Annotated in this window: 40 protein-coding genes and 1 pseudogene (2 of these 41 cut by a window edge); 33 read left to right on the plus strand and 8 right to left on the minus strand. The window is 40.0% G+C overall.

Going from position 1 to position 57671, the window contains the following annotated elements; all coding sequences use genetic code 11:
- From HT698_RS04090 to HT698_RS04180, 19 genes are all read left to right on the plus strand, one after another.
- Positions 1–60 carry the 3' portion of a MalY/PatB family protein gene (locus HT698_RS04090; RefSeq protein WP_173218104.1) on the plus strand. 1107 nt of this gene lie to the left of the window's left edge, so 60 of the gene's 1167 nt are visible here — the last part of the coding sequence; its start codon lies off the left edge, out of view; the stop codon is at positions 58–60.
- A 92-nt stretch (positions 61–152) separates the two neighbouring features.
- Entirely contained in the window at positions 153–3251 is a 3099-nt protein-coding gene (locus HT698_RS04095) for a DEAD/DEAH box helicase (RefSeq protein ID WP_173218102.1), read from the plus strand.
- 47 nt (positions 3252–3298) lie between these two features.
- On the plus strand, positions 3299–3916 hold the full coding sequence (locus HT698_RS04100; protein WP_173218100.1) for a cystathionine gamma-synthase: 618 nt from the start codon (positions 3299–3301) through the stop codon (positions 3914–3916).
- A 10-nt stretch (positions 3917–3926) separates the two neighbouring features.
- On the plus strand, positions 3927–5261 hold the full coding sequence (gene murC / locus HT698_RS04105) for a UDP-N-acetylmuramate--L-alanine ligase (RefSeq protein ID WP_173218097.1): 1335 nt from the start codon (positions 3927–3929) through the stop codon (positions 5259–5261).
- Between the two features lie 9 nt (positions 5262–5270).
- The gene (locus HT698_RS04110; protein WP_112444258.1) at positions 5271–5732 is read left to right on the plus strand and encodes a GNAT family N-acetyltransferase; all 462 of its coding nucleotides are present in this window, start codon (positions 5271–5273) and stop codon (positions 5730–5732) included.
- Positions 5729–6286, plus strand: a complete 558-nt coding sequence (locus HT698_RS04115; RefSeq protein ID WP_112444257.1) for an N-acetyltransferase — start codon at positions 5729–5731, stop codon at positions 6284–6286. The genes HT698_RS04110 and HT698_RS04115 overlap by 4 nt, the downstream gene beginning before the upstream one ends.
- A 123-nt stretch (positions 6287–6409) precedes the next feature.
- Positions 6410–8074 carry an endolytic transglycosylase MltG gene (mltG, locus tag HT698_RS04120; protein ID WP_173218094.1) on the plus strand — a complete coding sequence of 555 codons (1665 nt, stop codon included), beginning with the start codon at positions 6410–6412 and terminating at the stop codon, positions 8072–8074.
- Positions 8075–8135: 61 nt separating this feature from the next.
- Entirely contained in the window at positions 8136–8618 is a 483-nt protein-coding gene (greA, locus tag HT698_RS04125) for a transcription elongation factor GreA (RefSeq protein ID WP_000818760.1), read from the plus strand.
- A 75-nt stretch (positions 8619–8693) separates the two neighbouring features.
- Positions 8694–10055: an amino acid permease gene (locus HT698_RS04130; protein WP_023938452.1), complete on the plus strand. Its 1362-nt coding sequence runs from the start codon at positions 8694–8696 to the stop codon at positions 10053–10055.
- A 100-nt stretch (positions 10056–10155) separates the two neighbouring features.
- Complete coding sequence (locus HT698_RS04135; protein WP_173218092.1) at positions 10156–10566, plus strand: GNAT family N-acetyltransferase; 411 nt, start codon at positions 10156–10158, stop codon at positions 10564–10566.
- Positions 10567–10611: 45 nt separating this feature from the next.
- Positions 10612–10770, plus strand: coding sequence for a hypothetical protein (locus HT698_RS04140; RefSeq protein ID WP_173218090.1), 159 nt, complete (start codon positions 10612–10614; stop codon positions 10768–10770).
- Positions 10771–11025: 255 nt separating this feature from the next.
- On the plus strand, positions 11026–11226 hold the full coding sequence (locus tag HT698_RS04145) for a F0F1 ATP synthase subunit C (protein ID WP_001054562.1): 201 nt from the start codon (positions 11026–11028) through the stop codon (positions 11224–11226).
- 34 nt (positions 11227–11260) lie between these two features.
- Positions 11261–11977, plus strand: coding sequence for a F0F1 ATP synthase subunit A (atpB, locus tag HT698_RS04150; RefSeq protein ID WP_000392851.1), 717 nt, complete (start codon positions 11261–11263; stop codon positions 11975–11977).
- A 13-nt stretch (positions 11978–11990) separates the two neighbouring features.
- Positions 11991–12485: a F0F1 ATP synthase subunit B gene (gene atpF, locus HT698_RS04155; protein ID WP_173218088.1), complete on the plus strand. Its 495-nt coding sequence runs from the start codon at positions 11991–11993 to the stop codon at positions 12483–12485.
- Positions 12485–13021: a F0F1 ATP synthase subunit delta gene (locus tag HT698_RS04160; RefSeq protein WP_173213547.1), complete on the plus strand. Its 537-nt coding sequence runs from the start codon at positions 12485–12487 to the stop codon at positions 13019–13021. The genes atpF and HT698_RS04160 overlap by 1 nt, the downstream gene beginning before the upstream one ends.
- Positions 13022–13035: 14 nt before the next feature.
- Positions 13036–14541 carry a F0F1 ATP synthase subunit alpha gene (atpA, locus tag HT698_RS04165; protein WP_023942963.1) on the plus strand — a complete coding sequence of 502 codons (1506 nt, stop codon included), beginning with the start codon at positions 13036–13038 and terminating at the stop codon, positions 14539–14541.
- 15 nt (positions 14542–14556) lie between these two features.
- Positions 14557–15435: a F0F1 ATP synthase subunit gamma gene (locus HT698_RS04170; protein WP_173213549.1), complete on the plus strand. Its 879-nt coding sequence runs from the start codon at positions 14557–14559 to the stop codon at positions 15433–15435.
- Positions 15436–15520: 85 nt separating this feature from the next.
- Positions 15521–16927, plus strand: a complete 1407-nt coding sequence (gene atpD / locus HT698_RS04175; RefSeq protein ID WP_000094360.1) for a F0F1 ATP synthase subunit beta — start codon at positions 15521–15523, stop codon at positions 16925–16927.
- 10 nt (positions 16928–16937) lie between these two features.
- Entirely contained in the window at positions 16938–17357 is a 420-nt protein-coding gene (locus tag HT698_RS04180) for a F0F1 ATP synthase subunit epsilon (protein WP_119947746.1), read from the plus strand.
- A gap of 47 nt (positions 17358–17404) precedes the next feature.
- Here the strand turns inward: HT698_RS04180 and HT698_RS04185 are convergent, their stop codons facing one another.
- Positions 17405–18418, minus strand: coding sequence for a lactonase family protein (locus tag HT698_RS04185; protein WP_173218086.1), 1014 nt, complete (start codon positions 18416–18418; stop codon positions 17405–17407).
- Positions 18419–18616: 198 nt separating this feature from the next.
- On the opposite strand from HT698_RS04185, the gene HT698_RS04190 reads away from it, so the two are divergent.
- From HT698_RS04190 to HT698_RS04215, 6 genes are all read left to right on the plus strand, one after another.
- Positions 18617–20593: a peptide ABC transporter substrate-binding protein gene (locus HT698_RS04190; protein ID WP_173218084.1), complete on the plus strand. Its 1977-nt coding sequence runs from the start codon at positions 18617–18619 to the stop codon at positions 20591–20593.
- 223 nt (positions 20594–20816) lie between these two features.
- Positions 20817–21983 carry an AI-2E family transporter gene (locus HT698_RS04195; RefSeq protein ID WP_173218082.1) on the plus strand — a complete coding sequence of 389 codons (1167 nt, stop codon included), beginning with the start codon at positions 20817–20819 and terminating at the stop codon, positions 21981–21983.
- On the plus strand, positions 21973–23202 hold the full coding sequence (locus HT698_RS04200) for a tetratricopeptide repeat protein (protein ID WP_173218080.1): 1230 nt from the start codon (positions 21973–21975) through the stop codon (positions 23200–23202). Before HT698_RS04195 ends, HT698_RS04200 begins: the two co-directional genes overlap by 11 nt.
- Positions 23203–23347: 145 nt before the next feature.
- Positions 23348–23989, plus strand: a complete 642-nt coding sequence (locus HT698_RS04205; protein ID WP_173218078.1) for an amino acid ABC transporter permease — start codon at positions 23348–23350, stop codon at positions 23987–23989.
- Between the two features lie 9 nt (positions 23990–23998).
- Positions 23999–24628, plus strand: a complete 630-nt coding sequence (locus HT698_RS04210; protein ID WP_173218076.1) for an amino acid ABC transporter ATP-binding protein — start codon at positions 23999–24001, stop codon at positions 24626–24628.
- 9 nt (positions 24629–24637) lie between these two features.
- On the plus strand, positions 24638–25477 hold the full coding sequence (locus HT698_RS04215) for an amino acid ABC transporter substrate-binding protein (RefSeq protein ID WP_173218074.1): 840 nt from the start codon (positions 24638–24640) through the stop codon (positions 25475–25477).
- Between the two features lie 268 nt (positions 25478–25745).
- Here HT698_RS04215 and HT698_RS04220 read toward each other — a convergent pair whose 3' ends face one another.
- The 5 genes from HT698_RS04220 to HT698_RS04240 all read right to left on the minus strand — a co-directional run bounded on the left by HT698_RS04220 (position 25746) and on the right by HT698_RS04240 (position 31382).
- Positions 25746–26093 carry a thioredoxin gene (locus HT698_RS04220; RefSeq protein ID WP_000434635.1) on the minus strand — a complete coding sequence of 116 codons (348 nt, stop codon included), beginning with the start codon at positions 26091–26093 and terminating at the stop codon, positions 25746–25748.
- 111 nt (positions 26094–26204) lie between these two features.
- The gene (locus HT698_RS04225) at positions 26205–27923 is read right to left on the minus strand and encodes a phospho-sugar mutase (RefSeq protein WP_000121686.1); all 1719 of its coding nucleotides are present in this window, start codon (positions 27921–27923) and stop codon (positions 26205–26207) included.
- 295 nt (positions 27924–28218) lie between these two features.
- Complete coding sequence (locus tag HT698_RS04230) at positions 28219–29121, minus strand: Rpn family recombination-promoting nuclease/putative transposase (RefSeq protein ID WP_173218072.1); 903 nt, start codon at positions 29119–29121, stop codon at positions 28219–28221.
- Positions 29122–29331: 210 nt separating this feature from the next.
- Positions 29332–30279 carry an Rpn family recombination-promoting nuclease/putative transposase gene (locus HT698_RS04235; protein ID WP_173218070.1) on the minus strand — a complete coding sequence of 316 codons (948 nt, stop codon included), beginning with the start codon at positions 30277–30279 and terminating at the stop codon, positions 29332–29334.
- Between the two features lie 191 nt (positions 30280–30470).
- Positions 30471–31382: an Rpn family recombination-promoting nuclease/putative transposase gene (locus HT698_RS04240; RefSeq protein WP_173218068.1), complete on the minus strand. Its 912-nt coding sequence runs from the start codon at positions 31380–31382 to the stop codon at positions 30471–30473.
- 455 nt (positions 31383–31837) lie between these two features.
- Here HT698_RS04240 and HT698_RS10285 point away from each other — a divergent pair, with 455 nt between their 5' ends.
- The 6 genes and pseudogenes from HT698_RS10285 to tuf all read left to right on the plus strand — a co-directional run bounded on the left by HT698_RS10285 (position 31838) and on the right by tuf (position 45837).
- Positions 31838–37918 (plus strand): YSIRK-type signal peptide-containing protein, encoded by a 6081-nt coding sequence (locus tag HT698_RS10285; RefSeq protein WP_173279712.1) that lies wholly within the window; start codon positions 31838–31840, stop codon positions 37916–37918.
- A 101-nt stretch (positions 37919–38019) separates the two neighbouring features.
- Complete coding sequence (locus HT698_RS04270) at positions 38020–40557, plus strand: G5 domain-containing protein (RefSeq protein ID WP_173249579.1); 2538 nt, start codon at positions 38020–38022, stop codon at positions 40555–40557.
- A gap of 603 nt (positions 40558–41160) precedes the next feature.
- Positions 41161–42072 carry an Rpn family recombination-promoting nuclease/putative transposase gene (locus tag HT698_RS04275; protein WP_173219335.1) on the plus strand — a complete coding sequence of 304 codons (912 nt, stop codon included), beginning with the start codon at positions 41161–41163 and terminating at the stop codon, positions 42070–42072.
- Positions 42073–42232: 160 nt separating this feature from the next.
- Positions 42233–42466 (plus strand): annotated as a pseudogene (locus HT698_RS04280) (ATP-binding cassette domain-containing protein); the annotation flags it as partial.
- A 225-nt stretch (positions 42467–42691) separates the two neighbouring features.
- Positions 42692–43561 carry an aquaglyceroporin Gla gene (gla, locus tag HT698_RS04285; RefSeq protein WP_112444212.1) on the plus strand — a complete coding sequence of 290 codons (870 nt, stop codon included), beginning with the start codon at positions 42692–42694 and terminating at the stop codon, positions 43559–43561.
- Between the two features lie 1079 nt (positions 43562–44640).
- Complete coding sequence (tuf, locus tag HT698_RS04290) at positions 44641–45837, plus strand: elongation factor Tu (protein ID WP_001040724.1); 1197 nt, start codon at positions 44641–44643, stop codon at positions 45835–45837.
- Positions 45838–46364: 527 nt separating this feature from the next.
- Here the strand turns inward: tuf and HT698_RS04295 are convergent.
- Complete coding sequence (locus HT698_RS04295; RefSeq protein ID WP_173218620.1) at positions 46365–47447, minus strand: DEAD/DEAH box helicase; 1083 nt, start codon at positions 47445–47447, stop codon at positions 46365–46367.
- On the minus strand, positions 47444–48421 hold the full coding sequence (locus HT698_RS04300) for a Gfo/Idh/MocA family oxidoreductase (RefSeq protein ID WP_173218622.1): 978 nt from the start codon (positions 48419–48421) through the stop codon (positions 47444–47446). Before HT698_RS04300 ends, HT698_RS04295 begins: the two co-directional genes overlap by 4 nt.
- A 197-nt stretch (positions 48422–48618) precedes the next feature.
- On the opposite strand from HT698_RS04300, the gene HT698_RS04305 reads away from it, so the two are divergent.
- Positions 48619–49617 (plus strand): Rpn family recombination-promoting nuclease/putative transposase, encoded by a 999-nt coding sequence (locus HT698_RS04305; RefSeq protein ID WP_173218624.1) that lies wholly within the window; start codon positions 48619–48621, stop codon positions 49615–49617.
- Between the two features lie 1357 nt (positions 49618–50974).
- The coding region annotated (locus HT698_RS04310) for a Rib/alpha-like domain-containing protein (protein WP_173264386.1) crosses the window boundary (this coding region is incomplete at its 3' end): on the plus strand, positions 50975–57671 show 6697 of its 11313 nt. The annotated region continues 4616 nt past the right edge of the window.

The raw sequence follows: 57671 nt of genomic DNA on the forward strand, positions 1-57671 counted from the left end.
CCTAAATCTCTGCTGCAAGAAGTTTGTCAGCGAATTGTGACGACTTTTGCCAAACGTTAAAAATCCAGCCTTCTAGGAGAAAAGTCTTCCTAGAAGGCTATTTTCATAGGGGAAAATATGGTATAATAAAAAGATAAGGTAAAGGTGAAAATATGGCTAAATTGATTCCGGGGAAAGTCCGTATCGAAGGCGTTGCCCTTTATGAAACTGGTAAGGTTGACATCATCAAGGAAAAGAACAATCGGCTCTATGCTCGCGTGGCAGAAGAAGAACTGCGCTATAGTTTAGAGGATGATTTGGTTTTTTGTGCCTGCGATTTTTTCCAAAAGAGGGGCTACTGTGTCCACTTGGCAGCGCTGGAGCATTTTCTGAAAAATGATGATCGTGGTCAGGAAATCTTGCAGAGTCTGGAAGAAGGTCATGAAGAAAAAGAGGCCGTTGAAACCAAGGTGACCTTGGGTGGCAAATTTTTGGATCGAATCTTGTCTCCAAAATCAGACCGAGCCTATGAATTATCGGCTGTGGGGCAGGTGGAAGCAGGAACCAATCATATCTTGTGGACTCTGAGAATCGGCCAAATCAATAGCCAAAAATACTATGTCATTCGAGATATTCCACTCTTTTTAAGGATTGTCGAGCAGAGAAAGTCTTATATGATTGGCAAAACTTATGAGGAATCCTTGTCTTGGGAAGCCTTTGATGAGGCTAGTCAAGAACTTCTGACTTTCTTGCGCGGACTAATGGAGGAAGGACAGGCTCCAGACCTCTTTTTCCAAAACCAAGGTCGGCACCTCTTTTTCCCCCTGACCTTTTTTGAGCAGGGTGTGAATTTACTGATGACCTTGCCGCATTTTCAATTTGACCATCAAGTGGATAGCTATCAGACTCTGCTTTTTCAGGATATGCATGCTGATGCCAATCTATTTGCCTTTACAGTAACAGAATACTCGGATTATTTTGAAATGGAAATCAGAGAGAGTCCAAGAGTTAATGCCTTTTATCAGGGAGCTGTGCTGTTCCATAAAGGACGGGTTTATTTTCTAACAGACCAACAGATGCGTCTTCTCAAGGAAATTAAAGCGTTGCCTGTGGATCAACATGGGAAAAAACACCTGCAATTTGATAGCAGTGACCGAGATAAATTGGCTTCTTGTTTAACTCTTTTTAACCAAATGGGGACCGTTTCAGCTCCAGAACGGTTACAAATCAAAACTTTTGCGCCCTCTTTTTACTTTGACAGGGAAGAAGATAATCGGATTCGTTTAGAAATTCAGTTTGATTATGGGGATAGGCAGGTATCAAGCCGACAAGAGCTAGAAGAATTACCATTTTCGAGTGATGCGGACTTAGAAGAAAGAATTTTCCAAGTCTGTTTGGCAGCTGGTTTTGAAGCAGATTTTCAATCTTGGCGTCAGGCCCTAAAAGCAGAGTCTGTCTATCATTTCTTTCACGAAATCATTCCAGTCTTTGAAAAACTCGGGAATGTTGATTTATCAGACAAGTTAGAAGAACTCTATAACCTAGCAAGCCCTCAAGTACAGATTGCTTCCAAGGGAGGTCTCTTGGAAATCCAGTTTGATTTTCAAGATATTGCCCAAGAGGAAATTGATCAAGCCATGCAGGCCTTGGTTGCCAATCAAGATTTTTACATTGGTGCGTCTAATCAAGTCTACTTTTTTGATGAAGAAACCAAGAAAATTCGACAAAATCTACAGGAACTGGGGCAATTTGAGTTAAAAGATGGGGCCTTGCAGGCTCGAAAATCTTTGGCTTATAGTTTAGCTCATCTCTTTGAAGGACGTGACCGTGTTTCTTTTTCACAAGAATTCCAGAATTTGGCTCACGATTTGACGCATCCAGAGGACTTCCCTAGACAAGCAACTCAGGTTCAGGCTGATTTGCGAGATTATCAGGAAAAGGGAATCAGCTGGCTACAAATGCTCCATCACTATGGTTTTGGTGGAATTTTGGCTGATGATATGGGACTTGGTAAAACCCTGCAGACTATTGCTTTTTTGACCAGTCAAGTGACAAAAGAAAGTCGAGTCTTGATTTTAGCACCGTCAGGTTTGATTTACAACTGGGCAGATGAATTTCAGAAATTTGCCCCACAGTTGGATATGGCTGTTGTTCATGGTTTGAAAGCTAGTCGTGAAGAGATTCTTGCTGAGAGCCATCAAATCTATGTGACGAGCTATGCCACCTTCCGTCAGGACAGTGAGCTTTATCAGGGGATGGCCTTTGACTTCCTTTTCTTAGATGAAGCTCAGGTTATGAAGAACGCCCAAACCAAGATTGCTCAGACCTTGAGACAATTTGTGGTGCCGTCAGTTTTTGCTTTGTCAGGAACTCCTATTGAAAACCATCTAGGTGAACTGTGGTCTATTTTCCAAATCGTCATGCCAGGACTTTTGCCAAGCAAGAAAGAATTTATGAAATTGCCAGCCGAGCGCGTGGCTCAGTTTATCAAGCCTTTCGTGATGAGGCGAAAGAAAGAAGAAGTTCTGACTGAATTACCAGACTTGATTGAAGTGGTTTATAAGAATGAACTGGAAGACCAGCAAAAGGCTATCTACCTAGCCCAGTTGCAACAGATGAGAGATAGATTGACTCAAGTGTCAGATCAGGAATTTCAGCGAAGTCGTGTGGAAATCTTGTCTGGTCTGATGCGCTTGCGTCAAATTTGTGACACTCCTGCCCTCTTTATGGAAGATTATCAGGGAGCCAGTGGCAAACTGGATAGTCTTCGAGATTTACTAGTACAGGTGGCAGACGGCGGACACCGTGTCTTGATTTTCTCGCAGTTTAAGGGAATGTTGGAGAAAATTGAACAAGAACTGCCAGACTTGGGCTTGACTTCCTTTAAAATCACGGGTTCAACACCAGCTAAGGAAAGACAAGATATGACCAAAGCCTTTAACCAAGGGGAAAGAGATGCCTTTCTGATTTCCCTCAAGGCGGGTGGGGTTGGTCTGAACCTGACAGGTGCTGATACGGTTATTTTGGTTGACCTTTGGTGGAATCCTGCGGTGGAGGCGCAAGCCATTGGTCGTGCCCATCGGATGGGACAGGAAGAAACGGTTGAGGTCTATCGCTTGGTAACTAAAGGAACTATCGAAGAAAAAATTCAGGAACTACAAGAACAGAAGAAACATCTGGTGTCACAAGTATTGGATGGAACAGAGTCACGTGGTAGTCTTACCCTAGCAGAAATTAGAGAAATTTTGGGAATTTCTGAAGCCAGCACTTGAAAAATCAAGACAATACGCTATAATGAAGTGTTGAAAGGAAATAGAAAATGAAACAAGAACGATTTCCATTGGTGTCAGATGACGAGGTCATGTTGACTGAAATGCCAGTCATGAATCTCTATGATGAGTCTGATCTAATCAGTAATATCAAGGGTGAGTATCGAGATAAAAATTATTTAGAATGGGCTCCTATTACTGAAGAGGCGCCAGTAAAACCGATTGAAAAGCAAGTCGAGAAACCTAAAAAAGCTCCTTTAGGGGTTAAAAAAGAAGGAAAGAGCTATGCGGAGGTGGCGCGTGAAGAAGCGCGTGCAGACTTGAAAAAGAAACGCTCTGCTAACTATCTAACTCAGGATTTCAGCCGTGCGAGACGTCATTCTAAATCAGGCCTTGTTAGACAGGGCAATCAACCGACAGCGCCTTTCCAAAAGGAAAATCCTGGTGAATTGGTGAAGTATAGCCAAAAATTGACCCAGTCTCATTATATCTTGGCAGAAGAAGTTCATTTTATCCCTACCAAGAATGAAGAAGTGTCAGCACCTGCTCCAAAGAAAAACAACTATGATTTTCTAAAGAAGAGCCAAATCTACAATAAAAAAAGTAAACAAACAGAACAAGAACGTCGGGTTGCCCAAGAGTTGAATCTGACCAGAATTACAGAATAGGGGAGAAAACATGCCAAAGACATATCATTTTATCGGAATTAAGGGATCAGGGATGAGTGCCTTGGCCTTGATGTTGCACCAAATGGGGCATAAGGTACAGGGATCAGATGTTGAAAAATACTACTTTACCCAACGCGGTCTTGAGCAGGCAGGAATTACTATTCTTCCTTTTGATGAAAAGAATCTAGGCGGTGATATGGAAATTATCGCTGGAAATGCCTTTCGTCCAGATAACAACGTCGAAATTGCCTATGCGGACCAAAATGGTATCAGCTACAAACGTTATCATGAATTTCTAGGTAGCTTTATGCGTGACTTTGTTAGCATGGGAGTAGCAGGAGCGCATGGAAAAACTTCAACGACAGGTATGTTGTCTCATGTCTTGTCTCACATCACAGACACTAGCTTCTTGATTGGGGATGGGACAGGTCGTGGTTCGGCCAATGCCAAATATTTTGTCTTTGAATCTGACGAATATGAGCGCCACTTCATGCCTTACCATCCAGAATACTCTATTATCACCAACATTGACTTTGACCATCCAGACTATTTCACAAGTCTCGAGGATGTTTTCAATGCCTTTAACGACTATGCTAAACAAATCACCAAGGGTCTTTTTGTCTATGGTGAAGATGCAGAATTGCGTAAAATTACGTCTGATGCACCAATTTATTATTATGGTTTTGAAGCAGAAGGTAATGACTTTGTAGCTAGTGAACTTCTTCGTTCAACAACTGGTTCAACCTTCACCGTTCATTTCCGTGGACAAGAATTGGGTCAATTCCACATCCCAACCTTTGGTCGTCACAATATCATGAATGCGACAGCCGTTATTGGTCTTCTTTACACAGCAGGATTTGATTTGAACTTGGTGCGTGAGCACTTGAAAACATTTGCCGGTGTTAAGCGTCGTTTCACTGAGAAAATTGTCAATGACACAGTGATTATCGATGACTTTGCCCACCATCCAACAGAAATCATTGCGACCTTGGATGCGGCTCGTCAGAAATACCCAAGTAAGGAAATTGTAGCAGTCTTCCAACCGCATACTTTTACAAGAACCATTGCCTTGTTGGACGACTTTGCTCATGCTTTAAACCAAGCAGATGCTGTTTACCTAGCGCAAATTTATGGATCTGCTCGTGAGGTAGACCATGGAGATGTCAAGGTAGAAGACCTAGCCAATAAAATCAACAAGAAACACCAAGTCATTACTGTTGAAAATGTTTCTCCACTCCTTGACCATGACCATGCTGTCTATGTCTTTATGGGAGCAGGAGACATCCAAACCTATGAATACTCATTTGAGCGTCTCTTGTCAAACTTGACAAGCAATGTTCAATAGGTTATTCTCATGGAAATTCCAATTAAGATCATTCAGGCGAGTCAGTCTGATTTGGCTGAGGTAGTGGTACTTCAAACTTCATCTTTTCCAGCTGAAAAGCAGCTGACTTCCCATATTTTAGAAGAAAGTATCCGTAAGTGTGCGGATACCTTTCTTCTAGCTAGGGATGAAAATCAACATTTAGGCTATATTTTATCAAGTCCCCAGTCAGACAATCCGCAATGTCTAAAAGTGCATTCTTTAGTCATCGAGGCTGACCATCAGAGACAGGGCTTGGGAACACTTCTTCTTGCAGCCTTGAAAGAGGTGGCAGTTGAGCTGGATTACAAAGGGATTCGTTTGGAGAGTCCTTCTGAGCTGCTTTCCTATTTTGAAATGAACGGTTTTATTGATGAAGAAACTTCCCTTTATACAACTAGCCAGGGTTTTAGTATGATTTGGTTTAATCCCTTTTATCTGGAGGCACAATGAAAATCAGACAAGCAAGATTAGAAGATTTAGATCGTATCGTTGAGATTGAACTAGAGAATTTCTCGATTGAAGAAGCTATTCCTCGATCTGTCTTTGAGGCACATTTGCGAGAAATTCAGGCCTCTTTTCTGGTTGCAGAAAAAGAGGGTAAGATTATTGGTTATATCGAAGGGCCAGTTGGCCCCCATCGTCATCTGCAAGACCAGTCTTTTACAGAAGAGATAGAAGACCATAGCCATGGGCCGGGGGGCTATATCTCTGTGACCTGTCTGTCTATTGCCAAGGAGGCACAGGGACTCGGACTGGGTCAGAAATTGCTAACAGCCTTGAAAGAAGTTGCTCTTGAGGATAAGAGAGAAGGTATTAACCTAACCTGTCATGACTATCTCATCGCCTACTATGAAAAACACGGATTTGTCAATGAAGGCTTGTCCCAGTCAACCTTTGCAGGGGAAACTTGGTATGATATGGTCTGGGAAGCTAATACTCTTCGAAAATCAAATTCAAACCACGTCAGCGTCGCCTTACCGTACTCAAGTACAGCTTGCGGCTAGCTTCCTAGTTTGCTCTTTGATTTTCATTGAGTATAAAAAATAAGCTAGGAAAAGTATCATAGGTTGCTTTTCTTGGACTTTTAAGATATAATATTATGGATTGTCAACAAGGAGGAAAAACTTTTGAGTGAAAAGTCAAGAGAAGAAGAGAAATTAAGCTTTAAAGAGCAGATTCTGAGAGATTTAGAAAAAGTAAAAGGCTATGATGAAGTTCTGAAAGAAGATAAGGCAGTAGTTCGCACTCCTGCAAATGAACCTTCAGCTGAAGAACTCATGGCTGATTCCTTGTCAACGGTAGAGGAGATTATGAGAAAAGCTCCCGCTGCGCCTACTCACCCAAGCCAAGATGTACCAGCTTCTCCAGCAGATGATATTCAAAGAGAAACTCCTGGTGTTCCAAGTCATCCAAGTCAAGATGTTCCTTCTTCTCCCGCAGAAGAAAGTGGATCAAGACCAGGTCCAGGTCCTGTTAGACCTAAGAAATTTGAAAGAGAATACAATGAAACCCCAACAAGGGTAGCTGTTTCCTATAAGACGGCAGAGAAAAAAGCAGAACAAGCAGGTCCAGAAACACCTACGCCTGCTACAGAAACAGTGGATATCATCAGCGATACACCACGTCGTAGCCGTAGAGAAGGAGCAAAACCCGTTAAGCCTAAGAAAGAGAAGAAGTCACATGTGAAAGCCTTTGTGATTTCATTCCTTGTATTCCTTGCCTTGCTCTCAGCAGGTGGTTACTTTGGTTACCAGTACGTGCTAGATTCTTTATTACCTATCGATGCTAATTCTAAGAAATATGTGACGGTTGGAATTCCAGAAGGTTCAAACGTTCAAGAAATCGGTACGACGCTTGAAAAAGCTGGTTTGGTAAAGCATGGTCTGATTTTTAGCTTTTATGCTAAGTATAAAAATTATACCGATTTGAAAGCAGGTTACTACAATTTGCAAAAGAGTATGAGTACAGAAGACTTACTCAAAGAGTTGCAAAAAGGTGGAACAGATGAACCACAAGAACCTGTCCTTGCGACTTTGACAATTCCAGAAGGTTATACCTTGGATCAGATTGCTCAAGCTGTGGGTCAATTGCAAGGTGACTTCAAAGAGCCTTTGACAGCGGAGGCTTTCTTGGCAAAAGTTCAAGATGAGACGTTTATCAGTCAAGCAGTAGCTAAATATCCTACTTTATTGGAAAGTTTGCCTACAAAAGACAGCGGTGCGCGTTATCGTTTGGAAGGATACCTTTTCCCAGCTACATACTCTATCAAGGAAAGCACAACTATTGAGAGCTTGATTGATGAGATGTTGGCAGCTATGGACAAGAACCTATCTCCTTATTATAGTACTATCAAATCTAAAAACTTGACTGTCAATGAGTTGTTGACCATTGCTTCCTTGGTCGAAAAAGAAGGTGCCAAGACAGAAGATCGTAAGCTCATTGCCGGTGTATTCTACAATCGTTTGAATCGTGATATGCCACTTCAAAGTAACATTGCAATCTTGTATGCCCAAGGAAAACTGGGGCAAAATATCAGCCTAGCTGAGGATGTTGCGATTGATACCAACATTGATTCACCTTATAATGTTTATAAAAATGTAGGTCTCATGCCTGGTCCAGTCGATAGTCCAAGTCTGGATGCGATTGAGTCAAGCATCAATCAAACTAAGAGCGATAACCTCTACTTTGTAGCAGATGTCACAGAAGGCAAGGTCTACTATGCTAACAATCAAGAAGACCACGACCGCAATGTCGCTGAACATGTCAACAGCAAATTAAACCAAACAAACTAAAATTATGTGATACTTCACATAATTTTCTTTCGAAAATATCATCAGAAGAAAGTTGAGAAAAATGGCAGAAAAAACATATCCTATGACCCTTGAGGAAAAGGAAAAACTTGAAAAAGAATTAGAAGAATTGAAATTGGTCCGCCGTCCAGAAGTGGTAGAACGCATTAAGATTGCCCGTTCATACGGTGACCTTTCAGAAAACAGTGAGTACGAAGCAGCTAAGGATGAACAAGCCTTTGTTGAAGGACAAATCTCTAGCTTGGAAACAAAAATCCGCTATGCTGAAATCGTCAATAGCGACGCAGTTGCCCAGGACGAAGTAGCGATTGGTAAAACAGTCACTATCCAAGAAATTGGTGAGGACGAAGAAGAAGTTTATATTATCGTAGGTTCAGCTGGTGCGGATGCTTTTGCAGGTAAAGTTTCAAATGAAAGCCCAATTGGACAAGCCTTGATTGGCAAGAAAACAGGTGACACAGCAACGATTGAAACACCTGTTGGTAGCTATGATGTAAAAATCTTGAAGGTTGAAAAAACAGCCTAAAAACAGAAAAAAGGAGTGGGGAGGCGATGCGCTTCACTCACTCCTTTTTCCATTTTAAATTGAATTGGAGACTATATGAGTTCAAAGAAGAAAAACAAGATGGAGCGTGGTCTGACTAATCGTCACGTGCAGGTTATGGCCATCGCTGGAACAATCGGAACAGGACTCTTTTTGGGAGCAGGTCGCTCTATCAGCCTAACAGGTCCTTCCATTGTACTGATTTATATGATTACTGGGGCTTTCATGTTCCTCATGATGCGTGCTGTTGGGGAAATGCTTTACCAAGACCCTGAGCAACATACCTTTATCAACTTTATCACGCGCCATTTGGGTAAGGGCTGGGGCTATTTCTCAGTATGGTCTTACTGGTTATCTGTTGTCTTTATCGGTATGGCGGAAATCACTGCTATCGCACATTATGTGCAATTTTGGTTCCCAACTTGGCCGAGTTGGATGATTGAGATTGGATTTTTGACCATTCTAGCCTTGGTCAATCTGATTGCGGTAAAGCTCTTTGGAGAAGTTGAGTTTTGGTTTGCGATGGTCAAGATTGTGGCTATTTTAGCTATGATTGCAACAGGAGTCTTTATGGTCTTGACAGGCTTTAAGACACCTCATGGAGTAGCAAGTTTGGCCAATATTGCTGACAATTTCTCCCTCTTCCCAAATGGAGGTGTCAACTTTGTCATGGCTTTCCAGATGGTGTTCTTTGCCTACCTTATGATTGAGTTTATCGGGGTCACAACTTCTGAAACCAAAAATCCACGTCAGGTCTTGCCAAAAGCCGTTAAGGAAATTCCTTTGCGTATCGCCTTTTTCTACGGTGGTGCCCTCTTAGCCATCATGGCTATCATTCCATGGCGTGAACTGGCTTCTGCTGATTCACCTTTTGTTACAGTATTTGAATTGGCCGGTGTCAAGTGGGCGGCAGCCTTGATTAACTTCGTCGTTTTGACCTCAGCAGCATCTGCTCTTAACTCAACCCTTTATTCAACAGGTCGTCATTTGTACCAGATTGCCCATGATTCGCCAAATCGCTTCCTAAAGGCTATTAAAGCAGATACTCTTTCTCGCCACAATGTACCACAAAATGCCATCATTGCCTCAGCGATTTTGATTGCCCTAGCAGCCTTTATCAACGTCTTGCCAGGAGTTTCGGATGCCTTTGCCTTGATTACGGCATCATCATCAGGTGTCTATATTGCCATTTATATCTTGATTATGGTGGCTCACCTTAAATACCGCAAGTCACCAGACTTTATGGCGGATGGCTATCTCATGCCCCATTATCGTTTCTTAAATCCTTTAACCATGCTCTTCTTTGCCTTTGTCTTTGTAACCCTCTTTTTACAAGAGTCTACATTTGTAGGAGCAATTGGTTCAGCTATCTGGATTATCGGTTTCGGGATTTACAGCCAGTGGAAATTTAGAAAATAGATTAAGAACTCATCAACTCAGGTTGGTGGGTTTTTTCTAGTTTGACAGTCTATTGAAATAAGACTATAATCAAGCTGTAACAGTGTTTGAGGAGGTTTAGATGTACTTTAGATTGGAAAATAAGGAATCCCATAAATCACAAGAAATTGGGAATTTGATTCGTGCTTATAATCGTTCAAAAAGAGAAGAGGCTGAAAGTGAGCCACTTAATCTTTATGTTGAAGATGAAAAGGGCAATCTTCTGGCAGGCTTGATAGCAGAGACTTTTGGAAATTGGCTAGAAATCGAGTATTTATTTGTAAAAGAGGAACTGCGAGGGCAAGGAATCGGTTCAAAACTATTGCAGCAAGTAGAGACTGAAGCTAAGAATCGAAACTGTCGTTTTGCTTTTGTTAATACTTACCAGTTTCAGGCGCCAGATTTTTATCAGAAACATGGCTACAAGGAAGTCTTTGCTTTGCAAGACTATCCCTACACAGGAAAAAGATTTTATTACCAAAAAGATTTGTAAGGAGAATATGAAAGGATAAGGCAAAGAGGGGTTCTTGACATAAGTATGAAGGGGATTCTCGATAAATACCAGTTAAATCCTACAAATTGTGTCTTTCTAGGCAATATTGAGTACAATGCAATCGCAGCTGAGAAATTGGGAATCAAGTCCTATCAGGTTAAGAAAAGAAGCGATGCCGTCGATATTTTGAAATCCTATATTTAAACTTAACACTCTCTATCTTTTTAAATTGACCTTAATCCGAGATTCCCCTCTCGGATTTTGTGTTGCTTTCATTAAATTTACAGGTAAGACTTGCTAGCTTCAGTAAATATACACAAGTTTTTCAGAATAGAGTGAAATCCGAAAGAAAATAGAAGTAATTTTCATTAAACGCTTCCAATGTGCAAAAAAAGTTGACAAATTTAAATTTTAGGACTACACTAAGTAAGTAAATTTTATTTTAAAGGAGAATTCGTTATGAATTTAACATTTTTAGGCTTATGTATTGCCTGTATGGGCGTATCTGTCGGTGAAGGTTTATTGATGAATGGACTGTTTAAATCAGTAGCACGCCAACCAGATATGCTTTCTGAGTTTCGTAGTTTGATGTTTTTAGGTGTTGCCTTTATTGAAGGAACTTTCTTTGTAACTCTTGTCTTCTCATTTATTATCAAATAAATACATGGAACGAGAAGAAAAGGGAGGATTTTAGATGGAAGAAAGTATTAATCCAATCATCTCTATTGGTCCTGTTATCTTCAATCTGACTATGTTAGCCATGACCTTGTTGATTGTGGGAGTTATTTTTGTCTTTATTTATTGGGCAAGCCGCAATATGACCTTGAAACCCAAAGGAAAGCAAAATGTACTTGAGTATGTCTATGACTTTGTTATTGGATTTACAGAACCTAACATTGGTTCGCGCTACATGAAAGATTACTCACTCTTTTTCCTTTGTTTATTTCTTTTCATGGTGATTGCCAATAACCTTGGCTTAATGACAAAGCTTCAAACGATCGATGGGACTAACTGGTGGAGTTCGCCAACCGCTAATTTACAGTATGACTTAACCTTATCTTTTCTTGTCATTTTGTTGACACATATAGAAAGCGTTCGTCGTCGTGGATTTAAAAAAAGTATAAAATCTTTTATGAGTCCTGTTTTTGTCATACCGATGAATATCTTGGAAGAATTTACAAACTTCTTATCTTTGGCTTTGCGGATTTTTGGGAATATCTTTGCAGGAGAGGTCATGACGAGTTTGTTACTTCTTCTTTCCCACCAAGCTATTTATTGGTATCCAGTAGCCTTTGGAGCTAATTTGGCTTGGACTGCATTTTCTGTCTTTATTTCCTGCATCCAAGCTTATGTCTTTACTCTTTTGACATCTGTGTATTTAGGGAATAAGATTAATATTGAAGAGGAATAGAAAGGAGTAACTGATGCACGTAACAGTAGGTGAATTGATTGGTAATTTTATTTTAATCACTGGCTCTTTTATTCTTTTGCTAGTCTTGATTAAAAAATTTGCATGGTCTAATATTACAGGCATTTTCGAAGAAAGAGCTGAAAAAATCGCTACTGATATTGACAGTGCTGAACAGGCACGTCAAAAAGCAGAAGCCTTAGCTCAGAAACGTGAAGATGAATTGGATGGTAGCCGTAAAGAAGCCAAGACAATCATTGAAAATGCAAAGGAAACAGCTGAGAAAAGTAAGGCTAGTATTTTAGTAGATGCTAAACTAGAAGCAGGACGCTTAAAAGAAAAAGCAAACCAAGAAATTGCTCAAAACAAAGCTGAAGCTTTACAAAGCGTTAAGGGTGAGGTAGCAGATTTGACCATCAGCCTAGCTGGTAAAATCATCTCACAAAACCTTGACGGTCATGCCCATAAAGAACTCATTGATCAGTATATCGATCAGCTAGGAGAAGCTTAATGGACAAGAAAACAGTAAAGGTAATTGAAAAATACAGCATGCCTTTTGTCCAATTGGTACTTGAAAAAGGAGAAGAAGACCGTATCTTTTCAGACTTGACTCAAATCAAGCAAGTTGCTGAAGAAACAGGTCTGCCTTCTTTTTTAAAACAAGTGGCAGTAGACGAGTCGGATAAGGAAAAAATAATTGCTTTTTTCCAAGACTCTGTGTCACCTTTATTACAAAACTTTATCCAGGTTCTGGCCTACAATCACAGAGTAAATCTTTTTTATGATGTGCTTGTAGATTGCTTGGACCGACTTGAAAAAGAAACAAATCGATTTGAAGTGACGATTACTGCTGCTCATCCTCTAACTGATGAACAAAAGAGTCGTTTGCTCCCTTTGATTGAGAAGAAAATGTCTCTGAAAGTAAGGAGTGTAAACGAACAAATCGATGAAAGTCTCATTGGTGGTTTTGTCATTTTTGCCAATCACAAGACAATTGATGTGAGTATTAAACAACAACTTAAAGTTGTTAAAGAAAATTTGAAATAGAAAGTGGTGTTCTTTTGGCAATTAACGCACAAGAAATCAGCGCTTTAATTAAGCAACAAATTGAAAATTTCAAACCCAATTTTGATGTGACTGAAACAGGTGTTGTAACCTATATCGGGGACGGTATCGCGCGTGCTCACGGCCTTGAAAATGCCATGAGTGGAGAGTTGTTGATCTTTGAAAACGGCTCTTATGGTATGGCTCAAAACTTGGAGTCAACAGACGTTGGTATTATCATCCTAGGTGACTTTACAGATATCCGTGAAGGCGATACAATCCGCCGTACAGGGAAAATCATGGAAGTTCCAGTAGGTGAAAGTCTGATTGGTCGTGTTGTGGATCCACTTGGTCGTCCAGTTGACGGTCTTGGAGAAATCCACACTGATAAAACTCGTCCAGTAGAAGCACCAGCTCCTGGTGTTATGCAACGTAAGTCTGTATCAGAACCATTGCAAACTGGTTTGAAAGCTATTGACGCCCTTGTACCGATTGGTCGTGGTCAACGTGAGTTGATTATCGGTGACCGTCAGACAGGGAAAACAACCATTGCGATTGATACAATCTTGAACCAAAAAGGTCAAGATATGATCTGTATCTACGTAGCGATTGGACAAAAAGAATCAACAGTTCGTACGCAAGTAGAAACACTTCGTCAGTACGGTGCCTTGGACTACACAATCGTTGTGACAGCCTCTGCTTCACAACCATCTCCATTGCTCTTCCTAGCTCCTTATGCTGGGGTTGCCATGGCGGAAGAATTTATGTACCAAGGCAAGCATGTTTTGATTGTTTATGATGATTTATCAAAACAAGCGGTAGCTTATCGTGAACTGTCACTCTTGCTTCGTCGTCCTCCAGGTCGTGAAGCCTTCCCAGGGGATGTTTTCTACCTTCACAGCCGTTTGCTTGAGCGCTCAGCTAAAGTTTCTGATGAACTTGGTGGTGGATCAATTACAGCCCTACCATTTATCGAGACACAAGCGGGAGATATCTCTGCCTATATCGCAACCAACGTGATTTCAATCACTGATGGACAAATCTTCCTTGGTGATGGTCTTTTCAATGCGGGTATTCGTCCAGCCATTGATGCGGGTTCATCTGTATCTCGTGTAGGTGGTTCTGCGCAAATCAAAGCCATGAAGAAGGTTGCTGGTACACTTCGTATCGACCTTGCTTCATACCGTGAGTTGGAAGCCTTCACTAAGTTTGGTTCTGACTTGGACGCAGCAACACAGGCTAAGTTGAACCGTGGACGTCGTACAGTTGAAGTCTTGAAACAACCTGTTCACAAACCATTGCCTGTTGAGAAACAAGTAACCATTCTTTATGCTTTGACACATGGTTTCTTGGATACTGTTCCAGTAGATGATATTGTTCGTTTCGAGGAAGAGTTCCATGCCTTCTTTGACGCTCAACATCCAGAGATTTTGGAAACCATTCGTGATACAAAAGACTTGCCAGAAGAAGCAGTCTTGGATGCTGCGATTACAGAGTTTCTCAATCAATCTAGCTTCCAATAAGAATAGAGGTGTCAGATGGCAGTATCTCTAAATGATATTAAAACAAAAATCGCCTCAACAAAAAATACGAGTCAAATCACTAATGCCATGCAAATGGTATCAGCTGCTAAGCTAGGTCGCTCTGAAGAAGCTGCTCGCAACTTTCAAGTTTACGCTCAGAAGGTTCGCAAACTTTTGACAGATATTCTTCATGGGAATGGAGCTGGTGGTTCAACTAATCCCATGTTGATTAGCCGTCCTGTGAAGAAGACAGCCTATATCGTCATCACTTCAGATCGCGGTTTGGTTGGAGGGTATAATTCCTCTATTCTAAAAGCCGTTATGGAGTTGAAGGAAGAATACCATCCAGACGGTAAAGGTTTTGAAATGATCTGTATTGGTGGAATGGGAGCTGATTTCTTTAAGGCTCGTGGTATTCAACCACTTTATGAACTACGTGGCTTGGCAGACCAACCTAGCTTTGATCAAGTTCGTAAGATTATTTCAAAAACTGTTGAAATGTACCAAAATGAACTTTTTGATGAGCTTTATGTTTGTTACAACCACCATGTCAATACCTTGACAAGCCAGATGCGTGTGGAACAAATGCTCCCAATTGTGGATTTGGATCCAAATGAAGCGGATGAAGAATATAGCTTGACTTTTGAATTGGAAACCAGCCGAGAAGAAATTTTGGAGCAGTTGTTGCCTCAATTTGCAGAAAGTATGATTTACGGTGCTATTATCGATGCTAAGACAGCTGAAAATGCTGCTGGTATGACAGCCATGCAAACAGCGACAGATAATGCTAAGAAAGTCATCAATGATTTGACAATTCAGTATAACCGTGCCAGACAGGCGGCGATTACACAAGAAATTACAGAAATTGTAGCAGGAGCTAGTGCCTTAGAATAGGCTCTAGTCCAGCTCGTATGAAAATGAACTTAGGACCTAGTTGAACTAGGAACCGACAGTATCTTATATAGAATAGGAGAAGGAGATGAGTTCAGGTAAAATTGCTCAGGTTATCGGTCCCGTTGTAGACGTCTTGTTTGCAGCAGGGGAAAAACTTCCTGAGATTAACAATGCACTTGTCGTCTACAAAAATGACGAAAGAAAAACAAAAATCGTCCTTGAAGTAGCCTTAGAGTTGGGAGATGGTATGGTCCGTACTATCGCCATGGAATCAACAGATGGGTTGACTCGTGGAATGGAAGTATTGGACACAGGTCGTCCAATCTCTGTACCAGTAGGTAAAGAAACTTTGGGACGTGTCTTCAATGTTTTGGGAGATACCATTGACTTGGAAGCTCCTTTTACAGAAGACGCAGAGCGTCAGCCAATTCATAAAAAAGCTCCAACTTTTGATGAGTTGTCTACCTCTTCTGAAATCCTTGAAACAGGGATCAAGGTTATCGACCTTCTTGCCCCTTACCTTAAAGGTGGTAAAGTTGGACTCTTCGGTGGTGCCGGAGTTGGTAAAACCGTCTTAATCCAAGAATTGATTCACAACATTGCCCAAGAACACGGTGGTATTTCAGTATTTACTGGTGTTGGGGAACGTACTCGTGAGGGGAACGACCTTTACTGGGAAATGAAAGAATCAGGCGTTATCGAGAAAACAGCCATGGTATTTGGTCAGATGAATGAGCCGCCAGGAGCACGTATGCGTGTTGCCCTTACTGGTTTGACAATCGCTGAATACTTCCGTGATGTAGAAGGCCAAGACGTGCTTCTCTTTATCGATAATATCTTCCGTTTCACTCAGGCTGGTTCAGAAGTATCTGCCCTTTTGGGTCGTATGCCATCAGCCGTTGGTTACCAACCAACACTTGCTACGGAAATGGGTCAATTGCAAGAGCGTATTACATCAACTAAGAAGGGATCTGTAACTTCTATCCAAGCTATCTATGTGCCAGCGGATGACTATACTGACCCTGCGCCAGCAACAGCCTTTGCTCACTTAGATTCAACAACCAACTTGGAACGTAAGTTGGTACAATTGGGTATCTACCCAGCTGTTGACCCACTTGCTTCAAGCTCACGTGCCTTGGCACCTGAAATTGTTGGAGAAGAGCACTATGCAGTTGCTGCTGAAGTAAAACGCGTTCTTCAACGTTACCATGAATTGCAAGATATCATTGCTATCCTTGGTATGGATGAGCTTTCTGATGAAGAAAAGACCTTGGTTGCTCGCGCCCGTCGTATCCAGTTCTTCTTGTCACAAAACTTCAACGTTGCGGAACAATTTACTGGTCAGCCAGGTTCTTATGTTCCAGTTGCTGAAACTGTACGTGGCTTTAAGGAAATCCTTGATGGTAAATACGATCACTTGCCAGAAGATGCCTTCCGTGGTGTAGGTTCTATCGAAGATGTGATTGCAAAAGCTGAAAAAATGGGATTTTAAGAGGTGATCTATGGCTCAGTTAACTGTCCAGATCGTGACACCAGATGGCCTCGTCTATGATCACCATGCCAGCTATGTATCGGTTCGAACTCTGGATGGTGAGATGGGGATCTTGCCACGACATGAAAATATGATTGCGGTTTTAGCAGTTGATGAAGTAAAGGTAAAACGTATTGATGACGAAGATCACGTGAACTGGATTGCAGTAAACGGCGGTGTTATTGAAATTGCCAATGATATGATCACAATCGTCGCTGACTCTGCAGAACGTGCTCGTGATATCGATGTCAGTCGTGCAGAACGTGCCAAGCTTCGTGCAGAACGTGCAATTGAAGAAGCACAAGACAAACACTTGATTGACCAAGAACGTCGTGCGAAGATTGCACTGCAACGTGCCATTAACCGTATTAATGTCGGAAATAGACTATAAGAAAAAAATGAACTTGAAAATACCAAGTTCATTTTTTATATGTTTTATTAAGGAGCAAAACGGATGCAGACTGCTTCGGGAATATGGAAGTCATTGGAGAGTTCTGCTAGACGACCATTGTCACAATTACGTTTAAAGACAGTTGCATTGTCAGAGTCTTGGTGGACAGCAATGAGAAATTTTTGGTCAGGTGTCAAATCAAAATCACGTGGGGTTTTACCATGTGTTGGAACGATTTCTAGCAATTCTAAGCTACCATCCGCAAGGATGGTATATACTGCGATAGAATCATGGCCACGGTTAGAAGCGTAGAGGTATTTACCGTCTTTAGAGAGACGAATAGCAGCGGTTCCATTAAAGCCTTCGTAAGCTTCTGGTAAAGTTGAAATCACTTGCATACGTTCAAATTCGCCAACGCCATCGTAGATTAAAACCTCGATAGTACTATTGAGTTCACAAATGAGATAAGCGATTTTATAGTGGTTATGGAAAACGATATGGCGTGAGCCTGCTCCTGGCCGGCTGTGATAGGTATAGAGTTTAGATAATTTCCCTTCTTGATCAAGGTCATAAGTGATGACTTGGTCAGTACCCAAATCACAGGTCACTAGATAGTGGTCAGGTGTTAAATCTGTATAGTGAACATGAGGAGATGCTTGATTCTCATGTGGACCTTGGCCACTGTGTTGATCTACATCACTAAATAAAAGACTACCATCTTCCTGACGTTTATAAACAAGCACCTGTCCTTTGTGGTAGTTGGCTGCATAGACCAAATTACGCTTTTCATCGACAGCAACATAACAGTGGGGGGCTCCCTCCTCAACGACATGATTTAACACAGTCCCGTCAGTTTGATAGGCTGCAATTCCCCCCTTATCGTTTTGACTACCAACGGTGTATAGGTGTTGGTGCTGGTCAAAGGCAAGGTAGGTTGGACTTGGCTCAGCTGCAAAAAGTTCTAGATTTGAAAGCTGACCAGTTTCTGTATCAAAGTCTGCCTTGTAAATCCCTTGGGAAGTACGACGTGTGTAAGTTCCAAAATAAACAGTTTCTTTCATAACTCTACCTCTATAATAAAGATAAGACTATTATATCACAAAAACAAGCCAATTAAAGACATCCAATTAGATGTAAGCACTTTAAAAAAATAATTGATTGTTTTTTTGAAAAATATAATAACATTGAGATTATTTTCCTTACTTTTCTTTTTAAAAGTGCTATAATGAATTCATAAAATGTTTAAAGGAGTCCTTACTATGAAAAAACGAGTTTTTCTAGTAGCTGGTGTAGCTATACTCTCGGCGGCTATGCTAGCAGCGTGTTCAACAGGTGGTAAAGATGCTACTAAACCTGTTACCTATACCTATGTCTTCTCTACAGATCCTACGACTCTGGACTATACAGTTTCTGGAACTGCTAGCACTAAACAAATTACAGGTAATGTTATTGATGGTCTACTTGAAAATGACCAATATGGGAATCTGATTCCATCAGTTGCAGAAGATTGGACTGTTTCAAAAGATGGTTTGACCTATACCTATAAAATCCGTCAGGGTGTCAAATGGTATACTAATGAAGGCGAAGAATATGGTGAAGTCAAAGCTCAGGACTTTGTAACTGGTCTGAAGCACGCAGCTGATAAGAAATCACAGGCTCTTTATCTGGTTCAAGACTCAGTTCAAGGTTTGGACGATTATGTCAATGGGAAAACAACAGATTTCTCTACTGTTGGTGTAAAAGCGACAGATGATTATACGGTTGTTTACACTTTGAATCATCCAGAATCTTTTTGGAATTCCAAGACAACAATGGGCGTTCTTGCCCCAATTAGCGAGGACTTTTTGGCTTCTAAAGGAGATGACTTTGGGAAGGCGACTGATGTAACAAGCATTCTTTATAATGGTGCCTATCTCCTCAAGGGCTTGACATCTAAATCTTCTATTGAGATGACCAAAAATCAAAACTATTGGGACAAGCAAAATGTCTTTATTGATGATATTAAATTGTCTTTCTTTGATGGTCAGGATGCCGATTCTCTTGGACGTGGCTTTGATGAAGGACATTATCCAGCGGCACCTCTCTTTAAAAATTCTGCCAATTATGAACGTCTAAAAGAAAAATACAAGGATAATATTGTGTATGGACCACAAAGAGGCGGAACTTACTATATCTCAACTAATATCGATCGTGTAGCTTATAATCATACTGCTAAAACAAGTGATGCGGAAAAATCATCCACTAAAAAGGCTTTGTTGAATAAAGATTTCCGTCAATCCTTGGCTTTTGCGGCAGATCGTACTGCTGCAGTATCTCAAGTATTTGGGGACGAAGTGGCACCTCGTAAATTACGTACAAGTTTTACCCCTCCAACATTTGTCCAAGTTGGAGAGCAGTCATTTGGGCAAGTAGCTAAGGCAGAACTGGATAAGTTAGATGATGTATGGAAAGATGTCAGTCTTGATGATGCACAAGATTCACTTCATAATGTAGACAAGGCTAAAGCTAAATTTGAAGTTGCTAAGAAAACACTTCAAGCCGATGGAGTACAGTTCCCCGTTCATTTAGACCTTCCAGTTTCCTCTACTCAGACAGATTTTATTCGTCAAGCCCAATCTTATAAACAATCCATTGAGGAAGCCTTAGGCTCTGAAAATATAGTGATTGACATTCAACAAATTTCTGATGATGAATTGGGAAATATGACAGTATTTGCAACATCAACTGACAATACTGATTGGGATATCAATGTAAATAGTGGTTGGAGTCCGGATTATGCAGACCCATCAACCTATTTAGATGTATTTGATCCAACATCTGGCCCAACTCTTCTAGGAGCACTTGGTGTAGCACCAGGTACAGATAATCCGGCAATCAAAGCTGTTGGTTTAGATAAGTTTAAAGAGTTAATTACGGATGCTAGTGGTGAGAAAATAGATCTGCAAAAACGTTATTCTAAATATGCTAAAGCTCAAGCTTGGTTAACAGATAGTGCCTTGGTTATTCCTGTACACTCAGATGGTGCCCAAATGCTAATAACGAAGAAAGTTCCAGGTAGCGGTGCAGGTGGTTGGGTAGGTGATAAGACAAGTGAAAACAGCTACAAGTACCAAAAATTACAAGACAAGATTGTCACTTCTAAAGAAATGGATGACTTCCGTAAGAAATTTGCTGATGAAAAAGCCAAATCAAATGCTGATTATCAGAAGAACTTAGACCGTCATATTCAAGACTAATCGAATCTCCTCTTTTGAGGGGATTTTTTATGTCGCTGTCTCCATGTAATACTCAATGAAAATCAAAGAGCAAACTAGGAAGCTAGCCGCAGGCTGTACTTGAGTACGGCAAGGCGAAGCTGACGTGGTTTGAATTTGATTTTCGAAGAGTATAAGCACTTAAAAAAAGAGTTATTTTACTTCAAAAATGGTATAATGAGAGAACGATAGAAAGGAAGTATTTATGGAGCAAAAAGAGAAACATTTTAGCCTATCTTGGTTTTTTAAGTGGTTTTTAGATAACAAGGCCATTACGGTATTTTTAGTAACCTTATTATTGGGATTGAATCTTTTTATTTTAAGTAAGATTAGTTTTCTATTTTCACCTGTTTTAGACTTTTTAGCAGTTGTGATGTTGCCAGTCATTCTATCTGGTTTACTATACTATTTACTGAATCCTATTGTTGATTGGATGGAGAAGCGTAAGGTTAATCGTGTTATAGCTATCACTATTGTCTTTGTTATCATCGCTCTCTTTATCATTTGGGGCTTGGCAGTCGCCATTCCAAATCTGCAACGCCAGGTTTTGACCTTTGCAAGAAACGTTCCTGTTTACTTAGAAGATATAGATAGGATTGTTAATGGCTTGGTAGCCCAGCACCTGCCAGATGATTTCAGACCTCAGTTAGAGCAGGTTTTGACCAATTTTTCTAGTCAGGCTACAGTTTGGGCAAGTAAGGTTTCATCTCAGGCAGTCAACTGGGTGAGTGCCTTTATTAGCGGGGCATCTCAAGTGATTGTTGCCTTGATTATCGTTCCTTTCATGCTCTTTTATCTCTTGCGTGATGGGAAAGGTTTGCGTAACTATTTGACCCAATTTATGCCAAGAAAATTGAAAGAACCTGTTGGACAAGTTTTATCAGATGTGAATCAACAGTTGTCTAACTATGTTCGAGGGCAAGTGACAGTGGCTATTATTGTAGCAGTAATGTTTATGATCTTCTTCAAGATCATTGGTCTACGCTATGCAGTTACGTTGGGTGTTACTGCTGGTATTTTAAATCTGGTTCCTTATCTTGGTAGTTTCCTAGCCATGCTTCCTGCCCTAGTATTGGGTTTGATTGCTGGTCCAATCATGCTTTTGAAAGTAGTGATTGTCTTTATCGTAGAACAAACTATTGAAGGCCGTTTTGTGTCTCCACTGATTTTGGGAAGTCAATTAAACATCCATCCCATTAATGTTCTCTTTGTTTTGTTAACTTCAGGATCTATGTTTGGTATCTGGGGAGTTTTACTTGGTATTCCAGTTTATGCCTCTGCTAAGGTTGTCATTTCAGCCATTTTCGAATGGTATAAGGTAGTCAGTGGTCTATATGAATTAGAGGGCGAGGAAGTCAAGAGTGAACAATAGTCAACAGATGTTACAGGCTTTGGAGGAGCAAGATTTAACCAAGGCTGAGCATTATTTCGCCAAAGCTTTAGAAAATGATTCAAGTGATCTTCTGTATGAGTTGGCAACTTATCTTGAAGGGATTGGTTTCTATCCTCAGGCCAAGGAAATTTACCTGAAAATCGTAGAGGATTTCCCAGAGCTTCATCTTAATCTAGCATCAATCGCTAGCGAGGATGGTCAAATCGAAGAAGCCTTTGCCTATCTTGAGGAAATCCAAGCTGACAGTGACTGGTATGTGTCGGCTTTGCTTCTTAAGGCAGATCTTTACCAGCTGGAAGGTTTGACGGATGTGGCGCGTGAGAAATTGCTGGAGGCTTTGAGTTATTCAGATGATCCTCTCTTGATATTGGGATTAGCAGAGTTGGATAGTGAGTTGGAAAATTACCAAGAGGCCATTCAAGGCTATGCCCAGTTAGATAATCGCTCAATTTATGAGCAAACAGGCATTTCTACCTATCAACGGATTGGCTTTGCCTATGCCCAGTTGGGGAAATTTGAAACGGCTACTGAGTTTTTAGAAAAAGCCCTGGAGTTAGAATACGATGACCTAACAGCTTTTGAGCTGGCCAGTCTTTACTTTGATCGAGAAGAATACCAAAAAGCTGTCCTCTACTTTAAGCAGATCGATACCATTTCTCCTGACTTTGAAGGCTATGAGTATGGCTATAGCCAGGCCTTACATAAGGAACATCAAGTTCAAGAAGCCCTGCGTATCGCTAAGCAAGGCTTGGAGAAAAATCCATTTGAAACTCGTCTCTTGCTGGCTGCTTCACAATTTTCTTATGAATTGCATGATGCAAGTGGGGCAGAAAATTATCTCCTTACTGCAAAAGAAGATGCTGAGGATATGGAAGAAATCTTACTCCGTCTTGCAACTATTTATCTGGAGCAGGAGCGTTATGAGGATATTCTAAACTTACAGAGCGAGGAGCCAGAAAATCTCTTGACCAAGTGGATGATTGCTCGTTCCTATCAAGAAATGGATGATTTGGATACTGCTCATGAGCTTTACCAAGAGTTGGCAGGAGATTTAAAGGACAATCCAGAATTTCTGGAACACTATATCTATCTCTTGCGTGAATTGGGACATTTTGAAGAAGCAAAAGTCAATGTGCAAGCTTACTTAAAACTGGTTCCAGATGATGTGCAAATGCAAGAACTGTTTGAGAGATTGTAAGAATGTTTAAACATATAGAACTGTAGTTTATCTCTTTTGATAGCTACGGTTTTTATTTGTATATGATAGAATTTTTTTACAAAAATGGTTGGTTATTTTGTTTATTCATGCTATAATAGGAACAATTACTTTTAGGAGGTGCAGTATGTCTTATTTATTTGAGATATTACCGAGTTTACTGAATGGTGCGAGCACGACTGTACAGGTCTTTGCACTGGTCTTGCTATTTTCGATTCCTTTGGGCGTTTTGATTGCCTTTGCCTTGCAAGTCCATTGGAAGCCCCTCCATTATCTGATTAACATTTACATCTGGGTTATGCGAGGAACCCCCTTACTCTTGCAATTGATATTTATTTATTATGTGCTCCCAAGTATTGGGATTCGTCTGGATCGCCTTCCTGCTGCCATTATTGCCTTTGTTCTCAACTATGCAGCTTACTTTGCAGAAATTTTCCGTGGGGGAATTGACACTATTCCAGGAGGACAGTATGAGGCTGCCAAGGTCTTGAAGTTTAGCCCTTTTGACACAGTGCGCTATATTATCTTGCCCCAAGTGACCAAGATCGTGCTTCCTAGTGTCTTTAATGAAGTTATGAGTTTGGTCAAGGATACTTCTTTGGTCTATGCTCTCGGAATTTCAGACCTTATCTTGGCTAGTCGAACAGCTGCCAACCGTGATGCTAGTCTAGTTCCTATGTTCTTGGCAGGTGCCATTTACTTGATTTTGATTGGGATTGTGACAATTATTTCCAAAAAAGTTGAGAAGAAGTATAGTTATTATAGATAGGAGGCTGCCATGTTAGAATTACGAAATATCAATAAGAAATTTGGAGACAAACAAATCCTGTCTAATTTCAGTCTAAGTATTCCTGAAAAGCAAATCCTGGCTATCGTTGGACCTTCTGGTGGAGGTAAGACGACCCTCTTACGTATGCTTGCGGGTCTTGAAACCATTGATTCAGGGCAAATCTTTTATAATGGACAACCTTTAGAGCTGGATGAATTGCAGAAGCGAAACCTACTGGGATTTGTCTTCCAAGATTTTCAACTGTTCCCTCATTTATCAGTTCTGGACAATTTGACCTTATCGCCTGTGAAGACCATGGGAATGAAGCAGGAAGAGGCTGAGAAGAAGGCGCGTGGTCTCTTGGCACAATTAGGACTAGGAGGACACGCAGATGCCTATCCCTTCTCACTATCTGGTGGGCAAAAGCAGCGGGTGGCTTTGGCGCGTGCTATGATGATTGACCCAGAAATCATTGGCTACGATGAACCAACTTCTGCCCTAGATCCAGAATTGCGCTTGGAAGTGGAGAAGCTAATCTTGCAAAATAGGGAACTTGGTATGACACAGATTGTGGTTACCCACGATTTGCAGTTTGCTGAAAATATCGCAGATCAGATTCTCAAGGTTGAGCCTAAGTAGGAGGTGTCGATGACTAATAAGAAAATTGTTTTAGTATTGTTTTCTCTCCTGACTCTCTTTTTAACAGCTTGTACTCAGAAGGCTAGTGATCCAAAGCAAGATAACTGGGATAAGTATCAAGAGCAAGGCAATATAACCATTGGTTTTGACAATACCTTTGTACCCATGGGTTTTGAAGAAAAGAATGGCCAATATACGGGCTTTGATATTGACTTAGCACAAGCAGTTTCTGAAAAATTAGGTTTTAAGGTGCAATTTCAGCCAATTGACTGGGATATGAAGGAGACGGAACTGCAAAATGGAACTATAGATGCCATCTGGAATGGCTATTCTGCCACTGATGAACGCCGAGAGAAGGTTGCCTTTAGCATTCCATATATGGAAAATCAGCAAGTTCTGGTTGCGAAGAAAAGCCAGCAAATTCATTCAGTAGAGGATATGAAGGATAAGATCTTGGGTGCCCAAGCTGGTTCCTCTGGTTATTTAGACTTCGAAGCCCAGCCAGATTTACTGAAAAATCGTGTCAAAGACCAGAAGGCTAATCAGTACCAGAGTTTTAATGAGGCCTTGATTGATTTGAAAAATGACCGGATTGATGCTCTGTTAATTGACCGAGTGTATGCCAATTATTATCTTCAGTCTGAAGGGATATTAAATGACTATAATGTTTTTTCAGCAGGATTTGAAAGTGAATCTTTTGCGGTCGGAGTTAGACCAGCTGATAAAAGATTATTAACAGCATTAAACCAGGCCTTAATCGAACTATACCAAGAAGGAAAGTTCCAAGAAATTAGCCAAAAATGGTTTGGAGAAGATGTAGCAACCAAAGAAGTAAAAGAAGGACAGTAAGATAAAATAGTGGCTGAGACTGCGTTTTGATTAGCAAAACGTAGTTTTTTTGTTATCTAGGAAAACGATAATAGCGATTGAATCTGGATAATTGAATATGGAATAGCCCACTGTGATTTCTAAACCATTGTTAAAAATTGATTTGACTTTCAAAATTAAAATGTTCTGTAATGAAATGCTGATGCAACTGTTTTAGGAACAATAAAACGCATAATATCAAGGTTTTTGCACCTTATATTATGCGTTTTTGTGATTGTTAGCTGATTTTTTACAATCCAGCAAAGTCCTTGATTTCTTGTGCTGACATTGAAGAGTCGCAACGGACGTTGATTTGTCCATCTGCAATGTGAACAAATCCTGGTACAGTTGGGATTCCATAGCGTGAGCGGAATGCTTGCAACTCATTGAGTTGGCTTGGTTCTTCACTATTGATGAAGTAGATGTGAGCTTTGGTTTCAGCTACGACACCTGCCAAGGTACCAGCAAATTTACGGCAGTAAGGGCAAGTTTTGCGACCGATAAAGAAGGTTGCAGTTTCTTTTTTATCAAGAGCTTCTTGCGCACGCGCAACTGTAGTGACTTCAAGGTCTTTGATATTATCTAAAAATTGTTCCATGAGATTACCTCGCTTTCATTGATAAGTCTAGTATGCCATAAAGTTTCTAAAATTGCTTAGATTTGATACGAAAAAAAGATGAGATTGGTTAGTCTCATCTTTTATAGGACTTTATTTTACAAAAGCATTGATTTCTGCTTCGATATTAGCAATCTTGGCTTGTGATTCTTCGTTTGTTTCCCCTACAACTGCAATGTAGAACTTGATTTTTGGTTCTGTCCCTGAAGGGCGAACGGCAATCCATGAACCGTCAGCAAGTGTGTATTTCAACACATCACTTGGAGGAGTTGTCAAGTTTGTAACAGTACCGTCAGCAGCAGTAGCTGTTTGAGCTTTGAAGTCTTCTACGACAGTGATAGCTGTTGCATTCCATTCTTTTGGAGCATTGTTGCGGAATTTAGCCATAATTGCTTTGATTTGTTCAGCACCATCCACACCTGAAAGGGTAACAGAGATAGTTTTTTCTGCGTAGTAACCGTACTCTTTGTAGATTTCTTCGATACCGTCAGCAAGTGTCAAACCGCGTGAACGGTAGTAGGCAGCAAGTTCAGCAACGACTAGAACGGCTTGGATAGCATCTTTATCACGTACGAATGGTTTAATCAAGTAACCGAAGCTTTCTTCAAATCCCATCATGTAAGTGTGATTGTGTTTTTCTTCGAATTCTTGGATTTTCTCAGCGATAAATTTGAAACCTGTCAAAACGTTGAACATGGTTGCGCCGTAGCTTTCAGCAATCTTCGTTACCAAGTCAGTTGATACAATCGATTTGCAAAGGGCTGCATTTTCAGGAAGAGTTCCAGCGTTTTTGTGGGCTTCCAAGATGTATTTAGCCATGATAGCGCCGATTTGGTTACCTGAAAGGTTGAGGTAGCTACCATCTTTTTGAAGAACTTCAACACCAACACGGTCAGCGTCTGGGTCAGTTGCGACAAGAACATCTGCACCAACTTGACGACCAAGTTCTTCAGCAAGGGCAAAGGCTGCTTGGCTTTCTGGGTTTGGAGATTTTACAGTTGAGAAGTCTGGGTCAGCAGTTGCTTGAGCTTCTACGACTTGAACAGAGTCAAATCCTGCTTGGGCAAGAGCACGACGAGCCAACATTTCCCCAGTACCATGAAGTGGTGTGTAGACAATCTTCATGTCTTTACCAAATTCTTCAATCAAGGCTGGGTTGATGTTTACGTCCTTAACTTCTTTAAGGTATTCTACGTCAACAGCTTCGCCGATAACTTCAATCAAGCCCGAAGCTTTTTCAGCCTCCACATCAGCAACTTCAACTGCAAATGGGTTTTCGATTGCACGGATATAAGTAGTCAAAGCGTCCGCATCGTGTGGAGGCATTTGTCCACCGTCTTCACCGTAAACCTTGTAACCGTTAAATGGTGCAGGGTTATGGCTGGCTGTGACCATGATACCCGCGAAACAGTTGAGGTGACGAACTGCAAATGATAATTCTGGAGTTGGACGAAGGCTTTCAAATACGTAAGATTTGATGCCGTGTTTGGCAAGAACTGCCGCAGATTCAAAGGCAAACTCTGGTGAGAAGTGACGGCTATCGTAGGCGATTGCGACACCACGTTCTTTTTCGTTTCCACCTTTTGACTCAATCAAACGAGCCAATCCTTCAGTAGCTTGACGAACAACGTAGATGTTGATGCGATTTGTACCAGCACCAATCAAGCCACGCATCCCTGCAGTACCAAATTCAAGATTTGTATAGAAGGCATCTTCCTTAGTTTTTTCGTCCATATTTTCTAAATCTTGACGAAGGTAGTCGGGAAGCTCCGCAAAATCAACCCATTTCTGGTAATTTTCTTGGTAAGACATTCAAATTCTCCTTTATTTTTAAAACATTTAATCAGTTTGATTATATCATTTTTTTTAGTTTTAGTAAAACCTTATCTGCTTCTAAAATCTCTTCAAACCAGGTCAGATTGAATTTGGGGTTTATATGATGTTGAGTCTAGGAAAAATTCAATCTCAGTAAAAAAGTAAGTCTTCTCATAATAAAACATTGATACCAAACGTTTTATTATGAGAAGACTTTTACCCAGCATCTTTAATCTGTGATTAGACGTTTAGTTCTAAGAATGCCATCTTTACTAGATGGTTTTCTTGACCGTTATTGGTGATAATCTTCCAGCAAGGCTTCAAACTCAGATACTGACATACCCAGCTGTTGGCTGGCAAATTCAGTGCTTAATACATGTTGGCGAACTAGATTTGCTAACATAGCGAAACCGCCTTCTGCACGCCCTCTCTCCAACCCTTTCTCCTCAGCTTGTTCCAAAGCATAGTCCTGTGCTAACAAGGCTTGTTCTTCACGCATACGTAGTTGACTAAACATCTTCCTGTCCTCCTCGGACCAGCTCTTATAGTCCAGCAGTTGGTCTGCCTGGCTGATGGCTCGCTCTGGTTGTTGGGTAAAGGGCTTGTTGCCGAAAAACTCCAACCACGGCTTGCGAACCTCGTCTTTGCTGGTTTCTCTATATTTTTTAAGTTCTAAGAAAGCCATCTTAACCAGATGTTTTTCTTGACCGTTATTTGTGATGGTTAAGACTTCACCTGTCGTGTCCTCGCGCATGCTAAAGCTATGAAAAGCTAAGTCATCTGAGAAGTAGTTGCTGTCCACAATTGCGATAGCGTATACTGGTGCGATGTGTTTATAGCTCTGGTGTGTATCACCTTCTCGTTGGCGAATTTTTTCAAGGTTTTGATTGACCTGACTGCACAGGTAAGCCCACAGGCGATTGATGAAAAAATTCTGATGATGCACCTGAATCTCAATGATAACTTGAGTGCCATTGTCCAACTCCGCTAACACATCTATACTGGTATAGAAATCCTGCGCCGAGTAGGGCAGGGAAGGCAAGACATGAATGTTACTTCCCTCCAAAATGGTCACATTTTTGGCTGGTAAATCCAGCATATCGCGAATAAATTGACAAGTGATTTCTGGATTACTAAAAATCTTTTTAGCAACCAAGTCATTAGTTGGGCTAATGCCCGGATGACGTAAGGTCATATTCTTTCTCCTTTCATTATAGCACATTTTTTAATCTAATTTGCTAGATTCTATGCTTCTATCTATTTATTCGGAAAAGAAAGGGAAAAGTTCAAACTTTCCTGAAAATAGCAATACATTAAGTAAAAAAAGATAGCCAAACTCTTTCTATCAAGAAATTTAGCTATCTTTTTTAGGTTGTTTTAAGATTGCATAACGCTTACAGATTTCTCACTTATGTTCTTCCAGCAGTGCCTCAAACTCAGCCACAGTCATGCCTAATTGCTGGCTGGCTACCTCAGAAGTCAGAAGACCTTGGCGGACCATATCTAGGAAGGCAAAAAGTTTTCCACGTTCAAGTCCTTGTTCTAAACCTTTTTCGATGCCCTGTTCAATCCCCTCTGCGCGACCACGCTCCAAGCCCTTTTCCTCAGCTTGTTCCAAAGCATAGTCCTGTGCTAACAATGCCTGTTCTTCTCGCATACGTAGTTGACTAAACATTTTCCTGTCCTCCTCGGACCAGCTCTTGTAGTCCAGCAGTTGGTCTGCCTGGCTGATGGCTCGCTCTGGTTGTTGGGTAAAGGGTTTATTCCCAAAAAACTCCAACCAGGGCTTGCGAACCTTGTCTTTGCTGGTTTCTCTATATTTTTTTAGTTCTAAGAAAGCCATCTTAACCAGATGATGTTCCTGTCCGTTATTGGTAATGGTTAAAACCTCACCTGTCGTGTCCTCTCGCATACTAAAGCTATGAAAAGCCAAGTCATCTGAGAAGTAGTTGCTGTCCACAATTGCAATGGCGTAAACAGGAGCGATATGCTTGTAACTCTGGTGGGTGTCACCTTCACGTTGACGAATTTTTTCTAGATTTTGATTGACCTGACTGCACAGATAAGCCCATAAACGATTAATGAAAAAATTCTGATGATGTACCTGAATCTCAATAATTACTTGAGTACCGTTGTCCAACTCCGCCAAGACGTCTATACTAGTGTAAAAATCCTGAACTGAGTAAGGCATGGAAGGCAAGACGTGAATATTGCTTCCCTCTAAAATGGTCACATTTTTGGCTGGCAAGTCCAGCATATCGCGAATAAATTGACAAGTGATTTCTGGATTGCTAAAAATCTTCTTAGCAACCAAATCGTTAGTTGGGCTAATGCCCGGATGTCTTAGAATCATCCTTTTCCTCCTTTTATTATAGCACATTTTTTAATCTAGGTTTGCTAGATTCTCTGCTTCTATCTATTTATTCGGAAAAGAAAGTGAAAAGTTCAAACTTTCCTAACAAAAAAGATAGCCAAACTCTTTACATCAAGAAATTTAGCTATCCTTTTTAGTTGTTTTTGTATCGTGTAATATTTACAGATTTCTCACTTATGTTCTTTCAACAGTGCCTCAAACTCCGCCACAGTCATACCCAGCTGTTGGCTGGCAAATTCAGTGCTTAATACATGTTGGCGAACTAGATTTGCTAACATTGCGAAACCGCCTTCAGCTCGCCCACGCTCTAGTCCCCGCTCCAAACCCTTTTCTTCAGCTTGTTCCAAGGCATAGTCCTGCGCTAACAAGGCTTGTTCTTCGCGCATACGTAGTTGACTAAACATTTTCCTGTCCTCCTCGGACCAGCTTTTATAGTCCAGCAGTTGGTCTGCTTGGCTGATGGCTCGCTCGGGTTCTTGGGTAAAGGGTTTGTTCCCGAAAAACTCCAACCACGGCTTGCGAACCTCGTCTTTGCTGGTTTCTCTGTATTTTTTTAATTCCAAGAATGCCATCTTGACCAGATGGTTTTCTTGTCCATTGTTTGTGATGGTTAATACCTCACCTGTCGTGTCCTCGCGCATGCTGAAACTGTGGAAAGCTAGATCATCTTGGAAATAATTACTATCCACAATTGCAATAGCGTAAACAGGTGCTATGTGTTTGTAGCTTTGGTGGGTATCACCTTCACGCTGGCGAATTTTTTCAAGATTTTGATTGACCTGACTGCACAGGTAAGCCCACAGGCGATTGATGAAAAAATTCTGATGATGTACCTGAATCTCAATGATAACTTGGGTTCCATTGTCCAACTCCGCCAAGACGTCTATACTGGTATAGAAATCCTGCGCCGAGTAGGGCAGGGAAGGCAAGACGTGAATATTACTTCCCTCCAAAATGGTCACATTTTTTGCTGGCAAGTCCAGCATATCGCGGATAAATTGACAAGTGATTTCTGGATTGCTAAAGATTTTCTTAGCAACCAAATCGTTAGTTGGGCTGATGCCCGGATGACGTACAGTCATATTTCTTCTCCTTTCATTATAGCACATTTTTTAATCTAGGCTCACTAGATTCACTGCTTCTATCTATTTATTCGGAAAAAGTAGAAAAAGAGTAGAAAAAATGTCAAATTGTCTCATTTTTTAAAGAAATAAGTGTAAAAGTTAATGGAAATCTAAAAGCAAGCTGGAAAGGTCTCAAAGCACGGCGCTGAGCTTGCTGATAGGAGGAAGTAAGTCCATAAGATGCACACGACAAGGCAAGGATGATGAGGCTTCATCTTTGGTGTTGGCTTACTGATGATGGACTTCTAACCTAGCTTTGGTCTTAGTAAAAAGAGTCGTCTTTCCATTCAAAAAATTTGAAGTTTCAAGCCGACTGGTGTATAATATATTCATGAATTGTATTCTATTATATAGGAAGTAATAGGGCACAATATATATATATATATATATATATATATATATGGAGTGTAAGAATGAATCATCCAGAAAAACAATTAAAATACAGTATACGGAAAGTGAGTGTCGGTGCAGCTAGTGTTGTCATTGGGGCGCTCTATCTTTTGATGGGAGCTGGGATTGCTCATGCTGAGGGCGTGGAGTCAGCGAGGGAAACTGAGAGGGCAGCAAACCCGACAGATCCAGAACAGTCTGGAAATGGAAAGACAGGAAACAAGCCTGACCTCAGCAATACAGATGCAGCAGCAAATACCTATAATGCTCCCGTAGCTGAAAATCCGCTAGTAGCTCCAGAAGCTGCCAAACCTCGTCGGACTAAAAGAGCGTTACCTGATGGGGATGCAAGTAATCCATCGAGTGGAGCTACAGGAACTGAATCAGGAGAGAACCAGCCAACAGGTGAAAATTCACCTGTACTGGATGCCAATCGTAAAGGTGAGACAGTAAAAGACTATCAGCCTGGGGTACATGTACCTACAGATGGAGAAAAGGGTTCGGATGATAAGAATGCCCACTTAACATTTGATACTCCTGGTAAGAATGCTACAGTTGAGTACATGTACAAAATCATCCAAAATATGCCGGATGACTTCCAAAACAACGAGCGTTCATACTTGAGAAATATGAACACCCTTGGGGATGCACTGAGATTTAAAGACGGAAAAGTCGTTAAAGATGAAGATGGCGAGAAACTACAAGATGGTGAAATTCGTGAAATTAACGAGTTCGGTGGTTGGAAAGCTATAGACGGTGGAACATTCGCCATCGGTAAGAAAAATGCTCAAGGGTATTTCACTGGTTGGTACTATAAAAAGGGTTCAACCACAGAAAAAGAGCAAGGCGGGATGCTTGGTTCTGATGCACTTGACCGAGTCTACCTTCACGAGCAAGCATTAGACCGTCGCTTCAAATATATGTTAATGCTTGCTAAAGGACGTACTATCGCCAATAGAACTGATACAGCACAAGATGGATCTACGTTTGAAATAAAGACAGAGAAAAGAACTGGGAATACTCTTGATAAATTACCTGTAAAAGAGAAGGAAGATATTCTCCAACATTCTCCAAATATTGAGGGATTCAATGGAATAGAAAAAACCTTCACTGCCTTTTCTACCAAATATGGAAGTCGCTTGAAAATCGACTTTGTAACAGGGTATATCTCAGACTATGAAGGGTCAAAAGGGACCTATCGTATTGTTGTTAAAGCTATTAAAAAGGATAAGAATGATACTTCAAAAGAAGTGGAAGAGACCATCTATGACCACACTATCAACCGAATTGACGGAGTAGTAGAGAACGAAGAACGTTACAGCCAAGGTGTGGATTTAAGTGAGGTTAATAGATTAATTAAAAAGCTTTTAAAGATCGAGTACGATAACAAAGTCAATACTCTTGCAGCTGAAAAATATAAGAAAAAATATCCAGATGAAAGAAGACCAAATAAAGACAAACTAGCAGCTTTGAAAGAGGAAGTAAAACAAGAACTCGCTAAAAATGGAGATGCTATAGTTGAGTTGCCAGTAGATAAGGATAAATTAAATGAAAAAACCTTCAAAAAGGAGACTGGTTTTAAAGAAACGTTTACTAGATATGGAAATGATTTAAATAATCATTTAAAAAATATGACGGATAGTGAGGTTCAAAAAAACTCTCCAACATGGAATAATTATTCTACGGAAAAAAATGCAGATGGAACAATAAAAAGTAAAGACCCAGATCGTGTCTATAAATTATTAGATTTTGTATTGCCGACTGCGAAAAAAATTATCTATCATGGAGATACAGACCAATTAGAACTCCAAACGGATCCAGAAAAAGTGAAGAATCATCGTGAAGAGCTTGCAGCTAGACTGAAAACAAAAGAAGCTAGCTTAGCAAGCAGTACGAATGAAGAGGAAAAAACTAAACTTAAAAAAGAAATCTCTGCCTTAAAATCAGCCCTTGGATCTACAAACGCCTACACTTACCTGGAAGCAAGAAACGGTAGTCAAGAAGCAAAAATCCTTGGATCACACATGGAAGCGGAAGTGCAACCTGATGCAAGTCAACTAACAGAAGCTGACTACAATAGAATAAAGACCAATGAACTTGCTGCGAAGGAAAAAGATGGTCTTTCAAAATTCACTGCCTATTTTGTTGAAAAAGAAAACGTTATACGTAATAATGTAATTTCTGATGAGGAATTATCAGAAAAAATTCATGCGGAAATTGGTGGAGATAATGACAAACTAGGTAAAGGTGGATACTTCTCAACAGGAGATATTCCATTAGGTAAAGACGTTGTAGCCTATAAAGTGCAAGTGTTTGCGGAAAATGAAAAACGTGTTGGTGTTAACAAGCAAAGTCCAAGACTTCAATATAACTTACCAATCCTAGCCGATTTCTCAGTAATCCAAGATACCGTAGAACCGTCTAAAGAAGTAGCCAAACGAATCATTGATAAACAGGTGGAAGATAAAAAAATTCCACCAGAAGAAGGGAAAAAACTCAAAGGAAAAATCGATGAAAGTAAGAAAACATCGGAAGTTAGAAAAGCTATCTCTGGTAATGTAAAGGTCAAGTATGTCGATGAACAGGGACAAGATATACCACTATCTGAAGAAGACGCTAAAAAAGTCGGAGAAAAATCTGATAATGGTACCTACTTCGTAGAAAAAGAAGCCCTTATTGGGTCAAGCTACGATGTAACAAGTAAGAAATTACGTGGGATTAACACAGGTGAGAAAAAATACCGCCTTAAAAGATCGTTAAATGATGGATTATATGCAGGATCAGAGGCTGTTACAGGCTCAGTGACTTCAACTGATAAGATTGTAACCTTTGTCTACGAAGAAGGGGAGCCAGCCAAAGCAAAAGCAGTTGTTCATGTGAAGAAGCAACAAGAAGCAGGAGACCCTGTCGAATTAGTTGACCATAAGCTAAATCTTGAAACAGAAGTAGGCGAAGAATTCCCATCAAAATCTGTAGAAGACAAAGTAAAAGAGTTGCAAAACTTAGGATATGAAATCGTCGATAATACCTTTACAAAGGGAATTCCTGATTCAAGAAAAGGAGACGACAAAGAGGATAAAGACGGAGAAGAGCCAACGCAGTCTTATACGATTACTGTAAGAGAAAAAGTGGAAACAGTAACAGAGCCGAAAAATCCAAACGATCCAGTAGATCCGAATAACGGAGAAGGACCAAAATGGCCAGAAACAGGACTAAAAGAATCTGATCTTAAAAAAGAAGTAACAAGAACAATTACTTACGTTAAGAAAGAAACACCAGACGGACAAGAAGAGCCAAGTGGAGTAGAAAATAAGGTAGATAAAGTTCTATTCAAACGTACTGCAACATATAACTTGGTTACTAAAAAAATCACTTATGGGGAATGGACGGCAACTACGGATGAAAGCCATCCAGCAAGTCAATTACCAGCAGTCGATACACCATTAAAAACTGGCTATGTAGCGGATATTAAACAAGTAGAAGGGCAAGATGCTCCAAAACCTACTGAGACTGGTGAAGTAACAAACATTGAGAAAAAAGTTGTTTATACTAAGTTAGGATCATGGGTACCGAAAATACCAGGAAAAGATTCAACACCAATTCCATATCCAAACGATCCAAAAGATCCAACAAAACCTAAATATCCAGATTATCCAAAAACACCGGAAAATCCGGATGGAACACCAAACCCTCAACCTGAGAACCCAGGAGGAAATAACACTCCCGGTGGAGGCAATGAGACCCCAGGTGGTGAAACTCCAGGAACTCCTGAAAAACCAAAAACTCCAGAATTGCCGGTAATTCCATACGAACCAGGATACACACCAAAAATTGGTGAAACACCGTTAGAACCAGTTGATCCAAAAGATCCTAAAAAAGGATACAAGGTACCAGAAATACCAAAGGATCCTCAAAATAATACTATAATTGAGTACAAACCAAATCCACAAAAAATTCTTATCAAAGTTGTAAACGTCACAACTGGAGAAGAAGTAGAATTACCTAAAGAAAAACTTGAATTCAATGGCGTTTCTGATCAAGTAGTAACAACAGAAGATAGGGAAAAAGTTGATAATAAAATTGCATCTTTAAAACAACGAGGATATATCGTATCAACGAAGAACCCTATATCAGAAACAACTAAATATGATACAAAGGACGATTCTACAGAACCAACACAAATTTACAAAATTGTAGTAAATGAACTTATATCAAAAGATAAAGAAATTATACCAGTAACACGTACAATTAAATACGTTCAAATCGATGTTAAAGACGGAAAAGAAGTCAAAACAGAACTTAATACAGAAAAAATCAAAACAAAAGTAGATAAAGTTGAATTTTCAAGAGATGCATCTACTAGTTTGACAACATATATAACAAAATTTGGCAATTGGGATACTGAAACAAAAGAGTTATCAAAAGTTAATACACCTGTATTAGATGGATACCTTGCAAGTGTCGCTTCTGTAGAAAATAAATCTGTTTCACCTGATACAGAATCATATGAGGTGACAGTTGAATACAGAAAAATCGGTTCATGGGTGCCAAAAGTACCAGGAAAAGAAGAACCAACACCAATTCCGTATCCAAATGATCCAGATGATCCAACTAAGCCTAAAACTCCAGATTATCCAACCGCTCCGCCACAACCAGGTCAACCAGTACCGAAAGTGCCAGTGATTCCATACGTTCCAGGCTATACACCTAAGACACCAAACGGAACTCCATTAGTACCTATAGATCCGGAACATCCAGAAAAAGGATATAAGGTGCCACCAGTTCCAGAAACGCCAGATGATCCTAAGATGGATACACCAATCAAGTATACACCAGATGGACAAAGAGCTATTGTCAAATTTGTTGTCGTAGGCGAAGATGGAAAAGAAACGGAGCTTGTTGCTTCAAGGATGTCGCTGACAGGTAAAACTGGAGAGGAAATCCCAACAGAAAACTTTAATGATACATTGAAGAAACTAACAGGTGACCCAGTTAATAATGGTGACTACGAGTTAGTAGACAATCCTCTAAAAGATGGAGCAACATTTGATAACGTAAAAGATGAAGAAGGAAAAGATCCGTCTCAAGTCTTTGTTGTGAAGTTACGTCAAATCTATGTTATTCCACCGACACCGAGAATTGTCGAACGTCCAAGCGGTAATACTGTAGAAGTTGACGTGCCAAATAAAGATGCCGATACTTTATCTATTACATTTACAAAACGAAACAGTACTGAAAAAGAAACTATCGTTACGAAGAAAGATAAAGATGGTACGTGGAAAATTGAAAAATCTCCAGTTGGAGTGACTATCAATCCGACGAATGGTCGTGTTTACATTCCAAGTGAACAAGTTCAACCGAAGACATGGGTAGATACGCAAACAAAACATAAGTACAAACAAAGTAAGATTGTTAGCGTTATGCCGAATATTCTTGATGTACCTAAATTTGAAGGAACAACAGAATGGATTGACGTAAATGGAAATGTCTTAAGACCAACTGAAAATGGTTTCCATGAAAAAGGTCGAATTGCAAATCATGTTTGGTTGGAAAGTCGTTTGGAAGGAAATAAAGTCACACATATTTTCTTTGCAGGTTCTCCATCTGTAGACAAGCCAGAATATAAAATTACAGTCTGGTTTGATAAAGATGGTAATCCACTTAAACCAGATCAACCAGGTACTCATGAAGCTGGAAATATTCCAGGATACAGATATATTACAACTGTAACGGAGGATGGTATTACGATTCATCGATTTGAAAAGATACCGCCAGTTCTTCCTAACGAACCAATTCCAGATAGGCCTGAGGAGCCAAACCCACAACCAAATCCAGAGCATCCAAGTGTTCCTACTCCAAGCCCAGAACTACCAAATCAAGAGACTCCAATACCAGAGCCAACTCCAGAACCAGATACTCCAAGACCTGAAACTCCAGTGAGTCCAGATCCAGAAGCTCCGACTTATGAGACAGGTAAGAGAGAGGAGTTGCCAAATACAGGTACAGAGGCTAATGCTGGCTTAGCTGGGGCAGGATTATTGACCTTGTTAGCTGGTTTGGGACTAGGATTCTTCAAGAAGAAGGAAGAAGATGAATCCGAATAATATAAAAACGTTGCTTCTTGCCAAAAGTTGGATGAGTTACCTGGCTTTTGGCTCGGAGTCAACAATCTATAAACTAAAATAAAAGTAAAATTGAGGAAAATATGTCAAGACAATCAACTAAGAATAAAAAATACGCTTTACGCAAAATCGGAAAAGTTTTCGGTTCCTGTGTAGTGGCTACTATCATTACCCTAGGTGGTGCTGCAATAATGGCACCAAATGTTACAGTTTATGCTTCAGATACTATTGCAGACCCCGGAGAGAATAATATTGAAAATTTCGCATCTAATGATGATGGTTATGAAGTTATTATTCCAAAAGGTAAGAAATACGTTCGAAATGATGAGATTGAAAGTCACACACCTGTCCTTAAAGAGGAAGGGTATAATGGGCGAAGTTTTATTTTACCTAAAGAGGGAGAGGAGGATTATTTTTTTGATCATCCAATGTCAAAGTTGTTTACAAAATTGTATGACAAAGATGGAGATGATACTGTTGATGATGAATACAAAAATCCAGAACCTGTAGATAATAGCCATGCTGGGGAAACAATTGACGGCAAAACTGTCCCATATAGAAGTGAAATAGATCCTAAATATCCTCATGTGGTTGACTCAGGGTTAACTGGTGATGGTCTAAACAATCCAGGTGTGTGGAAATACAATCCAGATGGAAAATATGAAGCTAGTGATGGGCAAATTGATGAGCAAGACACTATAGTTGTTGCTCGTAAACCTATTAGGGTTGATGAGAATGCTGATGACAACGTTGTTAATGAAGACGGCTCAGTAGTATTATCGTCTCACTATAGAATCCAAGTAAACGAAGGAGAAAATGCTGATAAAAAAGACGATGTTTACGAAGTCGGAACAAAACCGAAAGTTGTAGAAACACCAATTGATTACCCAACACGTTATGAAAAAGATGATGAATCACCTAAAGGTAAAGAAACAGAAGTAACGCCAGGTGTAAATGGTAAAACAGTTACGACAACAACCTATGAAGTGGATCCTAATACAGGTAAAGTGACTGAAAATCCATCAACGTCAGAAACAACACCCCCTGTTACAAGAGTTGTGAAAATCGGTGCCCAACCTAAGGTTGAAGAAACACCAATTGATTACCCAACACGTTATGAAAAAGATGATGAATCACCTAAAGGTAAAGAAACAGAAGTAACGCCAGGTGTAAATGGTAAAACAGTTACGACAACAACCTATGAAGTGGATCCTAATACAGGTAAAGTGACTGAAAATCCATCAACGTCAGAAACAACACCCCCTGTTACAAGAGTTGTGAAAATCGGTGCCCAACCTAAGGTTGAAGAAACACCAATTCCATTCCCAACTCGTTATGAGGATGACAACTCAATTCCAGAAGGGGAAGAGAGAGAAGTTACAGCTGGTGTCAATGGTGAAACAGTTAAGACTACAACCTACGCAATCAACCCTGATACAGGTGAAGTGACTGCAAATGAACCAACAAGTGAAACTACAAACCCAGTTACACGTGTTGTAAAACGTGGTACACAACCAAAACCAGGGGAAACACCAGAGACTCCACAACCTGAACAACCAACCGCTCCTGAGGAAGCACCAGCTCAACCAGGACAGCCATCTGAGCCTGCAGACCAACCAAATCTTAAGGTAGCTCCGCCGACTATCGCTATTGTGGAAGAAGCGAATAAAGCAAGCATCGAAGTAAAAGCTCCTAAGAAAGATGCGGATACGGTCAAAATCACTTATCCTAAGAGTGATGGTTCTGGTGAGGAAGTTCTCACTCTTACCAAGCAACCTACTGGTGAATGGACTTTAGACAAACAACCTGAAAATGTTACATTAGACAAGAAAACAGGTACTGTAACCATTCCACGAGAATCAGTTGTCAATAAACAAAAAGTCCAAGCTCAAGCCAAGCATAAAACGAGTGCTTATACTCCGTTTGTATACGCTGCTTTATCAATCGAAGCAGCAAACCCAGAGTATCCAGTAACGCTATGGGTAGATAGAGCAGGAACTGAGCTTAAGAAACCAGTAGATGGCAAACAACCTGCTGGCGAAATTCCAGGCTACAAGTGGCTATCTAGTCGCTTAGAAGAAGGCATTTTAACGCATACATTTGAGAAAGTAGCGAATGGAACACCAAGCTCACCAGAAAGCTCAACTAGTCATCCAATGACTCCGTCAAGTTCGCCATCAACTTCAACGCCAGAAAAACCAAACAAAGCTGAAACTCCAGCGGTTCGTACAGTATGGCGCGATGAAAACGGAAAAGACTTGAAGGTTCCATCAGTTGATAAGGAAGAAGCAGGTGAAGTTCCAGGCTATGAATTTGTTGAGAGTCACCGTGAGGGAGATAACTTGACAGTTCATGTGTTTAGAACCAAGCAAGCTCAAACTCCTGCTCCAAAAGACCAAACTCCAAGCCCAGCACCATCTAAAGTTTCAGAACAAAAAGGTGAAGCAGTGGCTACAGCTACATCAGAAAAGACAGTAGATAGTGTAACATCTACCAAAACATCTGATAAAGCAGAGTTGCCAAACACAGGTACAGAAGCTAATGCTACCTTGGCTAGCGCTGGTATCATGACCTTGTTAGCAGGTCTAGGACTAGGATTCTTCAAGAAAAAAGAAGACTAAAAACTCATAGTTTTTAAGAAGATGATTCGTCATCTTCTTTTTTTGGCTCATTGTCAACTGTAGTGGGGTGGAGAAAAGCTAATACTCTTCGAAAATCTCTTCAAACCGCGTCAACGTCGCCTTGCCGTAGATATATGTAACTGACTTCGTCAGTCTTATCTACAACCTCAAAGCAGTACTTTGAGCAACCTGCGGCTAGTTTCCTAGTTTCCTCTTTGATTTTCATTGAGTATAAGATTAAGAAGAGGCTGAGAAAAAGCCTCTCAAATCAGAAAAACGCATAGTATCAGGTGTTCAAAACTTGAGACTATGCGTTTTCGTTTTATTGTGGGAAGATTTACTTTATTTTCTCCGGAAGTTGAGTTTTGGTCCAGTCTCTTTAAATTATATGTTATCTTAAATTCAGAATAGAACATTATAACTTATAAAATATTGCTAGAAATTGATTCGACTTTACTCTCCTATTTGTTCAGAGTTTATTTCATTTTGCTATAAAGTTTGAGATTTCTTTTATTTTTTCTACTCTTTTCCGAATAAATAGATAGAAGCATCAAATCTAGTAAATTAGATTAAAAAATGTGCTATAATGAAAGGAGAACAAATATGACTGTACGTCATCCGGGCATCAGCCCAACTAACGATTTGGTTGCTAAAAAAATCTTTAGCAATCCAGAAATCACTTGTCAATTTATTCGCGATATGCTGGACTTGCCAGCCAAAAATGTAACTATTTTAGAGGGGAGCAATATTCATGTCTTGCCTTCCCTGCCGTACTCGGCTCAGGATTTCTATACCAGTATAGACGTCTTGGCGGAGTTAGATAATGGAACGCAAGTTATCATCGAAATTCAAGTTCATCATCAGAATTTTTTCATTAATCGTTTGTGGGCTTATCTATGCAGTCAAGTCAATCAAAACCTAGAAAAAATTCGCCAGCGAGAAGGTGATACCCACCAGAGCTACAAACACATCGCACCTGTTTACGCAATAGCTATTGTGGATAGTAATTATTTCCAAGATGATCTAGCTTTCCACAGTTTCAGTATGCGCGAAGACACGACAGGTGAGGTTTTAACCATCACCAATAATGGACAGGAACATCATCTAGTCAAGATGGCGTTCTTGGAATTAAGAAAATACAGAGAAACCAGCAAAGACAAGGTTCGCAAGCCGTGGTTGGAGTTTTTCGGGAATAAACCCTTTACTCAGCACCCCGAGCGAGCCATCAGCCAAGCAGACCAACTGCTGGACTACAAGAGCTGGTCCGAGGAGGACAGGAAAATGTTTAGTCAACTACGTATGCGCGAAGAACAAGCCTTGTTAGCGCAGGACTATGCTTTGGAAACCGCTAGGGCTGAGGGGGTTGAACAAGGTTTAGAACAAGGTTTAGAACAAGGTTTAGAACGTGGAAAACTTTTTGCCTTCTTAGACATGGTTCGTCAACATGTTTTAACTTCTGAATTTGCCAGCCAGCAGTTAGGAATGACTGTCGCTGAGTTTGAGTCACTCTTGTAAACGAGCGAAAATGTTTAGCTAGCTATCTTGCAAAAAAATAAGTAGAGTTTATAATCCAAATACTTTTTAATACCAAGAATAAGCAGAGCCGGTTTTTCTAGGATATTTGGGTTAAGACGATTGTCTTGAATGCCTTAGGGAAACATGCTATACTACTTGTATGATTATTTTACAAGCTAATAAAATTGAACGTTCTTTTGCAGGAGAGGTTCTTTTTGATAATATCAACCTACAGGTTGATGAACGAGATCGGATTGCCCTTGTTGGGAAAAATGGTGCAGGTAAGTCTACTCTTTTGAAGATTTTAGTTGGAGAAGAGGAGACAACTAGCGGAGAAATCAATAAGAAAAAAGATATTTCTCTGTCTTACCTAGCCCAAGATAGCCGTTTTGAGGTTGCAGATAAGACTGACGAAGTCAGCTCAAAACACCGTTTTGAGGTTGTAGATAAGACTGACGAAGTCAGTTACATATATCTGCGGCAAGGCGACGTTGACGTGGTTTGAAGAGATTTTCGAAGAGTATTATTTTTAAAAAATCTCTCCAGAAACTAGTTGCTAAATAGGGTAAAAATTGATAAAATAAGGAATGTCTAAAAAATTTTAAGGAGAATCTAGCAAATGGATTTCACATGGGCACTAAAGTATGCCACTGAATTTTTGGGAACTGCCATTTTGATCATTCTTGGGAATGGTGCAGTTGCCAACGTTGAACTTAAAGGTACGAAAGGTCACCAAAGTGGCTGGATCGTCATCGCTGTTGGTTATGGTATGGGGGTTATGATCCCAGCCTTGATGTTTGGTAACGTATCTGGGAACCACATCAACCCTGCTTTCACTCTAGGACTTGCAGTTAGCGGTCTTTTCCCTTGGGCACAAGTGGTACCTTACATTATCGCGCAAGTCTTGGGGGCTATCTTTGGTCAAGCCTTGGTTGTGGCAACACACCGCCCATTCTACTTGAAAACTGAAAACTCAAATAACATCTTGGGAACTTTCTCAACTATTTCAAGTATTGACCATGGTACAAAAGAAAGTCGCTATGCAGCAACTGTTAATGGTTTTGTAAACGAGTTTGTTGGTTCATTTGTTTTGTTCTTTGCAGCTCTTGGTTTGACTAAAAACTTCTTTGGTGCTGAAGTGCTTCAATACATGAAACAAATGGCAACACAAGCAGGACAAACAGTTGATTTTTCTGACTTGGCTATTAAAGCACAGGTGGCTCCACACACTGCTTCAGGACTTTCTGTGGCTCACTTGGCACTTGGATTCCTCGTTATGGCTTTGGTAACATCACTTGGTGGACCTACAGGACCTGCCTTGAACCCAGCTCGTGACTTGGGACCACGTCTCCTTCATGCTTTCCTTCCAAAATCAGTTCTTGGTGAGCATAAAGGCGATTCAAAATGGTGGTATTCTTGGGTACCAGTAGTAGCACCTATCGCAGCAGCAATTGCGGCAGTAGCTGTATTCAAATTCCTTTATCTCTAAGAAATAGCTCCTTTAACATTTGAGTGAGCACCATCTATAAGTAAGAGAGGATCAGATTGGTTCTCTCTTTTTGATTTTTTAGGGAAATGAAAGAAAATCGAAACACACTCCTCTCCAGCAGTGGTTTAGAAGTCTCAGTGGGCTATTCAGCTTTAATGGGCTATAGTAGCTTGCAGTTGAAATAATAGATCCTTGTTTCTAAAACATTGTGAGAAATTGGTTTGAATTCCCCAATCAAATTGTGCAGTTTTCATTCTACTATATATTATGTTATCGGAGATGGGTTCCCTATCTTGTAAATCTGCTTTATAGTGGGTTGAAGTTGGAATAGTTCGCCCTTCTTTATCAAACATTGTGAGGAATTGATTTGCCTTCCTCAACAAAATGTTCAGTTTTTATTTCATTTTACTATAAAATAAGCGATTAGGGGGCTATTTTCGACCGACGTCCTTATCGTTTTATCTGCAATCTTATACTCAATGAAAATCAAAGAGTAAACTAGGAAGCTAGCCGCAGGTTGCTCAAAGCACTGCTTTGAGGTTGTAGATAGAACTGACGAAGTCAGCTCAAAATAGTGTTTTGAGGTTGTAGAAGAAGAGGTTGGGCAAAAAACTCGACTTTAGGAGAAAATGAAGTAAATCTTCCCACAATAAAACGTATAGTAGCAAGATTTCTCAAGACCTGATACTATATGTTTTTCTGATTGCAAAGACTTTTTGACCAGTCTCAGCTATACCTACGGTAAGGCGATGCTGACGTGGTTTGAAGAGATTTTCGAAGAGTATTAAACCGATGTTGTGAGTAACTTTTACCTAGCTTCCTAGTTTACTTTTGTAGTATAAACCAGAGACTGTTTGTATTTTCAGCAAGTGAGTGGATGAATAATGCTGAAAACTCCTTGAAGGATAAATCTATTTAGTACTTTCTATTAGTTAGTTAAATTTTTACCAAGAATAATTCACAAAAACGTTGTAAAACACTTGCAATTTAGCTGAAATTTGATAAAATAGTAAGGAAAGTTAGACTGTATTGCCTACTGTCTATCTATAAAATATATTTTATTGGAGGCTTTTACTCAAATGGCAAAAGAAAAATACGATCGTAGTAAACCACACGTTAACATTGGTACTATCGGACACGTTGACCACGGTAAAACTACCCTAACTGCAGCTATCACAACTGTTTTGGCACGTCGCTTGCCTTCATCAGTTAACCAACCTAAAGACTATGCGTCTATCGATGCTGCTCCAGAAGAACGCGAACGCGGTATCACAATCAACACTGCGCACGTTGAGTACGAAACTGAAAAACGTCACTACGCTCACATCGACGCTCCAGGACACGCGGACTACGTTAAAAACATGATCACTGGTGCCGCTCAAATGGACGGAGCTATCCTTGTAGTAGCTTCAACTGACGGACCAATGCCACAAACTCGTGAGCACATCCTTCTTTCACGTCAGGTTGGTGTTAAACACCTTATCGTCTTCATGAACAAAGTTGACTTGGTTGACGACGAAGAATTGCTTGAATTGGTTGAAATGGAAATCCGTGACCTCTTGTCAGAATATGACTTCCCAGGTGATGATCTTCCAGTTATCCAAGGTTCAGCTCTTAAAGCTCTTGAAGGTGATTCTAAATACGAAGACATCGTTATGGAATTGATGAACACAGTTGATGAGTACATCCCAGAACCAGAACGTGACACTGACAAACCATTGCTTCTTCCAGTCGAAGATGTATTCTCAATCACTGGACGTGGTACAGTTGCTTCAGGACGTATCGACCGTGGTATCGTTAAAGTCAACGACGAAATCGAAATCGTTGGTATCAAAGAAGAAACTCAAAAAGCAGTTGTTACTGGTGTTGAAATGTTCCGTAAACAACTTGACGAAGGTCTTGCCGGAGATAACGTAGGTGTCCTTCTTCGTGGTGTTCAACGTGACGAAATCGAACGTGGACAAGTTATCGCTAAACCAGGTTCAATCAACCCACACACTAAATTCAAAGGTGAAGTCTACATCCTTACTAAAGAAGAAGGTGGACGTCACACTCCATTCTTCAACAACTACCGTCCACAATTCTACTTCCGTACTACTGACGTTACAGGTTCAATCGAACTTCCAGCAGGTACTGAAATGGTAATGCCTGGTGATAACGTGACAATCGACGTTGAGTTGATCCACCCAATCGCCGTAGAACAAGGTACTACATTCTCTATCCGTGAGGGTGGACGTACTGTTGGTTCAGGTATGGTTACAGAAATCGAAGCTTAATTCGATTTAGTTCCCAGAAGAACAATTATTTAAGTCAGACACTAAAAGAATCTTGCTTTGCAAGGTTCTTTTTTTCAGATATTGAACTAATACTCAATGAAAATCAAAGAGCAAACTAGGAAGTTTTAGCTGCAGGCTGCTCAAAACATGGTATTGAGGTTGTAGATAAGACTGACGAAGTCATCTCAAAACATGGTATTGAGGTTGCAGATAGAACTGACGAAGTCATCTCAAAACATGTTTTTGAGGTTGTAGATAGAACTGACGAAGTCATCTCAAAACATGTTTTTGAGGTTGTAGATAGAACTGACGAAGTCAGCTCAAAACATCGTTTTGAGGTTGCAGATAGAACTGACGAAGTCAGCTCAAAACACCGTTTTGAGGTTGTAGATAGAACTGACGAAGTCAGTAACCATACATACGACAAGGCGAAGCTGACGCGGTTTGAAGAGATTTTCGAAGAGTATAAAATTGAATTGCTTATAAAAAAGCTCCATACACTTGATGTGTATAGAGCAATGGGGGCTTTATTTAATATAGAGTTCTTGATTTTTCAAGACAATTTCACGTACGCTCGCAAATTTCTTGAGTTTTTTAAGTTCTTCTGGATGAGTGACGAGAGTGATAACATAACCTTCCTTACCCATGCGACCTGTACGGCCAGCGCGGTGAGTGTAGGTTTCAATATCTCTAGGAACATCAAAGTTTACGACGCATTCTAGGCTATCGATATCAATTCCACGAGCTAAAAGGTCTGTTGCAAGGAGTAGGGTCAGTTGCTTGTCTTTAAACTTTTCTAAGATGACTTTTCTAAATTTAACATTGACATCACTAGCGAGGGAAACAGCTAGGATCTCCCGATACTGTAATTTTTCTTCTGAACTTCCAAGGTCTGATAGGCTGTTAAAGAAGACAAGACCGCGGAAATCCTCCACATGAGCTAGTTTTCGTAGCATATCCACTCGGTGACGTTGGTCTACCTGCATGTAGAAATGTTGGATGTTGTCTAGTTTTTGGTCAGAGAGATCAATGGTACGTGTGTTTGGCGCAATCTTTTCTTGGTCAAACTTGGTTGTGGCACTCATGTAGACCAGTTGGTGATCACGAGGTGCGTAGTGAGTGATTTTCTCAACAAAGTGAATCTGAGAATCATCTAGTAATTGGTCAAATTCATCCAGGATGATGGTTTCCACATTCATCATCTTGATTTTTTTCAATTTAATTAGTTCAAAGATACGGCCAGGGGTTCCAATCAGAATTTCTGGTCCTTTTTTAAGGCGTTCAATTTGTCGTTTCTGACTTGAACCTGATAGGAAGAGTTGAGCAGTCAATCCGATAGCCTCTGCCCACGTTTTACATACATCAAAAATCTGTCCAGCAAGCTCCGTATTTGGTGCTAGGATCAAGAGTTGTTGGGCTTTTTTCTTTTGTAGTCTGAGAAGACTTGGTAGGAGGTAAGCTAGGGTCTTGCCTGTTCCTGTTGGGCTTACTCCTAGAAGATTTTCTCCAGCAAGAAGGGGCTCAAATAGTTGAGTTTGAATGGGGGTGAATTCTTGAAAACCGAGTTGGTCACTCAGTTCTTGCCATTCAGTTGGTAGTTTGTTTTTCATTTTTCTGCCTCAAATCTAATGCCAGCAGTCTGGCGCATGGTATATAGTAGCTCATGAACTGAACTTGCATCTTCCAGCCAAGTTTGGTAGAGATTCAGATCTGGTTTCTGAATCATGTGTGCAAATGCAGCGACTTCCTCAGTCATCGTATGAGGAGCCTGTTGGATAGGGAGTTGGATTTGATTGCCTTGATGGTCGGTAAAAATAGCCGAGCGAACATGCTCAATCGTGTTGAGAGTCAAGGTTCCATCTGTTGTGTAAATTTCGCAAGGAAGATTGGAAGTGATGTTTTTCCCAGCCTTAATATGAACTTGATAGTCAGGGTAGAATAGGATTCCATCTCCATTTAGGTCAATACTATTGTCAAGCTGTTGAGCCTGATAGGTTGCGTCCTGAACCTTTCCAAAGAGGCGAACGGCAGCGTAGAGAGGATAAATCCCCAAATCCATGAGAGCTCCACCGGCAAAACGGTCTGAAAAGACATTTGGTGTCTGTCCAGCCAACAAGTCAGGCATTTTGGAAGAATACTTGGCATAGTTGAGATCTGCTCCCAAAATCTGTTTGTCTGCTAAAAAGTTTTTGATGATAGTGAAAGCTTTTTCATGGTAATTGCGAGCTGCTTCGAATATCAAACAGTGATTTTTCTCAGCTGTTTGAAGCAAATTCAGCCATTCTTGTGGCTGAGTGACAGCTGGCTTTTCAAGAATGACATGTTTACCTGCAGACAAGGCAGCTTTTGCCTGAGCAAAATGCAAGGAGTTTGGACTGGCAATATAGACTACATCAAAAGAGCTCTTGAAGAAGTCCTCTAATTGATCGAATAGTTGGATATTCTCATAGTGAGAAGCAAAGGTTGCGGCAGTTTCAAGTTTCCTAGAATAGACTGCGACCAGCTGGTATTTTCCACTAGCATGGGCTGCTTCTATGAAGTGATGGCTGATAGCGCCAGTGCCGATGACACCTAATTTTAGCATAGATACTCCTTTTCCGATTTTAAATCCTTCTTTCATTATAACATAGATAGACGGGACTATCCAACAGAGGGTAAAAATTTTCAAATAAGCGATTCGCTTTCTTCTGAAGAAAAGCTTTCTTTTACGAATAAATAGATAGAAGCATCAAATCTAGTAAATTAGATTAAAAAATGTGCTATAATAGAAGGAGGAAAAGGATGATTCTAAGACATCCGGGCATCAGCCCAACTAATGACTTGGTTGCTAAGAAAATTTTTAGCAACCCAGAAATCACTTGTCAATTTATTCGCGATATGCTGGATTTACCAGCAAAAAATGTGACCATTTTGGAGGGAAGTAACATTCATGTCTTGCCTTCCTTACCGTACTCGGCACAGGATTTCTATACAAGTATAGATGTTTTGGCGGAGTTGGATAATGGTACGCAAGTTATCATCGAAATTCAGGTTCATCATCAGAATTTTTTCATCAATCGTTTATGGGCTTACCTGTGCAGTCAGGTCAATCAAAATCTTGAAAAAATTCGTCAGCGTGAAGGTGATACCCATCAGAGTTACAAACATATCGCACCAGTATACGCAATTGCCATTGTGGATAGCAATTACTTTTCAGATGACTTGGCTTTCCATAGCTTTAGTATGCGCGAGGACACGACAGGTGAGATTTTAACAATTACAAACAATGGACAAGAAAACCATCTGGTCAAGATGGCGTTCTTGGAACTCAAAAAATACAGAGAAACCAGCAAAGACGAGGTTCGCAAGCCGTGGTTGGAGTTTTTTGGTAATAAGCCCTTTACTCAACAACCCGAGCGAGCCATCAGCCAAGCAGACCAACTGCTAGATTACAAGAGCTGGTCCGAGGAGGACAGGAAGATGTTTAGTGAACAACGCAGGCGTGAAGAACAAGCCTTACTCGCTCAGGACTATGCCTTGGAACAAGCTGAAGAAAAAGGGTTGGAGAGAGGTCGTGCAGAAGGTATTGAACAAGGGTTAGAGCGTGGTCTTGAACGCGGTCGTGCAGAGGGGATTGAACGTGGACGAGCTGAAGGGATTGAACAAGGTCTAGAGCGTGGAAAACTTTTTGCCTTCCTAGATATGGTCCGTCAAGGTCTTCTGACTTCCGAGGTTGCCAGCCAGCAATTGGGAATGACTGTCTCTGAGTTTGAAGAATTATTGAAGAACCATCATAAATAAGACCTAAAAAATACAGGGAAACTAGCAAAGACGAGGTTCGCAAGCCATGGTTGGAGTTTTTCGGAAACAAACCTTTTACTCAAGAACCCGAGTGAGTCATCAGCCAGGCAGATCAACTGCTGGATTAAAAATTAGGAAATATCGTGTAGAAAATAGTAACAGATTTTATCTCTTTGTGGGATGAAGTCTGTTTTTTTGTATGATGGGCAGGTCCTACATCTGAGTGTCAAGTTCTCCGTAGGTATCCGCTATCGGTTAATGCATAGCATATCTGAATGAAATAAGAACTGAACAAATCAGTCAGGAAAGTCAAAGTAATTTCTATCAATGTTTTAGAAGTACTAGTGAACTATTCCAAATTCAATATTCTATAAACAAAAATCAAAAAGCAAGCCAGGAGACTTATGTAGGATAGCTCAAAATACTAATCTTAGATTAAGGATAAGAGTAGAATGATAATCAATGGATTTAGAACAAATATAATGAGCTGAAGCTGGGATAGTACAAGGGGCTTTTAAAATATTGTTATAAATTGATTTAAATTCAAGACTAATTTGTTTGATTCTTGTTTCATTTTGTTTTAGTTTCTTTTTATAGTGAGTTGAATTTAGAATAGCACATCATAGTTTCTAAAGCATTGTTAGAAAATACTTTAAAATCCCCTTATCAATTTGTTCATATTTTATTTCAATCTACTATATTTCCAAGCTTGATTATCATGAGGTAAGGGCTGAAAGCGGTCTAGGGATAGGAGTGATTTTGGAGATGAGAATCGTCAAAGGAAGGAATAGGGAGATTGTGGCTCTAGGAATAGGGGATAGTGAGATGAAATAAAAGCTGACCAATTCAATTTCTAACCAGCTAACCATTTAATCTTGCTGCAAATAGGTATCGAACAAGTCCCGTAAGTCTTAGACATTTTTCAGAAACTGATGATAAGCTCTTCCAATCCAAAAATAGGGAGGGTTTTTCAAACTAAAATTTGAATCCATACTTGGTTTCTAAATTATATTTAATATATTCACACTACTAAAAATCAGCCAATTATAACTATTATTATACTAAAATTTTCATAAATAAAGATATAGAAAAGTTATTAGTTTATAGGAAATAAATCAAAAAAGCGTATATCTATAATCAATATAATAAACATATGCTAAAAAATTCTCTAAAAATCAAGATTTTTGGATGATTATATGGTAAATTCGGGGGGGGGTATGGTATAATTATTACTAGACTGTACACTGGGTGCAGTGGGTTAAATAGTTCTATCAATACTATTTAATATCATGTGAGTTTGAAGATGATAAGGCTATTTTTGTTTTCAAAACAACTTACAAAAAAGGAGAAAAATTTCATGGACTTTGGAAAATATAACAAAGAAAAGGTTTTCCGATATTCGATTCGAAAATATCACTTTGGTGCTGCCAGTGTCGCGGTTGCGGCATTGATGTTCTTTGCTAACGGGGCAGTAGCAGCGCATGAACCCATCACTCCAGCTACGGCAAATGAAGTAGCTACGGTGGGTTCTGATGGAAAGGCAGACGGTGATTTAGGAAGCTCGGATGAGGGAGACTCGAACAAGGTTCTAACTGACCAGCCAGCTGAACTCACAGCAGCTGATGAGGTGAAAACGCAGGAAGCGCCAGCTGAGGAAACCAATCAAGGGCAAGCAGGAGCTGAATCTAACTCTGCTCAGTCCGAGACAAATCCAGCTAACCAAGAACCTTCTCAAGCAGGAGAAGTAAAAGAGCAAGAACAGCCGACCGTCGCTGATACGACAGCAGCCAAATCAACCCAAGGGAATCTGCAAGCTTTGTTGGCAAAACTAACGCTTAGCTCAATGCAGGAACTGCATGCTGAAGTGGAAGCGCGCCTAGCAGCAGCTAAGGCAGTTTTGGAAGATCCAAAAGCGACGCAAGCGCAGGTTGATGAGCAAGCAAGAGCTATGGAAGCTCTAATTCGTCGTGTTAATCAAGCCTTGGAGCCATCGCAACCAAAATTGATAGACTTGGGAGAAGCAGATTCGGCAAATAATAAGCTGGTCGCTTCAGAAGGATCTGTGACCGAGCGAGCAAGCAGAGGAAAGCGTCGTAAAAGAGAGGAAGTGATCGAGCCTGAGTCAGTTGCAAACCAAGTTAGTCCAACTGATGCAGGAAAGGAGACGGCTCCTGAAGCTAGCTCTCAAACGAATCCTAAAAGACGTGGTAAAAGAACTGAAAGCGTAGAACAACCTGCGACTGAAGCAAAAGAAACACCGAAACAATTGTCAACGTACACAAATGGTTCAGGTACTTATGCATTAAAAGATGAAATGGATAAAATCGTTGCTTATTTAAGAAAAAATGGTGGCGATGAGACAAAAGTAGCGTTAATCAAAGCAAATTCCGACAAGTTAAACGAAAAACTTGGACTTGCTGACGAAGATGGTGTGATATCAGAAGAAGACTTCAATAAAGCGCTGCAAGATCTTGACTATGCTCGTGCTACTATCGAAGGATTTTTAGAGGATAAGGAAAATGGTGGTAAAACAGAAATACCTAAGCCTGAAGCGATACTAAACCGTCAAGAGCGTTCGGTAGCTAATAATGGTTCAACTTCTTATGATAATAGTAAGGTTAACTATTTCGAAGATGGAAAACATGGTGCGTCGCCTTACTTAAAATATACTTATGTATATTACAATAGGGTACAAAGAGGTGTAGCTGTTGATAATGTAGACCGTTCTGTTTCAGAGGGGAAAGGATATATCTATGCCGATGTAACACCTACTAAAACTGGATTCAGATGGGATTTATATATTAATCAAGGTAACCATCAATTAGCAGGATCTGGGTTCTGGTTTACAGTACCTAAGGATCAAAGATACAAAGCTAATACAGCTACGGCAGAGCGCATTTCACCAGGGAAAACATCAGGTACAGCAGAATCACCGAATAGCGATACAATTTTAGATATGTTGAAACTTGATTACTTAGGGTTTGATAATGAAACACAAGGTAACAATAATCAAACAGGTATCACAAGAAAAGGTAGAATGTTAACTGAATTAATGGAAGTAGGTTCACTAGATAGATTAGCAAGACAAGTAAAAGGTTCGGCTTTATATAATAGGTCGAAAGAAACTTCTGCAGAGCGAACACTAGCCGATAATAAATTTAACATCATTAATGGCAAAGATAGTAATCTGTATTATTTTGAAATGCCGGATACAAAAGATAGTTATCACCTGAGTTTTGAAACGACGGGTAACTATCACAGGATAGGTGATTTAGCTTATGCGGTTGGTTCTAAGGGGACGAAACAAGAAGACGGATTAACTACTATTTACCTTGTTAACCAATGGTCTGCAAAAACACCAGCAGAATCACAAGAGATTGATAAATATCCATTCTCGATTAAAGGAAGTGGAGATTTCTTAGTTGATCAAGATAGAATTTATTCTACTGCTTTTTCAGGATATGGTGCCTCTTTAGGTGGAAACTTATATTCTGGAGGAGATATAGTTAATAAACCATTTGATCCTCGTGCGAACGGAGTTATCTCATATGGAGGAAATAGTTCTAATCCAGATCAACAACGTAAGATTGATTTTTATTCTTATCTTGAATACAAAGATGGAGCTGAGACTACAGAAAAAGGGAAAAAAGATGTTATTCTTAATGGAGTAGACCAAACTTTTACTTTCTATAGAGAAAATGGTACAGAAATTTCTGGAATCGACTTATCAAAAGAAGTAGCGTCGACTCCTGGTAAACATTCTTATTTCTACATTCGTAGGATGGGTGATGGTTCATCAGATAAAGGAAGTTTCAGATTTATTACGAAACCTAAAACGCCTAATTTTACAGGTGATGTAGGATTTGTTGGTGAGTCTAGAGCGTTAACAGCTTCTAATGGGACTAATGGTATCCCTATGACTTTATACCTTCAAGTGCCAGGTGAGGCTAAGGCAAGAGAAATAGATACACAAGTAGCTAACACTAGAGGAGAAGTAACTTTTAAAACTACTACAATAGAAAAAGGAACTTATTTTGTTCGTTCTGTTGTTCCAACAGGTGGACATGTTGACTACAGTGGGAACAAACACCAAACTGTGGATTCTGAAAAGTCAACAGAAAAGCAAGCAATAGTAGCACCGAAAGTAAAAGTAGGAAATATTGAATTGTTGCCAACAAGTACGGCAGCAAATGCACAAGTATTATATACAGTAGTCCAAGGAGAACGATTCCGTCCGCGTATTGAGGTATGGGATGATGCTGGGAAGTTAAATAAATTTACAATTTCTAACTTACCTTCAGGTGTTACAGCTAATGCCAACTTTACACCGCAAAATAATGCGACTGAACGAAATACTTTTGACGCAGTATTCAATGGAAGTGTTCAGGAAAATCAAGCTGTAGGTTCATATACAGCTAAGATAACGGTTGCTGATGAATCTAATAAAGAAAAAGATTATTACTTCAAATATGAAGTTGTTACTCGTGATACAGAAGCACCAACTGTAACGATGAATGGAAAAGCATTAACTGAAACTGCGACAGATAATCGTTTTGCTATTTATCGAGGAGCAGCATTTAATCCGACATTTGTTGTTAATGATAATTCTGGAACAACGACATATCTTAAAGTGAATGATACACCTAATGGTGTATGGTTTAACAAACAAGGAAGTAGTGATTTAGCTAAAGAGGGGACTATGCGAAATGGTTCTGCTGAGGCAACGTACCAAATTTCACACGATAATGTGGTAGAGGCGAGTGCCCCACTGGGTACACATGAAGCAAATGTTGTAGTAAGAGATGCTCGTGGAAATGAAAAAACATATAAATTCCAATATACAGTAGTAGATGTACAAGCGAAAAATACACCTAAAGATGTTGCGGTTAATTCAACACTAGGGGAACCACAAGATTACTTAAAAGTGGTTGATAATAGCTCAGGAACTGAAGCGTCTAAGTATCTTCCGGATAAGGTTACCTATACTTGGAAAGAGGGAACAACAACTAAAGCGAATAATACAAAATTAGACACAGTAGGCACTGTTACTAAATACAAAGCAACAGTGAATATACCTAACAGTACGACTCCTGTTAAAAAGACAATTGATGGCAATGAATATACGATCTATGCCCCAACAAGTGTGGAAAAAGCTATTACATTCAATGTTCAAGATACAGTAGCGCCAACGGTTAAATTAACAAATAAAGCAAACAACAATACTGAAGTTACATTAACGAATAATCCATCGGTTACAACTATTGATGTATATCGTGGAGCGATTGTTGAATTACCATTTAAGTATTATGATAATGCTAATACTGGTAAAGTAAATATTAGCTATGTATCTGGGCTTCCTACTGGAGTAAAATTCAATGAAAGTGAAACAGCTACTAGCGATGCTACTATTAACCAAAATGGTAAGACAGAATCTACTCCGGGAACTTACACTGTAAGAGGTAGAGTGGCTACAGATGCGCCTCTTGGAGTGCAGACAGTTACATTAAAAGTATCTGATGCTGCTAATGGTAATGTAGATCAAGGTAATAAAAAAGAGGTTAAATTCAATATTCGTGTTTTAGATATTGATTTTGAAGGAAGATATTCATCAACTACTGGAGCTACGAAAATTGTTAAGGAATTAAGACTGAATGAGCAAACTTCAGATCCGAATGAATATTTAACTGCAATAACAGGAACAGATAGAAGGGATGGATTATTCCCACAAGGTATGACGTTCCGTTATATTACTGGAGCAAATAATAATGAATTTAAAACAAATTTAACATTCACTGCACCTGGGAAATATCTTGTAAAAGCGGGAGCGTTCTACCCAACAACTTATGTACCGACAAATGGTTTATCAACAACTCCAGCTAATGCAACAGGAGATAGACTTGATGAAATTAGAAATCGTACATATACGACTCGTGATATTGAATTCCATGTTAAACCAACAGCGCCGACTGTTACTGCTGAGGCTAATGGGGATGTAGTAGTAGCACATTCAAATCAACCGAATGTTAACACATTGAGCTTTACTTATACAGATAAAGATAATAGACAACAAACAGTAACAGCTACTAAGACAGGTAATACATGGGCATTGAATAATGCTCCTGCGGACGGTGTGACAATCAATGCTACTTCTGGAACTGTGACAATTAAAGATCGTCAAGTAAGAGATGCTACAGAAGTTACAGCTAAGGTAGAGGCACAAGGTATAGAAAGTATTGGTACACCTGCAACTTCACTAGCTGGCGAGAAGACTCCGCCTACATTTACTTTTAGTAATAAATATACAGAAGTTGTGAGTGGAGAACGTGTTGTTTATGTAACACCGACAGAGGATTTAGCGGGTGGTTCGATTACATTAGGAACTGTGAATGATAATTCTGGTAAGTTAAGAGAAGTTGTGCTATATCATGGTAATGGACGTGATACTCATATGGAATTTGGCTTAAATTACAACAAAAAATCTAGTGAGAACAATGTTGAGTTTAATGCGCCATATGATATTGAGATTACAGGGAAACTGCCAAAAATAAATTCAAATACAGGTCGTATATGGAATAACAATGACAGTGTTGTAACTCGTTATGTTTATGCCAAAGATGCTGCAGATAATGAGTTGAAAGATGTTAGCGATAATAACCAAAATCCAACTCGTGTGAAAATCAAAGTATTGACGCAAGCTGCTAAGTATGAACCTACTATCAACGCTCAAACACTTAAAAAAGATCTTACAGTAAGCGGTGTAAGTGTAACTGAAGCAGAATTTAATAAGATGAAATCAAACTTAACATTCTCTACAAATAGAGGAGATGTTAAGGTAGCATACAATTCTCCAGATATGAATATCACTATGAAAGAGAATGGTGCTATTAAGAGTGAGGGTGGTTCATATTACGTAGGAGCTACGATTACGTATCCAGATGGTTCAACTAAGGACATTCGAATACCAGTTGAAACTGCAGATAAGGTAGCCCCAACAGTTAAATTAACGAATCGAACAGATGCTGATAGAGTCGTAACATTAAATGCTAATGAATCTACTTCTCCAGTAGTGACTGTCTATCGTGGAGCTAATTTAAATCTACCATTAACATTCTTTGATAATGACTCAGATGGTAGAGTAAATCTTAAGTATGTAAGTGGTTTACCAAATGGAATTCAGTTTAATGGAACTAGTGATACATTAACAGAGACTGGAAAAACACAAGATTCAGTCGGAACGCATACTATCACAGGAAGAATTCCAGCGAATGCACAATTAGGACTTAGAACTGTAACGCTTAAGGTGTCTGATGGAAGTAATGGAGTTGATTCAGGGAATAAAACAGAAGTCAAATTCCGTCTGAAAGTAGTAGATTTAGATTTTGAATCATCACGTTCTAAACAAGCGAATCAACCATCAATTACAGTACCGGCAACTGCAGGGCAAAGTCTTGAAGATGCGAATAACTACTTAACGGTTAACGATGGGACAAATCGTCAAGATAATGGTAATTTCCCTAGTGGCATGACATTCCGTATGGTAAATGAAGCTGGTGAGGTTATTACAAAATTACCAGAAGCACCAGGACGTTACGTAGTGAAAGCTAGAGCATACTTCCCAGTTGGATATGCAGGAACTGAAGGGATTGGAACTGTAGTAACAGGGAATGCTGATAATCAGCTTAATGGACGTCGTTACATTGAAAAAACAATTAATTTTGAAGTCAAACCAACAGCACCAGTAGTAACGCCACAAGATAATGGTGATGTGATTATTACACATGGTAATGAGACGAATGTAAATCGTCTAAGAGTGACTTACACTACACAGGCAACTAATCCGCAAGAAGTAACCTATACTGCATCTAAAAATGGAGATACATGGTCATTTGGCTCAGGGACTCCAATTACAATTGATGGAGCAACAGGTACTGTTAAAATTAAAGACCGTTCTGTAAAAGATGGCTCAACAGTAAAAGTTAAAGCCTTCATGACTACAAATGGTAATCTTGAAAGTAGCGAGGCAACTGGAGTTGCTAAAGATGGAGATCATGTCT

Origin of the sequence: Streptococcus sp. 3109, assembly GCF_013276905.1 — a bacterium.
Taxonomy (GTDB): Bacteria; Bacillota; Bacilli; order Lactobacillales; family Streptococcaceae; genus Streptococcus.

Bases quoted from the DNA above. Each gene is read 5' to 3' on its own strand.
- HT698_RS04095 (WP_173218102.1), top strand. From the start codon at position 153: ATGGCTAAATTGATTCCGGGGAAAGTCCGTATCGAAGGCGTTGCCCTT.
- HT698_RS04100 (WP_173218100.1), top strand. From the start codon at position 3,299: ATGAAACAAGAACGATTTCCATTGGTGTCAGATGACGAGGTCATGTTG.
- murC (WP_173218097.1), top strand. From the start codon at position 3,927: ATGCCAAAGACATATCATTTTATCGGAATTAAGGGATCAGGGATGAGT.
- HT698_RS04110 (WP_112444258.1), top strand. From the start codon at position 5,271: ATGGAAATTCCAATTAAGATCATTCAGGCGAGTCAGTCTGATTTGGCT.
- HT698_RS04115 (WP_112444257.1), top strand. From the start codon at position 5,729: ATGAAAATCAGACAAGCAAGATTAGAAGATTTAGATCGTATCGTTGAG.
- greA (WP_000818760.1), top strand. From the start codon at position 8,136: ATGGCAGAAAAAACATATCCTATGACCCTTGAGGAAAAGGAAAAACTT.
- HT698_RS04130 (WP_023938452.1), top strand. From the start codon at position 8,694: ATGAGTTCAAAGAAGAAAAACAAGATGGAGCGTGGTCTGACTAATCGT.
- HT698_RS04135 (WP_173218092.1), top strand. From the start codon at position 10,156: ATGTACTTTAGATTGGAAAATAAGGAATCCCATAAATCACAAGAAATT.
- HT698_RS04140 (WP_173218090.1), top strand. From the start codon at position 10,612: ATGAAGGGGATTCTCGATAAATACCAGTTAAATCCTACAAATTGTGTC.
- HT698_RS04145 (WP_001054562.1), top strand. From the start codon at position 11,026: ATGAATTTAACATTTTTAGGCTTATGTATTGCCTGTATGGGCGTATCT.
- atpB (WP_000392851.1), top strand. From the start codon at position 11,261: ATGGAAGAAAGTATTAATCCAATCATCTCTATTGGTCCTGTTATCTTC.
- atpF (WP_173218088.1), top strand. From the start codon at position 11,991: ATGCACGTAACAGTAGGTGAATTGATTGGTAATTTTATTTTAATCACT.
- HT698_RS04160 (WP_173213547.1), top strand. From the start codon at position 12,485: ATGGACAAGAAAACAGTAAAGGTAATTGAAAAATACAGCATGCCTTTT.
- HT698_RS04170 (WP_173213549.1), top strand. From the start codon at position 14,557: ATGGCAGTATCTCTAAATGATATTAAAACAAAAATCGCCTCAACAAAA.
- atpD (WP_000094360.1), top strand. From the start codon at position 15,521: ATGAGTTCAGGTAAAATTGCTCAGGTTATCGGTCCCGTTGTAGACGTC.
- HT698_RS04180 (WP_119947746.1), top strand. From the start codon at position 16,938: ATGGCTCAGTTAACTGTCCAGATCGTGACACCAGATGGCCTCGTCTAT.
- HT698_RS04185 (WP_173218086.1), bottom strand. From the start codon at position 18,418: ATGAAAGAAACTGTTTATTTTGGAACTTACACACGTCGTACTTCCCAA.
- HT698_RS04190 (WP_173218084.1), top strand. From the start codon at position 18,617: ATGAAAAAACGAGTTTTTCTAGTAGCTGGTGTAGCTATACTCTCGGCG.
- HT698_RS04195 (WP_173218082.1), top strand. From the start codon at position 20,817: ATGGAGCAAAAAGAGAAACATTTTAGCCTATCTTGGTTTTTTAAGTGG.
- HT698_RS04205 (WP_173218078.1), top strand. From the start codon at position 23,348: ATGTCTTATTTATTTGAGATATTACCGAGTTTACTGAATGGTGCGAGC.
- HT698_RS04210 (WP_173218076.1), top strand. From the start codon at position 23,999: ATGTTAGAATTACGAAATATCAATAAGAAATTTGGAGACAAACAAATC.
- HT698_RS04215 (WP_173218074.1), top strand. From the start codon at position 24,638: ATGACTAATAAGAAAATTGTTTTAGTATTGTTTTCTCTCCTGACTCTC.
- HT698_RS04220 (WP_000434635.1), bottom strand. From the start codon at position 26,093: ATGGAACAATTTTTAGATAATATCAAAGACCTTGAAGTCACTACAGTT.
- HT698_RS04225 (WP_000121686.1), bottom strand. From the start codon at position 27,923: ATGTCTTACCAAGAAAATTACCAGAAATGGGTTGATTTTGCGGAGCTT.
- HT698_RS04230 (WP_173218072.1), bottom strand. From the start codon at position 29,121: ATGACCTTACGTCATCCGGGCATTAGCCCAACTAATGACTTGGTTGCT.
- HT698_RS04235 (WP_173218070.1), bottom strand. From the start codon at position 30,279: ATGATTCTAAGACATCCGGGCATTAGCCCAACTAACGATTTGGTTGCT.
- HT698_RS04240 (WP_173218068.1), bottom strand. From the start codon at position 31,382: ATGACTGTACGTCATCCGGGCATCAGCCCAACTAACGATTTGGTTGCT.
- HT698_RS10285 (WP_173279712.1), top strand. From the start codon at position 31,838: ATGAATCATCCAGAAAAACAATTAAAATACAGTATACGGAAAGTGAGT.
- HT698_RS04270 (WP_173249579.1), top strand. From the start codon at position 38,020: ATGTCAAGACAATCAACTAAGAATAAAAAATACGCTTTACGCAAAATC.
- HT698_RS04275 (WP_173219335.1), top strand. From the start codon at position 41,161: ATGACTGTACGTCATCCGGGCATCAGCCCAACTAACGATTTGGTTGCT.
- gla (WP_112444212.1), top strand. From the start codon at position 42,692: ATGGATTTCACATGGGCACTAAAGTATGCCACTGAATTTTTGGGAACT.
- tuf (WP_001040724.1), top strand. From the start codon at position 44,641: ATGGCAAAAGAAAAATACGATCGTAGTAAACCACACGTTAACATTGGT.
- HT698_RS04295 (WP_173218620.1), bottom strand. From the start codon at position 47,447: ATGAAAAACAAACTACCAACTGAATGGCAAGAACTGAGTGACCAACTC.
- HT698_RS04300 (WP_173218622.1), bottom strand. From the start codon at position 48,421: ATGCTAAAATTAGGTGTCATCGGCACTGGCGCTATCAGCCATCACTTC.
- HT698_RS04305 (WP_173218624.1), top strand. From the start codon at position 48,619: ATGATTCTAAGACATCCGGGCATCAGCCCAACTAATGACTTGGTTGCT.